The organism is Stenotrophomonas sp. KH_036_B, from assembly GCF_057839485.1.
Map to the genome: position 1 here is coordinate 342,265 of NZ_CM174491.1, position 55,399 is coordinate 397,663.

58 protein-coding genes and 1 tRNA gene (1 of these 59 cut by a window edge) are annotated in these 55,399 nt (G+C 66.0%); 37 read left to right on the plus strand and 22 right to left on the minus strand.

The window, feature by feature from the left end:
• Window positions 1-96 precede the first annotated feature (96 nt).
• From AC3ITN_RS01415 to AC3ITN_RS01425, 3 genes are all read left to right on the plus strand, one after another.
• Entirely contained in the window at window positions 97-468 is a 372-nt protein-coding gene (locus tag AC3ITN_RS01415; RefSeq protein ID WP_489391820.1) for a hypothetical protein, read from the plus strand.
• Window positions 469-540: 72 nt separating this feature from the next.
• On the plus strand, window positions 541-1,224 hold the full coding sequence (locus AC3ITN_RS01420) for a response regulator transcription factor (protein ID WP_313347281.1): 684 nt from the start codon (window positions 541-543) through the stop codon (window positions 1,222-1,224).
• Between the two features lie 22 nt (window positions 1,225-1,246).
• Complete coding sequence (locus tag AC3ITN_RS01425) at window positions 1,247-2,671, plus strand: ATP-binding protein (RefSeq protein WP_313347282.1); 1,425 nt, start codon at window positions 1,247-1,249, stop codon at window positions 2,669-2,671.
• 29 nt (window positions 2,672-2,700) lie between these two features.
• Here AC3ITN_RS01425 and AC3ITN_RS01430 read toward each other — a convergent pair whose 3' ends face one another.
• Together AC3ITN_RS01430 and AC3ITN_RS01435 are read right to left on the minus strand one after the other, a co-directional pair.
• Window positions 2,701-3,483, minus strand: a complete 783-nt coding sequence (locus AC3ITN_RS01430; RefSeq protein ID WP_489391821.1) for a M90 family metallopeptidase — start codon at window positions 3,481-3,483, stop codon at window positions 2,701-2,703.
• Entirely contained in the window at window positions 3,450-3,725 is a 276-nt protein-coding gene (locus AC3ITN_RS01435) for a hypothetical protein (protein WP_489391822.1), read from the minus strand. The genes AC3ITN_RS01430 and AC3ITN_RS01435 overlap by 34 nt, the downstream gene beginning before the upstream one ends.
• A 132-nt stretch (window positions 3,726-3,857) precedes the next feature.
• On the opposite strand from AC3ITN_RS01435, the gene birA reads away from it, so the two are divergent.
• From birA to AC3ITN_RS01455, 4 genes are all read left to right on the plus strand, one after another.
• Complete coding sequence (birA, locus tag AC3ITN_RS01440) at window positions 3,858-4,823, plus strand: bifunctional biotin--[acetyl-CoA-carboxylase] ligase/biotin operon repressor BirA (RefSeq protein ID WP_489391823.1); 966 nt, start codon at window positions 3,858-3,860, stop codon at window positions 4,821-4,823.
• A complete protein-coding gene (locus AC3ITN_RS01445; protein ID WP_489391824.1) occupies window positions 4,820-5,557 on the plus strand; it encodes a type III pantothenate kinase in 738 nt (245 codons plus the stop codon). Before birA ends, AC3ITN_RS01445 begins: the two co-directional genes overlap by 4 nt.
• A 9-nt stretch (window positions 5,558-5,566) precedes the next feature.
• On the plus strand, window positions 5,567-6,376 hold the full coding sequence (locus tag AC3ITN_RS01450) for an SPOR domain-containing protein (RefSeq protein ID WP_489391825.1): 810 nt from the start codon (window positions 5,567-5,569) through the stop codon (window positions 6,374-6,376).
• Window positions 6,377-6,415: 39 nt separating this feature from the next.
• A tRNA-Thr gene (locus AC3ITN_RS01455) sits at window positions 6,416-6,491 on the plus strand.
• Window positions 6,492-6,666: 175 nt separating this feature from the next.
• Here AC3ITN_RS01455 and AC3ITN_RS01460 read toward each other — a convergent pair.
• The 4 genes from AC3ITN_RS01460 to AC3ITN_RS01475 all read right to left on the minus strand — a co-directional run bounded on the left by AC3ITN_RS01460 (window position 6,667) and on the right by AC3ITN_RS01475 (window position 9,128).
• Complete coding sequence (locus AC3ITN_RS01460) at window positions 6,667-7,206, minus strand: GTP-binding protein (RefSeq protein WP_313347291.1); 540 nt, start codon at window positions 7,204-7,206, stop codon at window positions 6,667-6,669.
• Window positions 7,203-8,159: a hypothetical protein gene (locus tag AC3ITN_RS01465; RefSeq protein ID WP_489391826.1), complete on the minus strand. Its 957-nt coding sequence runs from the start codon at window positions 8,157-8,159 to the stop codon at window positions 7,203-7,205. Before AC3ITN_RS01465 ends, AC3ITN_RS01460 begins: the two co-directional genes overlap by 4 nt.
• Before the next feature lie 77 nt (window positions 8,160-8,236).
• Window positions 8,237-8,596: a hypothetical protein gene (locus AC3ITN_RS01470; protein WP_068848577.1), complete on the minus strand. Its 360-nt coding sequence runs from the start codon at window positions 8,594-8,596 to the stop codon at window positions 8,237-8,239.
• Window positions 8,597-8,675: 79 nt separating this feature from the next.
• Window positions 8,676-9,128, minus strand: a complete 453-nt coding sequence (locus tag AC3ITN_RS01475) for a roadblock/LC7 domain-containing protein (protein WP_489391827.1) — start codon at window positions 9,126-9,128, stop codon at window positions 8,676-8,678.
• Between the two features lie 309 nt (window positions 9,129-9,437).
• On the opposite strand from AC3ITN_RS01475, the gene rocF reads away from it, so the two are divergent.
• The 3 genes from rocF to AC3ITN_RS01490 all read left to right on the plus strand — a co-directional run bounded on the left by rocF (window position 9,438) and on the right by AC3ITN_RS01490 (window position 11,202).
• A complete protein-coding gene (gene rocF, locus AC3ITN_RS01480) occupies window positions 9,438-10,361 on the plus strand; it encodes an arginase (protein ID WP_313347297.1) in 924 nt (307 codons plus the stop codon).
• 234 nt (window positions 10,362-10,595) lie between these two features.
• Entirely contained in the window at window positions 10,596-10,733 is a 138-nt protein-coding gene (locus AC3ITN_RS01485) for an entericidin A/B family lipoprotein (protein ID WP_313347299.1), read from the plus strand.
• A 247-nt stretch (window positions 10,734-10,980) separates the two neighbouring features.
• Window positions 10,981-11,202, plus strand: coding sequence for a CsbD family protein (locus tag AC3ITN_RS01490; RefSeq protein WP_095362579.1), 222 nt, complete (start codon window positions 10,981-10,983; stop codon window positions 11,200-11,202).
• Between the two features lie 93 nt (window positions 11,203-11,295).
• Here the strand turns inward: AC3ITN_RS01490 and AC3ITN_RS01495 are convergent, their stop codons facing one another.
• The gene (locus tag AC3ITN_RS01495) at window positions 11,296-12,120 is read right to left on the minus strand and encodes a hypothetical protein (protein WP_489391828.1); all 825 of its coding nucleotides are present in this window, start codon (window positions 12,118-12,120) and stop codon (window positions 11,296-11,298) included.
• Window positions 12,121-12,228: 108 nt separating this feature from the next.
• On the opposite strand from AC3ITN_RS01495, the gene AC3ITN_RS01500 reads away from it, so the two are divergent.
• The 4 genes from AC3ITN_RS01500 (at window position 12,229) to AC3ITN_RS01515 (ending at window position 16,715) form a co-directional block, all read left to right on the plus strand.
• Entirely contained in the window at window positions 12,229-13,524 is a 1,296-nt protein-coding gene (locus AC3ITN_RS01500; RefSeq protein ID WP_489391829.1) for a tryptophan--tRNA ligase, read from the plus strand.
• Window positions 13,525-13,650: 126 nt separating this feature from the next.
• Window positions 13,651-13,989: a hypothetical protein gene (locus AC3ITN_RS01505; RefSeq protein ID WP_489392858.1), complete on the plus strand. Its 339-nt coding sequence runs from the start codon at window positions 13,651-13,653 to the stop codon at window positions 13,987-13,989.
• Window positions 13,990-14,046: 57 nt separating this feature from the next.
• Window positions 14,047-14,979, plus strand: a complete 933-nt coding sequence (locus tag AC3ITN_RS01510; RefSeq protein WP_489391830.1) for an MBL fold metallo-hydrolase — start codon at window positions 14,047-14,049, stop codon at window positions 14,977-14,979.
• Window positions 14,980-15,062: 83 nt separating this feature from the next.
• Complete coding sequence (locus AC3ITN_RS01515) at window positions 15,063-16,715, plus strand: M28 family metallopeptidase (RefSeq protein ID WP_489392859.1); 1,653 nt, start codon at window positions 15,063-15,065, stop codon at window positions 16,713-16,715.
• A 140-nt stretch (window positions 16,716-16,855) separates the two neighbouring features.
• On the opposite strand, the gene AC3ITN_RS01520 is transcribed toward AC3ITN_RS01515, so the two are convergent.
• Complete coding sequence (locus tag AC3ITN_RS01520; protein ID WP_489391831.1) at window positions 16,856-18,190, minus strand: MFS transporter; 1,335 nt, start codon at window positions 18,188-18,190, stop codon at window positions 16,856-16,858.
• A gap of 214 nt (window positions 18,191-18,404) precedes the next feature.
• Between AC3ITN_RS01520 and yedA the strand changes: the two genes are divergently transcribed.
• From yedA to AC3ITN_RS01535, 3 genes are all read left to right on the plus strand, one after another.
• On the plus strand, window positions 18,405-19,307 hold the full coding sequence (gene yedA / locus AC3ITN_RS01525; protein ID WP_313347307.1) for a drug/metabolite exporter YedA: 903 nt from the start codon (window positions 18,405-18,407) through the stop codon (window positions 19,305-19,307).
• The gene (rarD, locus tag AC3ITN_RS01530; RefSeq protein WP_489391832.1) at window positions 19,304-20,218 is read left to right on the plus strand and encodes an EamA family transporter RarD; all 915 of its coding nucleotides are present in this window, start codon (window positions 19,304-19,306) and stop codon (window positions 20,216-20,218) included. The genes yedA and rarD overlap by 4 nt, the downstream gene beginning before the upstream one ends.
• 160 nt (window positions 20,219-20,378) lie before the next feature.
• The gene (locus AC3ITN_RS01535; protein ID WP_489391833.1) at window positions 20,379-21,236 is read left to right on the plus strand and encodes a hypothetical protein; all 858 of its coding nucleotides are present in this window, start codon (window positions 20,379-20,381) and stop codon (window positions 21,234-21,236) included.
• A gap of 67 nt (window positions 21,237-21,303) precedes the next feature.
• Here the strand turns inward: AC3ITN_RS01535 and AC3ITN_RS01540 are convergent, their stop codons facing one another.
• From AC3ITN_RS01540 to AC3ITN_RS01555, 4 genes are all read right to left on the minus strand, one after another.
• Entirely contained in the window at window positions 21,304-22,614 is a 1,311-nt protein-coding gene (locus AC3ITN_RS01540; protein WP_489391834.1) for an ABC transporter permease, read from the minus strand.
• Window positions 22,615-22,629: 15 nt separating this feature from the next.
• Entirely contained in the window at window positions 22,630-23,787 is a 1,158-nt protein-coding gene (locus AC3ITN_RS01545; RefSeq protein WP_489391835.1) for an ABC transporter permease, read from the minus strand.
• A gap of 13 nt (window positions 23,788-23,800) precedes the next feature.
• Window positions 23,801-24,490 (minus strand): ABC transporter ATP-binding protein, encoded by a 690-nt coding sequence (locus AC3ITN_RS01550; protein WP_313347315.1) that lies wholly within the window; start codon window positions 24,488-24,490, stop codon window positions 23,801-23,803.
• Window positions 24,491-24,600: 110 nt separating this feature from the next.
• Window positions 24,601-25,845, minus strand: a complete 1,245-nt coding sequence (locus AC3ITN_RS01555; protein WP_489391836.1) for an efflux RND transporter periplasmic adaptor subunit — start codon at window positions 25,843-25,845, stop codon at window positions 24,601-24,603.
• A gap of 303 nt (window positions 25,846-26,148) precedes the next feature.
• Between AC3ITN_RS01555 and AC3ITN_RS01560 the strand changes: the two genes are divergently transcribed.
• The gene (locus tag AC3ITN_RS01560; protein ID WP_489391837.1) at window positions 26,149-27,381 is read left to right on the plus strand and encodes a sensor histidine kinase; all 1,233 of its coding nucleotides are present in this window, start codon (window positions 26,149-26,151) and stop codon (window positions 27,379-27,381) included.
• Window positions 27,378-27,980, plus strand: a complete 603-nt coding sequence (locus tag AC3ITN_RS01565) for a response regulator (RefSeq protein ID WP_313347321.1) — start codon at window positions 27,378-27,380, stop codon at window positions 27,978-27,980. The genes AC3ITN_RS01560 and AC3ITN_RS01565 overlap by 4 nt, the downstream gene beginning before the upstream one ends.
• Window positions 27,981-28,048: 68 nt before the next feature.
• Here the strand turns inward: AC3ITN_RS01565 and AC3ITN_RS01570 are convergent, their stop codons facing one another.
• From AC3ITN_RS01570 to AC3ITN_RS01610, 9 genes are all read right to left on the minus strand, one after another.
• Entirely contained in the window at window positions 28,049-28,597 is a 549-nt protein-coding gene (locus tag AC3ITN_RS01570; protein WP_489391838.1) for a cytochrome b, read from the minus strand.
• The gene (locus tag AC3ITN_RS01575; RefSeq protein ID WP_313347323.1) at window positions 28,594-29,706 is read right to left on the minus strand and encodes a catalase family peroxidase; all 1,113 of its coding nucleotides are present in this window, start codon (window positions 29,704-29,706) and stop codon (window positions 28,594-28,596) included. Before AC3ITN_RS01575 ends, AC3ITN_RS01570 begins: the two co-directional genes overlap by 4 nt.
• A gap of 140 nt (window positions 29,707-29,846) precedes the next feature.
• Window positions 29,847-31,214, minus strand: coding sequence for a leucyl aminopeptidase family protein (locus tag AC3ITN_RS01580; protein WP_489391839.1), 1,368 nt, complete (start codon window positions 31,212-31,214; stop codon window positions 29,847-29,849).
• Between the two features lie 23 nt (window positions 31,215-31,237).
• Complete coding sequence (locus AC3ITN_RS01585) at window positions 31,238-31,948, minus strand: HAD family hydrolase (protein ID WP_489391840.1); 711 nt, start codon at window positions 31,946-31,948, stop codon at window positions 31,238-31,240.
• A gap of 44 nt (window positions 31,949-31,992) precedes the next feature.
• Window positions 31,993-33,102, minus strand: coding sequence for an AI-2E family transporter (locus tag AC3ITN_RS01590; RefSeq protein WP_489391841.1), 1,110 nt, complete (start codon window positions 33,100-33,102; stop codon window positions 31,993-31,995).
• A 138-nt stretch (window positions 33,103-33,240) separates the two neighbouring features.
• A complete protein-coding gene (locus AC3ITN_RS01595) occupies window positions 33,241-33,711 on the minus strand; it encodes a protein sip-5 (RefSeq protein ID WP_489391842.1) in 471 nt (156 codons plus the stop codon).
• Entirely contained in the window at window positions 33,708-34,214 is a 507-nt protein-coding gene (locus AC3ITN_RS01600) for a phage holin family protein (protein ID WP_313347328.1), read from the minus strand. The genes AC3ITN_RS01595 and AC3ITN_RS01600 overlap by 4 nt, the downstream gene beginning before the upstream one ends.
• A gap of 6 nt (window positions 34,215-34,220) precedes the next feature.
• The gene (locus AC3ITN_RS01605) at window positions 34,221-34,583 is read right to left on the minus strand and encodes a hypothetical protein (RefSeq protein WP_313347329.1); all 363 of its coding nucleotides are present in this window, start codon (window positions 34,581-34,583) and stop codon (window positions 34,221-34,223) included.
• 134 nt (window positions 34,584-34,717) lie between these two features.
• Window positions 34,718-36,145, minus strand: a complete 1,428-nt coding sequence (locus tag AC3ITN_RS01610) for a Do family serine endopeptidase (RefSeq protein WP_489391843.1) — start codon at window positions 36,143-36,145, stop codon at window positions 34,718-34,720.
• A 259-nt stretch (window positions 36,146-36,404) separates the two neighbouring features.
• Between AC3ITN_RS01610 and AC3ITN_RS01615 the strand changes: the two genes are divergently transcribed.
• From AC3ITN_RS01615 to AC3ITN_RS01630, 4 genes are all read left to right on the plus strand, one after another.
• The gene (locus tag AC3ITN_RS01615) at window positions 36,405-39,686 is read left to right on the plus strand and encodes an LAGLIDADG family homing endonuclease (RefSeq protein WP_489391844.1); all 3,282 of its coding nucleotides are present in this window, start codon (window positions 36,405-36,407) and stop codon (window positions 39,684-39,686) included.
• Between the two features lie 181 nt (window positions 39,687-39,867).
• On the plus strand, window positions 39,868-40,836 hold the full coding sequence (locus AC3ITN_RS01620) for a histone (protein ID WP_489391845.1): 969 nt from the start codon (window positions 39,868-39,870) through the stop codon (window positions 40,834-40,836).
• Between the two features lie 90 nt (window positions 40,837-40,926).
• Entirely contained in the window at window positions 40,927-41,700 is a 774-nt protein-coding gene (locus AC3ITN_RS01625) for a TSCPD domain-containing protein (protein ID WP_489391846.1), read from the plus strand.
• 15 nt (window positions 41,701-41,715) lie between these two features.
• On the plus strand, window positions 41,716-42,393 hold the full coding sequence (locus AC3ITN_RS01630; RefSeq protein WP_489391847.1) for a hypothetical protein: 678 nt from the start codon (window positions 41,716-41,718) through the stop codon (window positions 42,391-42,393).
• A gap of 45 nt (window positions 42,394-42,438) precedes the next feature.
• Here AC3ITN_RS01630 and AC3ITN_RS01635 read toward each other — a convergent pair whose 3' ends face one another.
• Window positions 42,439-42,801, minus strand: coding sequence for a DUF1428 domain-containing protein (locus AC3ITN_RS01635; RefSeq protein WP_313347338.1), 363 nt, complete (start codon window positions 42,799-42,801; stop codon window positions 42,439-42,441).
• A 699-nt stretch (window positions 42,802-43,500) separates the two neighbouring features.
• Here AC3ITN_RS01635 and AC3ITN_RS01640 point away from each other — a divergent pair.
• From AC3ITN_RS01640 to AC3ITN_RS01705, 14 genes are all read left to right on the plus strand, one after another.
• A complete protein-coding gene (locus AC3ITN_RS01640) occupies window positions 43,501-44,073 on the plus strand; it encodes an OmpO family porin (protein ID WP_313347340.1) in 573 nt (190 codons plus the stop codon).
• Between the two features lie 91 nt (window positions 44,074-44,164).
• A complete protein-coding gene (locus tag AC3ITN_RS01645; protein ID WP_313347342.1) occupies window positions 44,165-44,458 on the plus strand; it encodes a hypothetical protein in 294 nt (97 codons plus the stop codon).
• Between the two features lie 225 nt (window positions 44,459-44,683).
• Window positions 44,684-45,184, plus strand: coding sequence for an Imm26 family immunity protein (locus AC3ITN_RS01650; protein ID WP_313347344.1), 501 nt, complete (start codon window positions 44,684-44,686; stop codon window positions 45,182-45,184).
• A gap of 331 nt (window positions 45,185-45,515) precedes the next feature.
• Window positions 45,516-45,995 (plus strand): hypothetical protein, encoded by a 480-nt coding sequence (locus AC3ITN_RS01655; RefSeq protein WP_489391848.1) that lies wholly within the window; start codon window positions 45,516-45,518, stop codon window positions 45,993-45,995.
• 180 nt (window positions 45,996-46,175) lie between these two features.
• Window positions 46,176-47,678 (plus strand): RHS repeat-associated core domain-containing protein, encoded by a 1,503-nt coding sequence (locus AC3ITN_RS01660; RefSeq protein ID WP_489391849.1) that lies wholly within the window; start codon window positions 46,176-46,178, stop codon window positions 47,676-47,678.
• 5 nt (window positions 47,679-47,683) lie between these two features.
• Window positions 47,684-48,007 carry a hypothetical protein gene (locus AC3ITN_RS01665; protein WP_489391850.1) on the plus strand — a complete coding sequence of 108 codons (324 nt, stop codon included), beginning with the start codon at window positions 47,684-47,686 and terminating at the stop codon, window positions 48,005-48,007.
• 214 nt (window positions 48,008-48,221) lie between these two features.
• Complete coding sequence (locus AC3ITN_RS01670) at window positions 48,222-49,778, plus strand: RHS repeat-associated core domain-containing protein (protein WP_489391851.1); 1,557 nt, start codon at window positions 48,222-48,224, stop codon at window positions 49,776-49,778.
• The gene (locus tag AC3ITN_RS01675) at window positions 49,775-50,077 is read left to right on the plus strand and encodes a hypothetical protein (protein WP_313347350.1); all 303 of its coding nucleotides are present in this window, start codon (window positions 49,775-49,777) and stop codon (window positions 50,075-50,077) included. Before AC3ITN_RS01670 ends, AC3ITN_RS01675 begins: the two co-directional genes overlap by 4 nt.
• Window positions 50,078-50,415: 338 nt before the next feature.
• Window positions 50,416-52,110, plus strand: a complete 1,695-nt coding sequence (locus AC3ITN_RS01680) for an RHS repeat-associated core domain-containing protein (RefSeq protein WP_489391852.1) — start codon at window positions 50,416-50,418, stop codon at window positions 52,108-52,110.
• A 4-nt stretch (window positions 52,111-52,114) separates the two neighbouring features.
• Window positions 52,115-52,540, plus strand: coding sequence for a DUF4279 domain-containing protein (locus AC3ITN_RS01685; RefSeq protein ID WP_489391853.1), 426 nt, complete (start codon window positions 52,115-52,117; stop codon window positions 52,538-52,540).
• 54 nt (window positions 52,541-52,594) lie between these two features.
• On the plus strand, window positions 52,595-53,248 hold the full coding sequence (locus AC3ITN_RS01690; RefSeq protein WP_489391854.1) for an RHS repeat domain-containing protein: 654 nt from the start codon (window positions 52,595-52,597) through the stop codon (window positions 53,246-53,248).
• Window positions 53,249-53,253: 5 nt separating this feature from the next.
• A complete protein-coding gene (locus AC3ITN_RS01695; protein ID WP_489391855.1) occupies window positions 53,254-53,865 on the plus strand; it encodes an RHS repeat-associated core domain-containing protein in 612 nt (203 codons plus the stop codon).
• Window positions 53,862-54,434 (plus strand): tetratricopeptide repeat protein, encoded by a 573-nt coding sequence (locus AC3ITN_RS01700; protein WP_489391856.1) that lies wholly within the window; start codon window positions 53,862-53,864, stop codon window positions 54,432-54,434. The genes AC3ITN_RS01695 and AC3ITN_RS01700 overlap by 4 nt, the downstream gene beginning before the upstream one ends.
• Before the next feature lie 57 nt (window positions 54,435-54,491).
• Window positions 54,492-55,399 carry the 5' end (the start) of an RHS repeat domain-containing protein gene (locus AC3ITN_RS01705; RefSeq protein WP_489391857.1) on the plus strand. Its footprint extends 928 nt past the window's final position, so only the first 908 of its 1,836 coding nucleotides appear in the window; the start codon lies at window positions 54,492-54,494; its stop codon lies beyond the right edge, outside the window.

The following is a 55,399-nucleotide window of genomic DNA, read 5'->3' on the forward strand; positions in this document are numbered from 1 at the left end:
AGAATTTGCAAAAGATTCGTAAAGCGCCGGCCCAGGCTGGCGGTTGCCGATTCACAACTTTTGAACGTTTTGACGCGCTCCGCTAGGATCAGACCGATGTTCTCCGTGACCCGCCACCGCCGTCTTGCCTTTGCCGCCCTGCTGGCGACAGGCGCTGTTGCTGCCGCAGGCAGTGCCAGCGCACAGGCGCCCCAGCCGGATCCGGCCCGGGCCGAAAGCATGGCGCGCAACGTCAGGGGTGCCCCCCAGGAGCGCTCGCTGTCCGACGCCGTGCGCCGGGTCCAGCGGACCACCGGTGGACACATCCTCGGCGCCGAGCGGGTCCCGTTCGACGGGCGGGACATCAACCGGGTGAAGTACATGGATGACCGGGGTCGCGTCCGCTACATGGACGACCCGGCCCCGCCGCGTTCACAGCCCCGCCCGCCGCGTTCGGATATGTCATCACTACGCGGCGATAACCCCTGAACGGGGATAGTTGTCCGCAGTCATCTGTTAGCCACTGGCCCACGGCCACACCCAGGACACTAGGGAGAGTTCATGCGTATCCTTCTGGTCGAAGACGAAGCCCCGCTGCGGGAAACCCTTGCAGCCCGGCTCAAGCGCGAAGGCTTTGCCGTCGATGCCGCACAGGACGGTGAGGAAGGTCTGTACATGGGCCGCGAAGTGCCGTTCGACGTAGGCATCATCGATCTGGGCCTGCCCAAGATGTCGGGCATGGAACTGATCAAGGCCCTGCGCGACGAGGGCAAGAAATTCCCCGTGCTCATCCTCACCGCCCGCTCGAGCTGGCAGGACAAGGTCGAAGGGCTCAAGCAGGGCGCCGACGATTACCTGGTCAAGCCGTTCCATGTCGAAGAGCTGCTGGCACGCGTCAATGCGCTGCTGCGCCGCGCGGCGGGCTGGAGCAAGCCGACGCTCGAATGCGGTCCGGTCGCGTTGGACCTTGCCGCACAGACGGTCAGCGTCAGCGGCAGCAACGTGGACCTCACCAGCTACGAGTACAAGGTGCTCGAATACCTGATGATGCATGCCGGTGAACTGGTCTCCAAGGCCGATCTCACCGAGCACATCTATCAGCAGGATTTCGACCGCGACTCGAACGTGCTGGAAGTGTTCATCGGCCGCCTGCGCAAGAAGCTGGACGCGGACGGCGACCTCAAGCCGATCGAAACGGTGCGCGGACGCGGTTATCGTTTCGCGATTCCGCGCAACGAGGGCTGAGCCGTAATCCGGCGATTGGATGATGTCAGGCCGTCTGTGGTTCTTTAGACGCTGGCGGCCGCGCTCCCTGCAGGCGCGCCAGCTGCTGGCCGCCAGTGTGAGTCTGGTCGCCTTCCTGGCGATTGCAGGCTACGCACTGGATGCCGCGTTCGCCGATACGGCGCGCGCCAACCTGCGTGAGCGCCTGAAGAACTACGCCACCGCGTACGCGGCCGGCATCGACTTCACCCGCGACCGCTCGCTGTATATCCGCGAGCAGCCGCCGGATCCGCGCTTCGACGTTCCCGGCAGCGGCCTGTACCTGCAGGTGGTGATGCCGGACGGCAAGGGCAATTCCATGTCGGCCGAAGGCCCGATGCTGCCCACCGTGGGCGGTGGACTGCTGGCACCGCGCCAGGAAGTGTTCGAAGGCCCGCTGCCGATGATCCAGATCGACGGCAGCCAGGGCTCGGTGTACCGCTACGGCCTTGGCCTGGTGTGGGACGCCGATGCGGACCCCGCCACCGAATTCCCGTACACCATCTACGTGATGGAAGACTCGCGTGCACTCGGTGCACAGCTGCGTGTGTTCCGTGGCCGGGTGTGGTTCTGGATGGGCGGTGCCGGCCTGATCCTGCTGCTGCTGCAGACCGTCATCCTGCAGTGGAGCCTGCGCCCCATGCGGCGCGTGATCACTGAACTGACCAAGGTGCAGCGCGGCGAGACCGAGCGCATGAGCGAGCGCCACCCGCGCGAACTCGAACCGCTTACCGACAGCATCAACGCCTTCATCGAAAGCGAGCGCGAGAACCTCGAGCGCCAGCGCAACACCCTGGCCGATCTCGCGCACAGCCTGAAAACACCGCTCGCGGTGCTGCGCACCCAGCTCGACAGCGGTGCGCAGGACCAGGACCTGCGCGAGGAATTCGACGTGCAGCTGCGGCGCATGAACAACCTGGTGTCCTACCAGCTGGCGCGTGCGGCATCGTCGGGGCACAAGCTGTTCTCCGCGCCGCTGCCGATCGAGTCCAACGCCGAGGAGATCGTGCGCGGGCTGGAGAAGGTGTACGCCGGCAAGGGCGTGCTGTGCGAATTCGACATCGACGAGGCGGCGCGCTTCCATGGCGAACCGGGTGACCTGCAGGAACTGCTGGGCAACCTGCTGGAGAACGCCTTCAAGTGGGCCAACCGCCGCGTGCTGCTGACCGCCAAGCCTTTCAGCGCGCCCGGCATGCGTCGCGCCGGACTGGTGTTGTCGGTGGATGACGACGGCCCGGGCATCGCGCCCGACGACATCGCCAAGGTGCTGCAGCGTGGCGTGCGCGGCGATGAGCGTGTGCAGGGCCATGGCATCGGCCTGTCGATCGTGCAGGACCTGATCAAGGATTACCGTGGCGAACTGCAGGTCAAGCGGTCCGCCGAACTGGGTGGCGCACGGTTTGAAGTGACGTTGCCGCCCGGACCGTGATTGGGTCGGTTGCCGACCAACAGTCGGCACTACAGCGCCGGCGGCGCCCCATAAAACCGTCGTAGATGCGCGGCCACCACCGGCATTTCCTGCTCCAGCAGGTCCGGCGCGGAGAAATGGTATTCGGTGGCCACCGCGAAGAACTCGTCCGGCGCCTCGGCCGCATACGGGTCGATCACCGTCTCGTGCCCGGCATCCACCTGCGCGCAGAGCGCGTCGAAGGCCTGCTGGAAATCGGCGGCCCATTGCTGCTGCCACGCGCGCGGCAACGGCGGCGTGCCATCGAGCACACCATCAAGCACGTCGATCCGGTGCGCCATCTCGTGCACGACCACGCAGGCCCCTTCGTGCGGGTGCTTCAACTCCGCCTGCACGTCATGCCAGGACAGCAGCAACGGCCCGTTGTGCGAGACCTGGCCGATCGCCTCTTCCTCCCACTCGTGCAGCACCCCGTCTTCATCCATCTCGCTCTGCGGCACGATGAAGCCCTCGGGGTACACCAGCACCTGCGACCAGCCGCGCAGCCCGGGCTCGCCCAGTTCCAGCAGCGGCAGGCAACACAGCGCGGCGATCAGTACCGCATCGTCATCGCCTAGCTGCAGCCCACCGATGGGCGTAATGGTCTTGTCGTGCAGGAAGGCGGCCGCCAATCCGCGCAGGCGCTGCACGCGCTCGGGCGGCAGCCCGCGCAACCAGGCGACGCGTTGGCAGGTGTGCTGCCAGGCGATATCGGGAATCGGGCGCGGTGACGGCCGCAGCCAGCGCAACAACGACTGGATCAGCGGAACATGCCCGGCAGGAAGCTGTGCCATTTCGGCGCGCGCAGGCGCGGCAGCACGTCATCGTCGCCACCGCCGCCGGTACTGCCGGGCGCGCTCGCGCTGGGCTTCACGGCGGACGGGGCCGTGGCGGCCGGCGTTGCCGGCTGGCTCGTGCGCTCACCTTCGGCGGGCGAGTACACACAGCCACCCCTGGCCGATCCGGTCACCGCATCGGAAGCATGCGCGGCCAGCGGGGCCATCAGCAGGAGCAGGCAATGGGCGAACGGGCGCATCGTCAACATCCGGAGGGGCAAAGGGGTCAATCTTCGATTCTAGCCCGATTCAGCGCCTCAATTGGAAGCCCGCGGCGGGCGCGGGCGGTCGCTTTCCCGCATAATTTTCCCCATCAACCGATGGAAGCTGCCGTGGACGACCGCCAACTGCTGGCCAAACTGGGCGCCGGGCGACTGTCCGGCGACGCGCTGGCCCGCGAGCTGGGCCAGACCCGTGCGGCAATCTGGAAGCGAATTCAAGGACTTAGGGCAGCCGGCATCCAGATCGATGGGCGCGCGGGCGATGGCTACCAGCTGCAACAGCGGCTGGAGCTGCTCGACGCCCAGCGCATCCAGGCGCAGCTGCCGCCGGGGCTGGCACCGCTGCTGGACGCCCTGGAGGTCGGCTGGAGCGTGGGTTCCACCAACAGCGAATTGCTGCAGTGCAGCGCGCCGTCGCGCGGCTCACGGGTCCTGCTGGCCGAGCGCCAGACCGGCGGCCGCGGTCGCCGGGGCCGGAGCTGGGCCTCGCCGCTGGCCGCGCATGTGTACCTGTCGGTGCTGCGCGGATTCGCCGGCGGTCTGTCGAAGCTGGGCGGCTTGAGCCTGGTGGCGGGCGTGGCGGTGGCCGAGGCGCTGCGCGACCACGGGGTCGGCCAGGTGGCACTGAAGTGGCCCAACGACATCGCGGTGGACGGGCACAAGCTGGGCGGCCTGCTGGTGGAAGGCGGCGGCGAGTTCGCCGGCCCGGCGCGCGCGGTCATCGGGCTGGGCATCAACGTGCACATGCCGCCGGCCTTCGCCGCGGAGATCACCCAGCCGTGGACCGACCTGGCCACGCTGCTGGGCGACGACATCAGCCGCAATGACGTGGTGGCCTGGCTGCTGGCGGCGCTGCTGCCTGCGCTGGAGACCTTCGAGGCCGACGGGCTGGCGCCGTTCCTGCCGCGCTATGCCGCGCTGGACTGCCTGGCGGGCCGCAGCGTACGGGTCGAAGATGGCGGCACGCTTTACGAAGGGGAGGCGCTGGGCCTGGCCGACGATGGCGCACTGCGCGTGCGCATCGACGGCAGCGAACGGGTCTTCCATGCCGGCGAAGTCAGCGTGAGGGCGCAATGAGCGACTGGTTGTTCGATCTCGGAAATTCGCGCTTCAAGTTCGCGCCGCTGCAGGGCGTCCGTGCCGGCGATGTGCAGGCCTGGCCGCACGGCGCCGAAGCCATGCCGGCCGATGCGCTCGCGCAGCTGCCCAGCGGTGGCACCGCGTATGTGGCCAGCGTGGCGGCGGCCGCGCTTACCGCCAGCATGCTCGAGGTGCTGCGCGCGCGCTTTGATCAGGTGCGGGTCGTGCGTACCGAAGCCAGCTGCGCGGGCGTGCGCATCGCCTATGCGGATCCGGCGAAGTTCGGCGTTGATCGCTTCCTGGCACTGCTCGCCGCCGCCGAACGCGGCGAGCCGGTGCTGGTGGCAGGCGTCGGCACCGCGCTGACCATCGACCTGCTCGACGCCGGCGGCCAGCACCATGGCGGGCGCATCGCGGCCTCGCCCACCACCATGCGTGAAGCACTGCACGCGCGCGCGGTGCAGTTGCCGGCGCAGGGCGGTGACTACAGCGAATTCGCCAACGACACTGCCGACGCGCTCGCTTCGGGGTGCGATGGCGCCGCCGTGGCATTGATCGAACGCAGCCGGGTGCATGCGGCCGAGGTGCTGGGCACGCTGCCGGCGCTGCTCGTGCATGGCGGCGGCGCACCGGCGTTGATGCCGTTGCTGGGCGATGCGCGATTCCAGCCGGCGCTGGTGCTCGATGGACTGGCACGCTGGGCGGTGCACCAGCCACCGGCGGCGCGGTAGGATCGCCGCATGCTTACCCGTGCCCTGATCGTCGTGCTGGCCATCCTCAACGTAGGTGTTGCGCTGTGGTGGATGCTGCGCGGCGAGCCCGCGCCCGTACCGCCCGCCGTGCCGTCCGGCGTGGCCAGGCTGCAGCTGCTCGATACACCGCCCGCGGCGGCCCCCGCCGCAGCGCCTGCCGCCCAGAGCGCAGCGTTGGACGACGTTACGCCACCACCGCCAACATCCGCTTCCCCAGCGACCGCTGAGGTAGCGCCGGGCGCTGCCCGGCCGCCTGCAGCGACCGCAGCGGCCGCAGCGCCAGCCTCGATCCCGGCGCCAACACCGCCAGCCGCCCCTGCGACGCCGGTCGCCCTGCGCTGCATCAGCCTGGGCCCGTTTGCTGATCGCGACACTGCGATGGCTGCCCAAGGCAAGGCCGGGGCACTGGTCCAGCGCTCGCGCCTGCGTGAAGTCCCCAAGCCGGGCGCCAGCAGCACCTACCGGGTGATGATGCCGGCCGCGGCCAGCCGCGACGAAGCGCAGGCGATGGTCAAGCGCATCGCCGCCGCAGGCATCAGCGATTACTACATCATGGGCCAGGGCGATGACGCCAACGCCATCGCGCTGGGCCAGTACCGCAACCGCGAGGGCGCCGAGCGCCGCCTGGCCGCGCTCAGCGCGGCCGGTTTCACCGCCCGGCTGGTCGCCAGCGGCGGTGCCGAGGGGGCGCAGTGGTGGATCGATGCGGCTCTTGCCGACACCGCCAGCGCCAGCACGACCCGCCAGCGCAGTGGCGCGGCCCAGCAGCGCTCGCTGGAATGCGCAGGCTTGCGCTAGAATCGCCGTCCGCGTCGGCCATGCCGTCGCCGTGCCTTTGCCGGCATAGCTCAGTTGGTAGAGCAACCGCCTTGTAAGCGGTAGGTCCCCAGTTCGAATCCGGGTGTCGGCACCAATCGCTCAACCGTAGTGCCGGCCGCTGGCCGGCTCTTCGGCGGTGCCAGGCAACATGCAGAGCCGGCCAGCGGCCGGCACTACCCAGGTTGTCAGGCAACATGCAGAGCCGGCCAGCGGCCGGCACTACCCCGGTTGTCAGGCGGCATGCAGAGCCGGCCAGCGGCCGGCACTACCTAGTTGGTTTCCGCGTAGCGGTACGACAACAGCGACTTCACCAGGAACGTCACCTGCGTGGCCGAACGCGCATCCACGCGCATGACCGGCAGGCGGTGGCCGGCGTCGAACAGCGCGTTGCGGAAGTCTGGAATCATCAGCGCCGGATACTCGTCGGCACGGGTCACGCCGACCGCAAGGCTGGCCTGCGGGGCGATCTTCGAGAACTCCTGCAGCAGTTCCACCGTGGAGGCCACCGGGTCCGGGTGGCCGGCGCTGACCAGCACGATCACGCCGAGCGCGCCTTCGCAGACCATCGGCCACATGAAGTCCAGGTAGCGCTGGCCCGGCACGCCGTAGACGTGCAGCAGCTCGCCGTCGTCCAGCTCGATCGAGCTGTAGTCGAGCGCCACCGTGGTTTCGACCTTCTCGCCCATCGCGTCGCCGCTCATCGGCATTTCAGTGCTGACCGGCTCCACGTCGGAGATCGCGCGGACGGCGGTGGTCTTGCCGGCACCCATGCTGCCGACGAAGACCAGCTTGTTGGCGGGCATGCTCATGACGCGGCTCCCTGGAACAGATTCAGGCCGAAGCGGCGGGCCACCCACGAGAAGAAACGTGAGTCGCTGGCGTCTTTGCGGCGTTGCGTACTGGGCACGGCGGCGTCCTGGTTCAATGCGAGGCCACTGGCAACAGCAGCGCAGAAGAGCGATTGCACCGTGTGGCGCGGCATATGGCAAGCCGTAGCGAGCGCAGCGGCCTGCCAGGGCCGCGCGTGCAGGCAGGCAATGGCCAGCAGCCAGGTGCCCGGCACGTCGTCGGCGTTGAGGTCCGGCCAGTGCCGCAGCTTCAGCGGCGCCTGTTCGGCGGGCATCGGCAGCAACTCGGGGCGGTAGCGCGCGATGCAGAAGTACAGGGCTTCGAACGAATGCCGTTGCGGCAGCCGGTAGGCGTACTGGTGCTGGAAGGTCGGCGCATCGATGGCACTGGCCGACCACGCCACGTCGTCCAGCTGCGCCACCACTTCGGCCAGCGTGGTCGACGGCGGCAGCGCGATGCTGCGGGTCGCCGTGTCCACCAGCAGGGTGATCGCGCCGCGCTGGAGCAGATGCAGTGCCGGGGCACCGCCGGTGGCGGCCGCCAGCTGCAGCAGCAGCGGCGTGCCCACTGCTGCGCGCTCCACGGTGGGCGCGGCCAGCAGCAGGCTGGACAGCTGTTCGTTGATGTCGCGCACGGTGGCACCGTGCGGCAGGCGTCCCGGTGCGGGCTCGGCGTAGCGGCGCGCGATCAACAGCATCGGCACGTTGACCGCATTGGCCTCACTGAGCGCGCGGGCCGCATCGGGATGGTCCAGGCCGATCACCAGCAGGTCGCAGCCATCGCTGTTCCAGGGCTGCAGCACCACGTCCATGCGCTCGGCGAGCAGCATCGAACAGGCCAGCTTCAGGCGGGTCTGGTGCAGCACGTCCAGCCCGATGGCGGAAATGCGGAAAGAACGTGTGGGGGTATTCATGGCGGGTGTCACGCGAAACGCCGACGCGGGCCGCAACGCGCCCGGTCAGGGGCGCGGCGCGGCCGGGTCGCGTGCGATCAGCTGAAGTCCAGGGTCTTTTCGAAGGCCTTCAGTTCGTGGCGCGACATGGCCAGGTTGGCCTTGCTGCGGTCCATCACCACGTACAGGAACAGCAACGGGTTGCTTTCCAGCGGGCGGATCAGATGGTACTGGGTGGTCAGCGTGATCAGCAGGTCTTCCAGCGTGTCCGACAGGCCCAGCTGCTCGGCCACGCGACGCTTGGCGCGCACCACTTCGGTGTTGCCGGCCGCCGCCAGTTCCAGGTTGATGTTGCCGCCGCCGACCATGGCCAAGGCCATGCCGCTGTCACCGTCGACCAGGGCCGCACCGACGAAACCAGCCAGCGAGTTGAGCTTTTCCAGATTGAGATTGGGCACGTAAATCCTTTTTGCTTCAGGCAGTGGGAGGGCAGGCCAGGGGCCTGCCGGAAGGGCACAACGAAAGGGGCGAAGCGGCTCAGCTGGCGCGCGGGCGCAGCACGGCGTCGAGGCGGGTGGCGCATTCGCGCGCATGGAACAGCAGCACGGCCATGTTGACCTCGTGACTGGCCACGGCGGTCAGGGTCAGCGGCTTGTCGGCGTGGATGCGGATCAGCACCACATTGCCCAGTTTGGTGCAGATGGTGGCGTAGTCGGCCTCGCTCAGCGCCAGCTCGCGGGAAACGGTCTCGCCCAGGGTCAGGAACGAATTGGCCATGGCCGCCAGGCGGCGACCGTCCACGCCCAGCGTGGAATCCTCGGCAACGGCGCGGCCGTCGGCGGTGGACAGCATCAGCAGGCTGAGGCCGCTCTCGCGCTCACGCGCGTGCTTGAAGGCGTGTTCGATAGCGGAAACGTCGTACATCTGGCGGGCCGGCTGGCTCTCGCCACTGGCATTCCGGACGATCTGGTGGATGCTGCTGCGCTGCACGTACTGCCCCCTGGAACACGACAAAAACGGACCAACCCCGATGGGGTTAGTCAATCAGTACTGCGAAGAAGTGTGAAATGTAGCACGTAAAATTTGCCAATATTGCCAACGTAAGATAAACCGAGGCCCCCTTTCGTCTGTGTCAAATCATTGACGCGCAAGGCTTTCCTGGCCTCCGTCGAGATGCGACGCAGTGGGGCAGGGAGCGTCGCTGCCGGTCACGGGGGACGGCCCACTGCTGCGTCGCCGCGAGTGTGCGGGGCGCGGGATGACTAGACTGGTCGGATTTTCCGTGTGTGTGGAGTCAGCATGAGCAAGCGTCAACCTGCGGTGTCCCTGATTGGCGTGCCGACCGATATCGGCGCCGGTCACCGGGGTGCCGGCCTGGGCCCGGAAGCCCTGCGTATCGCCGGGCTGGCCGAAGCGCTGGGTGCGCGCGGCGTGGATGTACGCGACTGCGGCAACCTGGATGGCCCGCGCAACCCGTGGACCCCGCCCGAGCAGGGCTACCGGCACCTGGACGAAGTAGTGGCCTGGAACCGCGCCCTGATGGACGCCACCTACGCCGAGCTGCAGGACGGGCGGATGCCGATCATGCTGGGCGGCGACCACTGCCTGGGCATCGGCTCGATCACCGCCGTGGCACGCTGGTGCCGCGAACAGGGCCGCACCCTGCGCGTGCTGTGGCTGGACGCGCATTCGGACTTCAACACCAGTGAGGTGACCCCCTCCGGCAACGTGCACGGCATGCCGGTGGCCTGCCTGTGCGGCCTGGGCCCGGACGCGTTGACCCGGCTGGGCGGCGACGCCCCGGCGATCTGCCCGCAGCAGGTGCGCCAGATCGGCATCCGCTCGGTGGACCAGGAAGAAAAGCGCCTCATCAAGCAGCACAAGGTGGATGTCTACGACATGCGCTACATCGACGAGGCCGGTATGAAGCGCACGGTGGAGGCGGCGCTGGAAGGCATCGACGAGAACACCCATCTGCACGTCAGTTTCGACGTGGATTTCCTCGACCCCAGCATCGCCCCGGGCGTCGGCACCACCGTGCCGGGTGGGGTGAACTACCGCGAAGCGCAGCTGGTGATGGAGATGATTGCCGACACCGGCCGGATGGGCTCGCTGGACATCGTGGAGCTGAACCCGCTGATCGACACCCGCAACGCGACTGCCGAGCTGGCGGTGGATCTGGTGGAAAGCCTGTTCGGCAAGTCCACCCTGATGCGCGATTGACCAGGCCGGAGGGCGATTCCTGCGCGTGGCTGAACAGCCGCGCGCTGCGTTCACATCGATTGCACGCCGTAGCCGCCAGATTGCAACTCACGCGGCGGCAATGCCAGTAACGGCGGCGACGTCACCGCGATCAGGAAGAGGAGCACACGACGAAGCGGGTCACGCGCAACGTCATGCTCATCTGACAGGTGGGACCGGATTTCGGTAACGATTTGAATCACACAGGAGAACCCCATGAAGCGTGTTATTGCACTGATGCTGTTGTCGATGTTCTCGCTGGCCGTGCTGTCCGGCTGCAACACCGTTGCCGGTGCCGGCAAGGACGTGCAGAAGGCAGGCGAGTCGGTGGAAGACGCTGCCAAGGGCAACTGATCCACACCCTGCGTGACGGCCGATGGCCGACACGCGCTGGGCAACTGCTGAACGCTGTTCGGCAGGCACTTCAAGAAACGGCCGGGATGCTTCCCGGCCGTTTCTTTTTGCGTTGATGGTGTCCGCGCGATCTGAGCCGTTCAATGAAGTGAGCATGCGCTTCATCCATGCTTGACCGCCGCCGAACACCCGCTGCTGCACTCTGCATGTGCGGCGAAGGTGCCGTTGCAATCAAGGACGCGAACCCATGAACAAAGACATCATTTCCGGCAAGTGGACGCAGCTCAAGGGCAAGGCGCAGGCAAAGTGGGGCGACCTGACCGACGACGATTTCAAGGTGGCCGAAGGCAATGCCGAATACCTGGCGGGCCGCCTGCAGGAACGCTATGGCTGGGCGCGTGATCGCGCTGAAACCGAGGTCAAGGACTTCGAAGCGGCCATGCGCAAGGACTATCCGGACTTTCACTGACACCCATACGGGTGGCAGCGCGGCTTAGGGCCGCAGGGGTATGAAACCAGACGGGCCGCATTGCGGCCCGTCTGTTTTTGCGCCGATCAGGATTCAGCGCCAGCCGTAACCCGGCGGGTCCGGCACGAACGACTCCGGAAATGCCTGCGGGCCGGCATCACGGTGCGGCAGGCGCGCCGGCAGGATGCCGCGCGCGATCAGGTTGCGCTCGCTGTCATAGCGCACGTCCAGGCGCTGCGCAGGGGCGGTGCTGGCGCGCTCGAACCCGGTGCTGCCCGAATACGACTGCTCGCGCCGGCCGTGGCCCGTGCCCAGCGCCGGGGCGGGAGCGGCGGCCACCGAGCCGGTGGTCTTCGCCGAGGACATCGCGGCGTCGGCGGTCTCGCTCGCCTGCGGCTGCGGCTGCACGCGGCTGCCGGAACGCGCGACCGGCGGCGCGGGCCGCGCCAGCGCCACGTACCGCCGGGCCTCGTTGAAGACCGCAATGCCCACCACACCGATGTTGTCCGGCCGGTCGGTCCGGCCGGCATAGCTGCGGCCCGGGTCGGTGAAGACGAACTGCGCCACTTCCTGGGACGATTTGCGCCAGCCGGTGATGTCCGCGCTCTGCCAGGGGTCGAGCACGTAGCCGGTCTGGTTGGGGGCGGCCACATCGCCGGTGATCACGTTCAGCCCGTCCACCGACAGCACCACCAGCACGCGCGCGTCGCTGTTGTTGCGCAGGCGCACTGCATAGGGATGGCCTTGGCGGCCGGCCACCCAGCGCTGGCCACGGTGTGGGTAGGTGGGCAGTTCGAGGTCCTGGTCGCGGTCGACGATGCTCAGCGACACCGGTCCGGGATCAGCGCGAGGGGGCGCAAAAGGCTTGAAACCGCACAGGGCCAGCACGGCAAGCAGGGGCAGGGTCAGGTGCTTCATGGTGGGGCATCCGGGGTTGGGTACGGTGTTGAACGCACCGGGCCGGCCAACGGGGTTGCGCGGGGACAGGTAAACTGGGGGCGTTCAACTGTCCGTAATGATTCCCACATGACCACCCGCGTTCTTACCGGCATCACCCCCTCCGGCACGCCCCACCTGGGCAACTACGTGGGCGCCATCCGTCCGGCCATCGCGGCCAGCCAGGCGTCCGACATCGAGAGCTTCTTCTTCCTGGCCGACCTGCACAGCCTGATCAAGGCGCAGGAGCCTGAGCGGACCCAGCGTTCGACCCTGGAGATCGCGGCAAGCTGGCTGGCGTGTGGCTTGGACCCGGACAAGGTCTGGTTCTACCGCCAGAGCGACATTCCCGAAACCACCGAGCTGATGTGGTTCCTCACCGCCATTGCCAGCAAGGGCATCCTCAACCGTGCCCATGCCTACAAGGCGGCGGTGGACAAGAACCGCGAGGAACAGCTGGACGAAGACGCCGGCATCAGCGCGGGGCTGTTCATGTACCCGGTGCTGATGGCCGCCGACATCCTCATCTTCAAGGCCAACCATGTGCCGGTGGGCCGCGACCAGATCCAGCACATCGAAATGGCGCGCGACTTCGCGCAGCGCTTCAACCATGTGTACGGCAAGGAGTACTTCCCGCTGCCGGAGGTGGTGATCGACGAGCAGGTGGCGACGCTGGCCGGCCTGGATGGCCGCAAGATGAGCAAGAGTTACCACAACACCATTCCGCTGTTCGCGCCGCGCGCGGAGCTGAAGAAACTGGTGTTCTCGATCCTCACCGACTCGCGCGCGCCCGGCGAGCCCAAGAGCACCGACGGCTCGGCGCTGTTCCAGATGTACCAGGCGTTCGCCACGGCGGAACAGACGGCGGCCTTCGCCCAGGCGTTTGCCGACGGCATCGGCTGGGGCGATGCCAAGCAGCAGCTGTTCGAGCGCATCGACGCCGAGCTGACCCCCCTGCGCGAGCGCTACGACGCGCTGATGGCCGAGCCGGAGAAGATCGAGGCGGTGTTGCGCCGCCGCGGCCAGCAGCTGCGCGAGCAGTACGCCGTGCCCCTGCTGAAGGAGCTGCGCCATGCGGTGGGCCTGCGTGATCTTTCCAGCGCAGGCGACATCGCGGCCGAAGAGGGCGGCGTGGCGCGCGCGGCACCGCCGCTGTTCAAGCAGTACCGTGACAAGGACGGCCGCTTCTACTTCAAGCTGCTGGCCGGCGACGGCACGCTGCTGATCCAGAGCGAAGGTTTCGATTCGCCGCGGGATTCGGGCCAGCTGATCGGCGTGCTCAAGCAGACCGAGCACGGTGATGGATTGCAGAGCGAACTGTTCAAGCTGGACGCCGAGGTGGATACGGTGTTGGCGGCATTGCAGGCACTGCGCGAGCAGGCCTGACACAACGGCGTACCGACCCACGGTCGGTACCTGCCGGAAACGCGGCAACCGCCGGCGAACGCCCGGTGGAACGAAACGGCGGTAGCCATCGACCGTGGGTCGATGGACACGTCAACGGAGGACACGATGGCCTGGTTGTCGTTGTTGTTGTTCCTGCCCTGGTTTCTGCTGCTGGGCACCCTGTACTGGCTGTTTCCGCGCCAACCGCGTGATGCCGCGCGGCGCCTGTTCGACGGCGCTGCGCTGCTGCTCGCCTTCGTCCTGAGCATCCTCGCCATGCTGTGGGGCCACCATATCGGCGTGGTGCAGAGCGATGCCGGACCGATCTGGCGCCAGGTGCTGGCCGTGCTGTACGCCTACGGTGCGTTCCTCGCGGTGATGACCGTCGCCATCCTGTTGCGTGCCTCCTGGCTGGCGCAGCGTGCGACCAAAGCCGCATCGAAGTCGCCGGGCCAGCGGGCCTAGAATTGGCGTGTATCGACCCACGGTCGCTACCTGCCCAACGCCGCCAGGGATGAGCCGATGTCCTCCGACCCCAGCATCTTCACCATCGATACCGCGTTCCAGCGCAGCGATTTCGATGCCGCTTACCTGATCGTCGAAAACGGCCGCGCCGCCTTCATCGACTGCGGCACCGGCCTGGCCGTGCCGGCGATGCTGGCCGCGCTGGACCGCGCCGGCTGCACGCCTGACCACGTCGATTGGCTGATCCTGACCCATGTGCACCTGGACCATGCCGGCGGTGCGGGCCTGCTGATGCAGCAGCTGCCCACCGCGCAGCTGCTGGTGCACCCGCGCGGCGCGCCGCACATGATCGACCCCACCCGGCTGATTGCCGGGGCCACCGAGGTCTATGGCGAGGCCGAGATCGCGCGCAGCTACGGACCGGTCCTGCCGGTGCCGGCCGCGCGCGTGGTGATCGCCGAGGACGGCCACAGCGTCGACCTGGCCGGGCGCGCGCTGCTGTGCCTGGACACCCCGGGACACGCCCGCCACCATCTGTGCATATGGGACGCGCGCAGCCGCAGCGTGTTCACCGGCGATACCTTCGGCCTGTCCTACCGCGAGCTGGACAGTGACCGCGGCGCCTTCATCATTCCCACCTCGTCACCCGTGCAGTTCGATCCCGAACCTCTGAAGCACTCCATCGCGCGCCTGCTCGCGCTGCAGCCACAGGCCGCCTACCTCACCCATTACGGACGCGTGGAAGACGTCGCCACGCTGGGCGCCGACCTGGTCGAGCAGATCGATGCGATGGTGGACATCGGCCGCCAATGCGATGGTCGCCCCGATCGCCATCGCTGCCTGGTGGCCGCGCTCACCGCGCTGTATCTCGAACGCGCGCAGGCGCATGGCTGCCGGCTCGATGATGCAGCGGTGGTGCAGGTGCTGGCGATGGACATCGAGCTCAACGCGCAGGGCCTGGCCTGCTGGCTGGACCGCAACCGCCGCTGAGCCACGGCCTGCGTGCACGGTAACCGGAGTGTCACGTTACACTCTGGCATTCCGTTTTCCGCCTGGTGTCTGCCGTGAATCCGATGCGCATGCTGCTGTTGTCGTCCTGTCTGTTCGTGGGCGGCCTGGCCCACGCCGCCAATGACCTGCCCGGCGGTGGCATCGACCCGCAGGCACTGTCGCGGCACGTACGCATCCTCGCCTCGGACGAATTCGAGGGGCGCGCCCCGGCCTCGGCCGGCGAAGAGCGCACCGTGCAGTACCTCATCGAAGAGTTCGGCAAGTACGGTCTGCAGCCGGGCGGCACCGATGGCGGCTGGGTGCAGCCGGTGCCGATGGTGCGCGCGCAGGTGGACGGCAAGGCCCGCGTGCAGCTGCGCCAGAAGGGCGCGTCGCGCGACCTCAGCGTGGGTGAGGACGTTACCGTGCAGAGCCTGCGCCCGCAGGACGCGGTGGACATCCGCAACGCGCCGCTGGTGTTCGTCGGCTACGGCATCGATGCCCCCGAGCGCCAGTGGAACGACTACAAGGACCTGGACCTGCACGGCAAGATCGCCGTGGTGCTGATCAACGACGCGGATTTCGAGGCCGACCAGCCGGGTGCGTTCGATGGCAAGGCGGTGACCTATTACGGCCGCTGGACCTACAAGTTCGAGGAAGCCGCGCGGCGCGGTGCGCAGGGCGTGCTGATCGTGCACGAGACCGCGCCGGCCGCCTACGGCTGGGCCACCGTGCGTGCATCGGGCACCTCGCCGCTGTTTGATATCGAGCGCCCGCGCGACCAGGCCCTGGCCCAGCACGTACCGCTTCGGGGCTGGCTGGCACGCAGCCAGGCCGAGCAGCTGTTCCGCGATGCGGGCCTGGATTTCGACGCGGAGAAGCGCAAGGCGATGAGCCCGGCGTTCAAGCCGGTCGCCCTGGGCGATGCCACCTTGTCGGCACAGTTCAAGCTCAAGCGCGAGCAGGTGATCAGCCGCAACGTGGTGGCCAAGCTGCCCGGTGGCGCGCATGCCGACGAGGCGGTGATCTTCTCCGCCCATTGGGACGCCTTCGGCATCGGCCAGCCCGATGCCAAGGGCGACCGCATCCGTCGCGGCGCGATCGACAACGCCACCGGCGTGGCCACGGTGCTGGAACTGGGCCGGGTATTCGCCGCCGGCCCGCAGCCGCAACGCACGCTGTACTTCGTGGCGCTCACCGCCGAGGAGAAGGGCCTGCTCGGTGCCAGCTACTACGCCGCGCACCCGCTGGTACCGCTGGAGAAGACCGCGGCGGTGATCAACATCGAGATGTTCAGTCCGGACGGTGCCACCCGTGACATCGCGTCCTGGGGCAAGGGCCGGGTTTCGCTGGAAGGCGACCTGGAGCGCGTGGCCAAGGCGCGCGGGCGCAGCTACACGCCGGACCCGAACCTTGAAGCGGGCTTCTTCTACCGCGCCGACCACTTCGCCTTCGCCCGCCTGGGCGTGCCGGCGATCACCATCGGGCCGGGGCTGGACACGCTGGACGGTGGCGTGGAGGCCGGCAAGGCGCTGCGCGAGAAGTACTTCGCCGACTGCTACCACCAGGCCTGCGACGCCTGGACCCCGACCTGGGACCCGGCCGGGCACGCCGCCGACACCCTGCTGGTCTACGACCTGGGCGTGGAACTGGCCAACACCCGCCGCTGGCCGCAGTGGGAAGACGGCTCGGAGTTCCGCAAGGCGCGTGAACAAAGCGACGCAGCGCGGCGTTGATCGCGGGGGGGGCACGACCAACGGTCGTGACCTGCCGCCCGTTGTTCGTGACGCGTGCACCGTGACCCCACAAAAAACGCCGGGCAATGCCCGGCGTCATGGTGTGCGGCGGTTGCCGGCCAGCGGCCGGCACTACGCGATCATTTCAGCGTGCCATCCAGATAGTTCGCGCCCTTGTTCTTCAGGAAGAACACGTACACGAACAGCGACACCGCGATGATCGCCGTGACATAGATGGCGAAGTCGCCCACGCGGCCGGTCTTCAGCGCACCCTGGTACAGCAACGGTGCGGTGCCGCCGAACAGCGAGTTGGCCATTGCGTAGCCAAAGCCCACGCCCAGCGCACGCACGTGGGTGGGGAACAGCTCGGCCTTCACCACGGCGTTGATCGAGGTGTAGCCGGTGAGGATCACAAAGCCCAGCGCCAGGGTCAGGAACGCGATCAGCGGGTCATGCTGGTTCGGCAGCTCGGTGATCAGGTACCAGCTGTACAGCACGCCGCCCACGCCGAAGAACACCAGCAGGCTCTTGCGGCCCACGATGTCCGACAACCAGCCGCCAATGGGCTGCAGCAGCATCAGGAAGGTGAGCACGCCCAGGTTGATCAACGTACCGGTCATCACGTCGGTACCGGCGAACGCGCTCTGGATCATCTTCGGCCCGTTGACCGAATAGGTGTAGAAGGCCACGGTGCCGCCGGCGGTGATCAGGAAGCACAGCAGCAGCGGACGCCACTGGTGCACGAACAGCTCGTACATCGAGCCGGAGGCCTTGGCGCGGCCTTCGCGTGCGGCTTCGATGGACTCCTGGCCGAGCGATTCGTCCATGGAACGACGCAGCCAGAACACCACGATCGCGGCCAGGCCGCCGATACCGAAGGCGATGCGCCAGCCCCAGGCCGAGATTTCCGGCTTTTCCCAGAACAGCAGCATGGTGAACAGCGTCAGCTGCGCCAGCACGTGGCCACCCACCAGGGTGACGTAATGGAACGAGGACAGGAAGCCGCGACGGCCGGGCAGCGCCGCTTCGGACATGTACGTGGCGCTGGTGCCGTACTCCCCGCCCGTGGCGAAGCCCTGCAGCAGGCGGGCGAACAGCAGGATCAGCGCGGCCCAGCCACCGATGGACGCGGCGGTGGGCGTCAGCGCGATCATGAACGAGCAGGCCGCCATCATCGTCACCGACACGGTCAGCGCCAGGCGGCGGCCATAACGGTCGGCGAAGCGACCGAAGTACCACGCGCCGATCGGGCGCATCAGGAAGGTGGCCGCGAAGATGGCCCATACGTACATGGTGGAGTTCTTGTCGGCGGCCGAGAAGAACTGCGACTCGAAATAGACCGCGAACACCGAGTAGACGTAGACGTCGTACCACTCGACAAGGTTGCCCGCCGACCCCTTCAGGGTGTTGGAGATCGAGCGTTTGAGCGCGGCCTTGTCGGTGGCTGGCGCGGAAAGGGAGGGGGAAATGCTCATGCTGGAAAACGGTCCTCGCGGTGGAGCGGTGATTCTGGACAGCGCCTGCCCGGTTCAGGATCCCGGGGCACCTGCTTTTTACCTTACCTCACGTGCATGACGGGTGGGCATTGCACCTTATGACTAGCCCCCTGCACGACAGCGTGCCAACGCGGTGCATGCTGGCCCGGTGGCAAACGCCTAGAATCGCCTCTCCCCCGCCTGCTGGTCGTGTATGGCCGTCTCCCCTGCAACCCCGCCGGCCGCTCCCCGCAGCGGCCTGGTCGTCCTGGCCCTGCTGCTGGTCTACGTCGTGTGGGGGTCCACCTATCTGGGCATCCGGCTGGCGCTGGAGGGCGGTGCACTGCCATTGACGACAGTCTCCGGGGCGCGCTTCATCATCGCCGGCACGCTGATGTACGCGGTGCTGCGCTGGCGTGGCATGCCGGCGCCGACACGTCGCCAATGGCGCAATCTGGGCATCATGGGCCTCACCATGCTGGTGCTGGGCAACGGCATGGTGGTACTGGCCGAACGCACGGTGTCCTCGGGCCTGGCCGCCACCGCCGTGGCCTCGGTGCCGCTGTGGATGGCGCTGTTCGGCGCCCTGCGCGGCCAGCACGCCAGCCGGGGCGAATGGCTGGGCATCGCCATCGGCTTCCTCGGGGTGGTCTGGCTCAATGCCGGCAGCAGCCTCACCGCCTCGCCGCAGGGCCTGATCCTGCTGCTGATCGCGCCGGTGGGCTGGGCCCTCGGCTCGGTCTGGGCGCGCAGCCTGGACCTGCCCAGCCCGTTCATGACCGCCGCCGGGCAGATGCTGTGCGGCGGGGTGATGCTGGTCGCGCTCGGCCTGGCCACCGGTGAGCGCCCCACTACCTGGCCCAGCATGGACGGCCTGCTGGCCGTGGCCTACCTGTGCATGTTCGGCTCCATCGTCGCGTTCACCGCCTACGTGTGGCTGCTGCAGAACGTGCGGCCGGCGCTGGCGGCCAGCTATGCCTACGTCAACCCGGTGATCGCGGTGATCCTGGGGGCGCTGATCGGCCATGAGCAGTTCGGCGCGCATGACCTGCTGGCCATGGGCGTGATCCTGGCCGGTGTGCTGGTGCTGACCCTGGCACGGACGCGCGGCCGATGAGCGCCGTGGACAGCACGACCCTGCAGGAGCAACGCCGGGGTCTGGCCATCACCGCATTCACCTTCACCCTGTGGGGGCTGGTGCCGGTCTACTGGCATCTGCTGAAAGCGGTGCCGTCGCAGCAGATCATTGCCCACCGCATCATCTGGAGCACCGTGCTGGTGGTGGCCTGGCTGCTGCTCAGCAGCGGCACCGGCTGGTGGAGGCAGATCGCCGCGCAGCCGCGCGCGCTGCCCACGCTGGCGCTGAGCAGCCTGGCCATCGCGTTCAACTGGGGCCTGTACATCTGGGCGATCAATGCCGGCCACGTGATCGAAACCAGCCTGGGCTACTTCATCAACCCGCTGGTGAGCGTGGTGCTGGGCGTGGTGGTGCTCAAGGAGCGCCTGCGCGGCCTGCAGTGGCTCGCCGTGGCCTGCGCCGCGGCCGGTGTGGCGTGGCTGACCATCGACGCCGGTACGCCCCCGTGGATCGCGCTGGGGCTGGCCTGTTCGTTCGGCCTGTACGGCCTGCTGCGCAAGCTGATCTCGGTCGACCCGGTGGCCGGGCTGGGCATCGAAAGCCTGTACCTGTTCCTGCCGGCGATGGGCTTCGCGCTGTGGAGCGAGACCGGCCATGGCGGTGGCTTCTTCGGTGGTTGGGGCTGGCGCAACGACCTGCTGCTGATCGTCGGGGGCGTGGTCACGGCCCTGCCGCTGATTGGCTTCGCCTATGGGGTCAAACGCATCCCGCTGTCGCTGGTGGGCATCCTGCAGTACATCGCCCCCAGCCTGGGCCTGCTGCTGGGCGTGTTCTTCTTCCGCGAACCCTTCGATACCGCCAAGGCCGTGGGCTTCGCCGCGATCTGGACCGGGCTGCTGCTGTTCATTGGCGACAGCCTGTGGCGTTCGCGGCAACCCATCGGGCGCTGACGCATTGCGCAGCCACGCAGGGCGTGGCTCTACCGAATGCATGATTGCGGTGGGTGTATCTGAAGATCCCCATTTCGCCGGATTCCGATAGGCGCATGCCCCGCCCCCTGCTGAACTGCCGGTGCCCGCGCGTGCGGGTTATCAGGAGGAGATGCAGATCATGAAACAGCTAGGCTGGTTGCTGCTGGCCGCGTTGCCGTTCCAGGGCATGGCCGAGTCGAGAATGGAAGATCCCGTTGCCATGGTGTGCTACTTCTGCACGCCTGATGAGATGTACGCGCGTGCACGATCGCTCGGGGTGGGGGAGCACTTCATCTACGACGGCGAAAGCCAGACCAACATCCAGGGCTTCCGGGTCACCAGCGAGGGCGGGCAGCTCGTTGCCACGCATTTCGTGCCGCCGGCCTGGTTGAGGACGCAGTACACCGCGATGATGAGAATCTATTACAAGAGCCGAGGCGAGTTTGTCGACCAATGGGGCTCGGTATCGCTGCAGGCGCCCGGCTCGCCGCACGTGCTCAACGAGCAGGTGCAGAGCAACACGGTGCTCTGGGGTCACCATCTCACCGACCTGAATCCCCGGCACCTCGAAGCCAGGGAAATCGTGCGGCGCTTCGTGACGCCGGCGCGGCGCTTCGAATTTCTAAGCGCAGATACCGAGCACGGCCGGATCCTGCGCTTTGAATCGCAGCAGCTTGGCCAGGCGCCCTTGATATCGCGGCTCAACACCGACAGCTCGCTGGGTTACATGGAGTCGTTCTTCGACTATGAAACCCGTCGATGGGAGTACCTGCGCTCCGCGGATTACTTCACCACGATCCAGGAGAAGGCCGAAGACTTCCTGTACCCCGATGGCGGCCCGCGCGTGGTGCGCTATCCACGCTCGCTGGTACCGTTCTTCAAGCAGCGCGCCGACTGGGCCGGGGTGGAGGTCATCGGGATGCCGGTGCCCGACGGCGGCGACGTGCAGTATTACTGCGGCCGTGCCGCGGAAAAGATCCAGTGCCGCCTCCTCTGAAGTCCCTGGCCGCACCCTTCGTGTAATACCCCACCGTGTCCCTCCCGGGGCACGGTGGGTGTCCGCATCAGGTCTCACGCAGCGCCGTGGTGATCGGCAACCGCGCCGCGCGCAGCGCCGGGAAGAGCCCGCCGACCAGGCCGATGCCCAACGCCCACTTCAAGCCGCTCCACAGCAGGTCCGGCGAGACCTTGAACTGGAAGACCACCTGGCTGAAGTTGCTGCCGATGGTGGACACGCTGTAGCCGTTGAAGATGGCCCACGCCACCAGGCCGCCCAACACCCCGCCGATCAAGGCCAGCAGCATGGTTTCCAGCATGATCGCGGTGACCACCGGCACGCCACGGAAACCGATCGCGCGCATGGTGGCAATCTCGCGCGCACGCGTGGCCACGGCGGCGTACATGGTGTTGAGCGCGCCGAACACCGCGCCGATGGCCATGATCGCGCCGATCACCGTCCCCAGCACACTGATCAGTTTGTTCAGGCCGCCGCCCTGCTTGGCGTAGTAGGCCCGGGTGGTTTCCACGTCCAGCTTCAGGCGCGGGTCGGCCGCCACGGCCGTCTTGAACTGCTCGAACCCGGGCGTTCCTTCGGTACGCACGCTGATCGACTGCCAAGCGCTGCGCTGGTAGGTCGTGGCCAGGGTCTGCGCGTCGGTCCACAGCTCCGAATCATGCGCATCGCCCGAATTGAACACGCCTACCACCGTCCAGTCCTGGTTGCCGAGCACCAGTGTGTGGCCCACCTCCAACCCGCGGAACTGACCCTGCGCGCCCTTGCCGACCACGATCTCGCGCAGGCCGGCGTTGAAGCGGCGGCCCTGGGTGATCTTGACCTTGTCATGCACCGCCCACGCCATTTCACCCACGCCGCGGAACTGCGCGTTGACGTCGGTGCCGTCGCCCTTGGAAACCAGGTTGACCACCTGTGACAGCTCCGGCGAAATCAGCGCACGGCCGCGCTCGTCCTTGGCCACGCCGGGCAGGGTGGACAGCAGCGGCACCTGGTCGCGCATGATCACCGAGTTGGTTTCCGCCTGCGAGCCGCCGCGCAGCACGATCGCCGTGGTGTCATCGCCGGTGCTGTTGAGCGTGGCCTGGAAGCCCTCGCCCATCGCCAGCATGGCGACCAGTACGCCGACCACGCCGGCAATGCCCACCACCACCACCGACGAGGCGCCCCAGCGCTGCGGCAGGCTGGCGATACCGATCCGCGTGGCCGCCAGCGCCAGCCGCCCACTGCGGGTGAGCAGCAGCCACAGCACCAGCAGCACCGCCAGCACCAGCACGCCGATCCACGGCAGTGCAATCCAGATCCCCAAGCCAATCGCCAGCAGCAGGATCGACAGCGCATTTCCCAGCCATTGCTTCTTCATGTCGTTCTCCCGGGCTCAGCGGCCGGCCAATGCATCGACGATCTTCAGCCGCTTGGCGCGCAGCGCCGGCAGCAGGCCCACCACGATGCCGATCACCACGATCAGCCCGATCCCCATCATCCAGGTCTGCACCGGCACCTGCGGCGGCAGCAGCCCCATGGTCTTGGGCGCCAGCACCGGCAGGATCACCGCGGCCAGGCCCATCCCGATCGCACCGCCCAGGCCGATCAGCAGCACCGCTTCGATCATCACCAGCACCAGCACCGTGCGGTCGTGGAAGCCCAGCGTCTTCAGCGTGGCCAGTTCCGGCACGCGCTCGCGCACCGCCTGGGCCATGGTGTTGCCGGTCAACAGCAGCAGGGTGAAGAACACCGCGCCCATGATCGAGGTGACGATCAGGCCGATATCGGCGAACTGCTTGACGAACGCCTGCTGGAACGCCGATTCAGTCTGGGTCTTGGTTTCATGGTCCGAATTGGCCGAGATCGCATCGATGGCCTGGGCCACGCGCGAGGCATGGTCGGGGTTGTCGAGCGTCACCGTGTACCAGCTCACCTGGTTCTTGATGTAGTCGTTGGACTCATCGAAGTATTTCCAGTTCATCATCAGCTGGCGCTCTTCGTTGGCCGCCAGCGTGCGGTCCTTGGAGCGGTAGATGCCCACCAGCTGCAGCGGCCAGTCGTTGCTGCCGCCCCGCGGGAAGATGGTGGCCTGCAGCGGAATGGTGTCGCCGATCTTCCAGCCGAACTCCTTGGCCAGTGTTTCGCCGACCACCGCACCCGTGCGCGTGTCCTGGAAGGCCTTGGCCTGGTCTGGCGGCAACTGCAGCTCGCGGTACACGTCGAAGTAGTTCGGCGCCACCGAGAAGTTGGCGAAGAAGTTCTTCGGGTCGCGGTAGATGCCGCCGAACCACATGCCGTAGGTGACGTCCTTGACCCCGGCCACCTGCCGTACCTGCGGTTCCAGTCGGATGGGCAGGGACTGGGTGATGGACAGGCGCGAGGCGACGATCAGGCGGTTCGCCCCTTCCACGCTTCCGCCCGAGCTGAAGGCCACGCGTACCGAATCGAGCATGCCAAACAGCAGGAAGGCAGCCACCACCGAGAGCAGGGTCAACAGGGTCCGCGTCTTGCTGCGGAACAGCTGTGCCCAGATCAGCGAGAAATACTTCATCGCGGCATCTCCTTCAGTGGGCAGCGGGTGTTTCGGCCAGCTCACCCTTGTCCAGGTGCACCGTATGGGTGGCGTACTCGGCGGCCTTGGGGTCGTGGGTGACCATGATGATGGTCTTGCCGTGTTCGCGGTTGAGTTGCTGCAGCAGCCCCAGGATCTCTTCGGCGGACTGGCGGTCCAGGTCGCCGGTCGGCTCGTCGCAGATCAGGAAGGTCGGGTCGGAGACGATCGCGCGGGCAATCGCCACGCGCTGCTGCTGGCCGCCGGACAGCTCATTGGGGCGGTGGCTGCGGCGGTCGGCCAGGCCCACCAGGGTCAGCGCGATCTCGGCATTGCGCTTGCGCTGCGCCGCACCCAGGTGGGTGAGCAGCAGCGGCAGTTCAACGTTCTTCTGCGCGGTCAGCATCGGCATCAGGTTGTAGAACTGGAACACGAAGCCGACGTGGTGGCTGCGCCAGGTGGAGAGCTGGCCACCGGACATGCGGTCGATGCGCTCACCTTCGATCTCGATCTCGCCGCCGGTGGGCGTGTCCAGCCCGCCGATCAGGTTGAGCAGGGTGGTCTTGCCCGAGCCGGACGGGCCCATCAGCGCGACGAAATCGCCGCGCTCGATGTCCAGGTCGATGCCGTGCAGCACCTGCACCTTCTCGGGGCCGCGCTGGTAGGTCTTGGTGATGTTGCGGAGCGAAACCAGGGTGGACATGGGTGGTTCTCCGTAGGCGGAAAGGCACGCACGACCAACGGTCGTGCGCTACCGGTGGAACGAATCAGTGGAACCCCCCGGCAGGACACGACCGTTGGTCGTGTCGCCGGTTACGGTGCTTGTTTCTCCACCACCGCGCTGCCATCGCGCAGCTCCAGCGGCGGGTTGGTCACCACCTGTTGCCCGGCGGTGAGGCCGGCGGTGACCTGGCGGTCGTTGTTCAATGCCACGCCCACGGTGACCGGTACCTGCTGCACGCGCCGGTCGTCGGCCACCACGAAGGCCACCGTCTTCTGGTCACGTTCCACCAGCGCCGAGGCCGGTGCACGCACGCCCTTGGGCGCCGCCGCCTGGGCCGGCGTGGCCGACTCCAGGAAGCTCACCCGCACGCCCATCTCCGGCACGATGCGCGGGTCCTTGGTCTTCAGTGCCACGCGCACCTTGACCGTGGCCTTGCCGCGGTCGGCGGTGGGGATGATGGCGATCACCTCGGCCGGAATCTTCCAGTCCGGGTAGGCATTGAGCGTGGCCTCGACCGGCATCTTCGGCTGCACGCGGCCAATGAAGGCCTCGCCCACCTCGACTTCGATCTCCAGCGAATCCATGTCCACGATGGTGCCGATGCCGGTGCGGGTGAACCCGCCGCCGGCCGACAGCGGCGACACGATCTCGCCCGGCTGCGCGGCCTTGGCGGTGACCACGCCGGAGAACGGCGCGCGCACCACGTTGTTGTCCACGCCCAGGTCGGCGATGGCCAGCGCGTCGCCAGCCACGCGGGTATTGCGCTGCGCGGTGCGCAGCTGCGCGCGCAGGCTGTCGCGCTGGGCCATGGCCAGGTCGTACTGCGAGCGCGAGACCAGCTGCTGGCCGACCAGGGTCTGCAGTCGCCCGGCTTCGGCGTCGGCCTGTGACACCTGCGCCTGCAACCCGGCGAGCTGGCTGCGGGCGGCTTCCAGCTGCGAGGCCGAGAGGCTGCGCTGTGCGTTGGCATCGATGGGGTCCAGGGTGGCCATGACCTGGCCTTCCTCCACCCGCATGCCTTCCTCGATCATCACTTCGCGCACCTTGCCGGTGATCTTGGCCGACACGGTGGCCATGCGCCGGGCCACCACGTAGCCGCTGGCGTCGAGCACCGAGCTGCTGGACGTGCCCTGCTGGATGGCCACCACCGGCGCGGTGGTCACTTCGATGGGGCGTTGGCGACCGAACACGAACCAGGCAATGCCGCCCAGCACCAGCAGGACGATCACCGCCATCACGATCCACAGGCCGCGGCGTGGCGAGGACGGCGGCGGGGCCGACGCCTTCTTGCGGTCGATGCGGAGTTCCTTCAGAAGTTCAGCGGATGCGTTCATCATGACTCTGGGACGTGGAATCGGGCCGAGTGTGACCGCAACCCGGGTCGCGGGCAAACCGGCTGGGGAGTGGCTGGGGCACAGCATGCCCGTAGACCGGGCCTTCCGGGCAGTGACAGCTGTCACCTGCTTGAGGTGAGGCGCGACACTGGATGTGCCAATGCCGACCCGGGATCGTAGGGACACGCCGCGCGTGTCTGCCCTTCGCGTCGGGCCATGTGCACCCCGGGCACCGCGCAGCCACGCAGGGCGTGGCTCTACCTGAGAAACAACGCTGCATCCATTCCTGCTGAGGAAGCTGCCATGATCGCGCCTGATTACCCGCCACCGGAACCGACCGTGCTGCCCCACTGGCTTGCTGCATTGCTGCGCCCCGCCCCGGATTCGGCCGTGGCCGACAACCTGCGGCGCGGCAAGCCGGCCTGGTCCGACGCCGTGCACCTGCTGTGGACCGGCTGGGTGTTCTTCACGCCCATCTTCGGCAGTGGCTACAGCCTCACCTGGCTGTGGCTGACCGTGCTGACCTACCCGGTGTTCGTAGCGCTGTTTGCCCGCCAGCTGCTGGCACCGCGCCGGCACGCACCGCGCTATGCACTGGCCATGGTGGTCATGGGGTTGGCGCTGCTGCCGTGGTACCCGTCGGGCATCAGCTATTTCATCTTCGGCTGCGTCACGCTGCGGGTGTGCCGCACCGGCAGCGTCCGGCGTTACCTGGCGCAGCTGCTGGTGCTCAATGCCCTGTTCGTCGGCATCGCGTTGTCGCTTGGCTACCACTGGCAACTGATGGTGTGGATTCCCTCGATGACCTTCATCATCGGCGTCATCATCACCGTGGAAAGCATCAACAAGGATCGCGATGCGGCGTTGAAGCTGTCCCAGGACGAGGTGCGCCGGCTGGCCGCCACCGCCGAACGCGAACGCATCGGGCGCGACCTGCACGACCTGCTGGGCCACACGCTGTCGCTGATCACCTTGAAACTGGAGCTGTCGCGCAAGCTGTTCGACCGCGACCCGGACCGCGCGCGGTTGGAGGTCACCGAAGCGGAGGGCATCGCCCGCCAGGCGCTGGCGGAAGTGCGCAGTGCGGTCACCGGCATCCGCGCCAGCGACCTGACGGCCGAACTGGCGGCCGCGCGGCTGCTGCTGGAATGCCAGCACGTGCACCTGGACTACGCCCCGCCACCGCCGATGCCGGTGGAGGTCGAACGCGCGCTGGCGCTGGTGCTGCGTGAGGCGGCCACCAACATCGTGCGGCATGCGCAGGCCAACCAGGCCTGGGTGCAGTTCGAGCAGGACACGCGCACGCTCAGCATGCAGATCCGCGATGACGGCCGTGGCGATGTGCAGTCCGACGGCAACGGGCTGACCGGCATGCGCGAACGCGTGGCCGCATTGCGCGGTACGTTGCAGGTGCGGTCGGCGCGCGGGCAGGGCACCACCGTGACCGTGCAGGTACCGCTGCCGGCGCCCACCACGGTGGTACCGGCGCCGCTCCACGAACGCGTCGCGGCGCTGCCAGGCGGGGTGCTGCCATGATCCGCATCGTGCTGGCCGAAGACCAGGCGATGGTGCGCGGTGCGCTGTCGGCGCTGCTCGGGCTGGAGCCGGACATCGAGGTGCTGGGTGCGGCGGCCGATGGCGAAGCCGCGTGGCGGATGCTGCAGCAGCTGCAGCCGGACATCCTGGTCACCGACATCGAGATGCCGGGACTTTCCGGTCTGGAACTGGCCCAGCGCATCACCCGCCAGGGCCTGCCGATCAAGGTGGTGATCGTGACCACCTTCGCGCGCTCGGGATTTCTGCGCCGCGCGCTGGAGGCTGGCGTATGCGGCTACCTGCTCAAGGATGCGCCCGCCGAGAAGCTGGCCGATGCATTGCGCCAGGTACAGCACGGCGGTCGCGCCATCGACCCGCAGCTGGCACTGGATGCGTGGTCGCAGGCCGACCCGCTCAATGATCGCGAGCGCCAGGTGCTGCGGCTGTCCGGCGACGGCCGTTCGGCCGGTGAGATCGCCGCCCAGCTGGGGCTGTCGCACGGCACCGTGCGCAACTATCTATCTGAATGCATCGGCAAACTGGGCGTGGCCAACCGCATCGAGGCCTACCGCCTGGCCCGGCAGAAAGGGTGGTTGTAGAGCCACGCCCTGCGTGGCTGCGCGATGTCAGGCAACCCAAAAGCAGCCACGCAGGGCGTGGCTCTACGTTACTTGCCGCTGCTGTTGGGGCCCTTCGCCATGGCCTGGAACACCCCATCGCGCCGCACCCACAGATGGAACAGCGCCGCACTCAGGTGCGCCACCACCGTGGCAAACAGCACATACGCCAGCAGGCTGTGCGCGCTGCGCAGTGCCGCATACAACGACGGGTCATGCGGCACGATGGCCGGCAGGTGCACGCCGCTCCACATCTGGATGGGGTAGCCGCCGGCGGACAGCATCGCCCAGCCCACCAGCGGCATGGCCAGCATCAATCCATACAGCACCCAGTGCGAGGCATGCGCGGCAGCGGCCTGCCAGGCCGGCAGGTCGGCCGGCAACGGCGGCGGACGGTGGCGAAGGCGGTTGACCAGGCGCAGCAGCGCCAGCAGCAGGATCGCGATGCCCAGCGGCCGGTGCAGGTCCACCAGCATCGGCCGCCACTGCAGCGACGCCACCATGGTCACGCCCACGAACAACATGGTCAGGATCAGCGCGGCCATCAGCCAGTGCAGCACGCGCGCGGTGAGGTTGAAATGGCCCGTATCGCGGTTCATCGCGCCTGCTCCTTGCCGGTGGCCTGCTCGGCGGTGCCGCTGGCCACTTCGCGCTCGCGGCGGTTGAAGGAGACCGAATACACCGCCGACCGCGCGGCCAGGATGGGATCGTCGGTGCCGGCGATACCGCTGGGCAGGATCAGCGGATCGAAGTTGACGTTGTTGCACGCACCGCCGGCCTGCGGCTGCATCGCGGCCAGGCTCAGCGTGCCCACCTTCACCTGCCGGCGCGCGTCCGGCCAGGGAATGGACGGGTCGTTGATGGCATCGCCGTCGTCGGCAATGGTTACCCACATGTCCCAGCGCACCGGGCCCTGGGCCAGCCGCTGGCCGAATTCGTCGGCCAGGTAATCCAGGCTGGCCTGCGCGCGCTGCTCGGCGCTCATCGCTTCAAACGGCGCCTGCGGACGCATGCTCCAGCGCACCACCTGGGTCTTTCCGTCTGCCGCGGTGAAGCGGAAGCTGTTCACGCCGTTGTAGTCCGTGTTGGCCCAGCTGGTGGACCACGGCGCGGTCTTGGCCCACGCCCCGAACGCGCGCGCGGAGGGGTACTTGGCCGCGATGGCCGCCATCTTCGCCGGGTCCGGCTTGCCGGTGGCCGGGTCGGGAATGCCGGCGCGGGTCTGCTCGAGGAAGGCCTCGGTCGTGGGCACGGCAAAGAACGGGAAGCTGTTCATCGCCGTGCGCCATTCCTGCCCGTCATCGGTGACCAGCTGCAGGGCCATGCTGCGCACCCGTGCATTGGCATCGGGCCCGTGCGGATCGGCGCCGCCGATCGAGAGCCGGCCCAGTACCGGCACCTGCTGCTGGCGGAAGACCCGCGCCGAGCTCAGTGCCGCGCCTGCCGGCGTACCGGCGAACGTGCCGCTCACGCACACGCCCTTGCTGTGCGCACGGCGGAAGCCGGGGTGGTTGGCGCCGGTGGCTTCGATGGTGTCGGTGAAGGTCTGCGCGGTGGCGCGGTCGCGGCCGATCCAGCCGGCCAGCCAGGCGAAGGCCAGCACCAGCAGGCCGGCAATCAGCGCGATCACCGCCAGCCAGAACAGCGGCGAATGCGGGCGCGGGGCGTCCGGCTCACGGCCGGCACGGGTGTAGCGGAAGAGCGACATGGGCCGTTACCTGCCTTCTCGAACGTGAGGGGTGGGTGCGGCCCATGGTGTCAGAACCCCGATCGCCCGGATATTCACATTTTCGACAAGATTCGAACCGACTCAGCACGTCGTAGGTCCGGCCGCCGGCCGGACACCCATTACGCGTAGCGACCCTTCAACATCGCCCACGCCGACCGCAACGCCAACGCCTCACCGCCGGCAGGACGCCCCGGGCGCTCGCCGTCATTCCAGGCGTACACGTCCAGATGCGCCCACACCTGGCCTTCGCCGATGAACCGCTCCAGGTACAGCGCAGCGGTGACCGAACCGGCCATGCGCGAACCGGCGTTGGCCAGGTCGGCAATGCCGCTGTGCAGGTAGCGCAGGTACGGCCGCCACAGCGGCATGCGCCAGACCGGGTCGCGGGTGCTTTCACCGGCCTGCAGCCACTGCTGGGCGAGCGTGTCGTTGTTGCTGAACAGCGCCGGCAGGTCCGGGCCCAGCGCGATGCGCGCCGCGCCGGTGAGCGTGGCGAAGTCCAGCACGATCTCCGGCTGCTGCTCGCTGGCATAGGTGAGCGCATCGCACAGCACCAGGCGGCCTTCGGCGTCGGTGTTGTCGATCTCGATGCTCAGGCCCTTGCGCGTGGCGATCACTTCGCCCGGGCGGAATGCATCCGGCCCGATCGCGTTTTCCACCGCCGCGATCAGCAGGGTCAGCTGCACCGGCAGCTGCTGGGCCATGACCAGCCCGGCCAGGGCCAGCGCATGCGCGGCACCGCCCATGTCCTTCTTCATGTTGCGCATGCCGTCGGCCGGCTTGATGTCCAGCCCGCCGGTGTCGAAGCACACGCCCTTGCCGACCAGTGCCACGTGCGGCTGACCCGCCTGGCCCCAGCGCAGCGCGATCAGGCGCGGCGCACGGTGCGAGGCGCGGCCCACGGCGTGGATCGCCGGGAAGTTCTGCTCCAGCAGCGCATCGCCGGTGATCACCTCGACCTGCGCGCCATGCGCGGCGGCCAGTTCGCGTGCGGCGTCTTCCAGCTGCTGCGGGCCCATGTCTTCGGTGGGTGTGTTGACCCAGTCGCGCACGCGCAGGCTGGCGGCGATCACATCACGCACTTCCGCGGACGGCGTGGCCAGCAGCTGGGCCGGCGCGCGGTTGGGTTTGCGGTAACGCGCGAAGCGGTAGCTGCCCAGGCCCCAGCCCAGGTGCAGCAGGGGTTCGATGTTGGCCGGCAGGGCGCCTTCCACCCGCCACACGGTGCCTTCCGGCAGGGCGAACGGCGCATGCGCGTAGGCGTAGGCATCGCCCGGGTCACCCACGCCGACGACTGCCCCGGCCAGGCCGTGTTCCCCGGGCAGCAGCACCACGCTGCCGCCGCTGCCGTTGAAGCGCTGCGCATCCAGCCAGGCCACCACGGCCGGCGACTGCTGCGTGCGCCATGCGGCGAACTGCTCGCGTTCCATCACATGCAGGGGCAGGGCCCTGCTGGCATCGGTGGTGAAACCATTGATCTGGGTCATGCGCAATGAGGCTCCGTGCGTGGTCAGGCGTGCTGGGCCGATGCGTTCGCATCCAGCCAGTCGGCCAATCCGGTCAGGGTGTCGAACTGCAGGTCGGGCTGCAGCGAAGGATGGGTCCAGGTGTGCTCGACGCGGTTGATCCAGCAGCCGCGCAGGCCGGCCTGCATGGCGCCCACCACGTCCATGTCGACGTGGTCGCCCACGTGCAGCACCTGCGCCGGCGGCACGCCGAGGCGTTCGCAGGCGGCGTGGAAGATGCTGGCGGCCGGCTTGGCCGCGCCGTGTTCGCGCGAGCCCAGCTGGAAGGCGAAGTGATGGGACAGCCCGATCCGCTGCAGGTCGGCGTTGCCGTTGCTGAGCGCGGCCACCGGCACCCGCGCGGCGATGCGCGCCAGCGCCTCCAGCGCGTCCGGGTAGCACTCCACCTGGTTGCGCGCGGCGTAGAACGCCTCGTATGCCGGTTCCAGCAGGGCGAGGTCGGCGCCGCTCTTCTCCAGCGCTTCGCTCAGCGTGAGCCGGCGCAGCGCGCCCAGGTCGTGGTGCAGCTGCGGGTTGTCATGGAAGGAGCGCTCGCGCAGTTCGCGCATCGCCGCCACCGGGTACATCGCGGCGGTGGCGGGGCTGTGCTGGAGCATCCACTCGTACAACACCTGGTCAATGCGGGCGCCGATGGGGGCGAACGGCCACAGGGTGTCGTCGAGGTCGAGGGTGATGGCTTGGACTGGGAAATTCACCCGGGCATTCTACGCCTGTGGGGTCAGCCACGCAGGGCGTGGCTCTACTCCAACAGCTTGGCCCAGCCCTGGGTACCGTCCAGCCGCGCCAGCACCAGCTTGATGCACACCAGCAGCGGCACCGACAGCAGCAGCCCGACCATGCCCCACAGCCAGCCGAACAGCATCAGCGCCAGGATCAGGATCAGCGGCGAAATCGCCATCTGCCGGCCCAGCACGATGGGGGTGACGATCTGCCCCTCGATGGTATGCAGGGCCAGGTAGCAGGCGGCGGGCAGCAGGGCCTTGAACGGGTCGCTGAACTCCACAAAGCCCATCAGCAGCATCAGCGTCACCCCGATCAGCGGGCCGACGTACGGCGCGAAGTTCAGCAGGGCGGCCACCGTGCCCCACAGCAATGCCTCCTGCAGGCTGATGCCCAACAGCAGCAGCACTCCTGAAAAAATCAGGCCTACCAGCGCGTTGATCACGGTGATGGTCAATACATAGCGCGAGACCTCGCGTTCGATCGACCGCAGGATGTCGGTGGTGAAGCGCTGCTGCTGGCGGCTGGGGAACAACGCGATGGCATGCTTCTGCAGGCTCTGCCCGTAGATCATGAAGAACAGGGTCAGCAGCACCACTGCCAGCACCGAGGCGGCCAGGCGTGGCGCGCGGGTGAGTACGCGGTAGGGGTCATCGAGCTGGGTACGCACCACCTGCACCTTGCGGCTGCTTTCACCGCCGGCCACCCGCGCGAAGTTCTCCGCGGCCAGGTTGGCCTGCTGCACCGGCTTGGTCAGGTTCTGCACCTGGCGGGCCACCTTGCGCAGCTGCTGCGGCGCTTCCTGCGCCCATTCCATGGCCGGGCCCACCAGCTGCACGCCCAGCGCGGCCGCACCACTCAGCCCGACCCCGATCACCAGCACGGCGGCCAGGAAACGCGGGACCCACAGGCGCCCGAGCAAGCGCAGGATCGGGTTGCCCACCAGCGCGAAGAACATCGCCAGCAGCACCGGCAGGATCACCTCCTGCGCGGCCCACAGCGTAAAGCCCACCGCCAGCGTGGCCAGCACCACCAGCGACATGGGCGCGCGTGGGCGCGGCGGAGACGGTGCCGCCACCGCAACGGCATCGGCATCGGCATCGACGGGGGAAGGCGCAGGGACGCTCATGCTGATCGCACGCTGGAGAGGAGACGCATTATTGGGTAACCCGGGTGCGTGCGGCGTGTTGAACCATCGGGAGCAGCGTTACCCGGTAAAGGGCGTCCAAATACATCGGTAGCGCCCTACCGTGGGTAGGGCGACCCCCTATCGCTCGGAAACATCCGTAGCCGCTTCCGCCGGTTGCGGCTGTGCCGCCTGCAGCGTGGCGGTCACGTTGGCACGCGGCGCGGCGGGCCGTGCAATGGGTGCCGCCGGCGCAGCCGACGCCTGCGTCACCGTCTCGCTGGCTTCGTCCACCTTGTCGGCGGCTTCTTCGGCGGTGTCCGCCGCCTCGCTGGCCTGCATCGAGGCGAACGCGGCCTGCGCGCTGGCCACCAGGTTGGAGGCCGAACCGATCATCTGCAGCCAGCGCGCACCGTGGAAGCGTGCGTTGCCGGGCTCCAGCTTGCCGGCCAGGAAGCCGCCGGCCATGCCGACGGTGATGATCCGCAGCGGGGTCCAGCCTTCGCGCCAGACCTGGCTCAGCGTGAACCAGTTGCACTGGGTCTCGTTGGCCCGGATCGAGACCACCTGTTCGGCGCGCTTCACGCGATGTCGCAGGGCTTCGAACTTCATGGCGTACGCTCCGTGGGCCCGACATGCGCATCGGGGTCCTCGTCGGTGGGCTCGTCAAACAACCCCAGCCGCGACAACTGGCGGCGGGTGGCGTGCATGCCGGTGTGGCGGAAGAAGAACGACACCCGCCAGATGGCGTAGCCGGTCATCGCCAGGCTCACCAGCGAGGTAATGAGCAGCGAATGGAACCACGACAGGCCCCAGCGCTGCATCAGCGCGATCAGCGTACCGGCCAGCAGCAGCCAGGCCGAGGCACCGAACACGATGGCCACGCCACTCCACGCCAGCGCCCGCCCGAACGCGCTGCGTGCCAGCGCGAACTCGAACGAGGCGAGGCGGCGCAGCGAGCGCAGCGTGTGCTTGGCCGAATCGACCGTGGCGCGGCCGGCCTGGCCGACCTCGCGAATGCTTTCATCAAGACGCGGTGCCTTGGGCGCCGCATCGCCCTCGGGTGGGGGCGTTGCCGCCCCACCGTCGGGCGTCGACTGTGCTTGATCGCTCACGCCGACTTACTTGTCGCTGCCGCGGGCCAGCTTGGCGATGATCCAGCCGGCCGCGAAGGCCACGCCGAACGAGGCCAGCGGGCGCTCACGGATCAGCTCGGCCGCACTGTCGACCAGGTCCTTGCCCTTGTCCATCAGCGCATCGACCTGTTCCTTGGCGGCGGCACCGCCGAACTCGGCAGCGGCCAGGCCGGACAGCGCGGTGTCGGACAGTTCGGCCTTGACGTTGGCCTTGCCGATGCGCAGCTCGTCGGTCGCGGCACCGGCCGCGCTCTTGATCGCGCCGCCAGCAGCGCTGGTGGCCGACTTCAGGTGCGAACCGGCTTCACCCAGGTGGTCCTTGAGGTTCTCGGTATTGGTGGGGCTCATCGTGTATCTCCTGTGTAAGCGATGGGGAAGGTGACCGCGGACGAACCCGTGGCAACGAACACAAGGTAATAGCATCGGCGGGGTGTAGAGGGTGTTAGCTGCCGTGAGCTGCGCGCGAAGGCCGGCTGAGCGGTTCAGCGCATGACCAGTTCGCCGCGCGCGTTGCCGCGCACGATGCGCAATACCAGCTGGGTGGGGCGTTGCTGGAAGTTGGCGCGCCAGCTGGCCAGGTCGGCGAATTCACCGGCGCTGGCGTCGGTGACCACGTCGCCGGCGGCCAATCCCGATGTCGCCGCGCGGCTGCCGCGCTTGACCTCGCTGACCTGCACGCCGCTGAAGCCCGCCTGGCGCATCGATTCGGGCAGGTCCACGAACGTGGCGCCGGTCAGGCGCGGGTCCAGCGATTCGCCGCTGACCGCACGCGCCTGCTCCTTCAGCGTGGCCTTGAGCTGCAGTGGCTTGCCATCGCGGCGCACCTCCAGGCTCAGCACGCTGCCCACCGGGGCCAGCCCTTCCACGTTGTGCAACGCCTGCGCGCTGTCCACCCGCTGGCCGTTGGCCGTGACCACCACGTCACCCGGCTTGAGTCCGGCGGCCGCCGCGCCCGACCCGGCCAGCACGCGCGTCACCAGCGCACCGCGGGTCTCGCTCAGCCCCAGGTTCTGCGCCAATGCGAGGGTCAGGTTCTGCGCCTCGATGCCCAGCGTGCCGCGCACCACCACGCCATGCTTGACCAGCTGGTCCACCACGTCGCGGGCCAGGTTGGACGGAATGGCCAGGCCCAGGCCGATGTTGCCGGCCATGCTGCCCTGCGGGTTGAAGCTGGCGGTGTTGATGCCCACCAGCTGGCCCTGCAGGTTGACCAGTGCACCGCCGGAATTACCCGGATTGATCGAGGCGTCAGTCTGGATGAAGTTCTGGTAGCCCAGCCCGCGGATGCCGCTGCGGCCCACCGCCGAGACGATGCCCGAGGTGACCGTCTGGCTGAAGCCGAACGGGTTGCCGATGGCGACCACGAAATCGCCCACGCGCAGCTGCGTGCTGTCGCCCAGCTTGATCTCGGTCAGGTTGCCGGTGGGGATGCGGATCAGCGCGATGTCGGTGTCGGCATCCGAGCCGAGGAACTCGGCTTTGACCGTGCGCCCGTCCGACAGCGTCACCTGCACATCGTCGGCGTTGTCGATGACGTGGTGGTTGGTCAGCACCAGGCCTTCAGCGGCGTCAATGATCACCCCCGAGCCCAGCGACTCGTTGATGCGCTCCTGCGGCACTTCCGGGAACAGGCGGCGGAAGAAGGGGTCGTTGAAGAACGGGTTGCGCACCCGCACCACCTGCTTGGTGTTGACGCTGACCACCGCCGGCATCACCCGCTCCAGCATCGGCGCCAGCGACGGCACCGGCTGCCCCGCCACGGAGGCCGGCAACGCGGCCGTGGCCGGAATGCCGATGGTGGCCGGCGCGGCTTCGGCGCGGTTGTCCAGGTGCGCGTTGATGGCGGAGGCGACGAAGCCACCGAAGGCGGCGGCAAGCGCAAGCGTGAGCAGGGTCGGGAGCGGTCGCATGGGGTTCGGCGGGTTCGGTGGAAACACGCATACGGTAAATCAAGCTGAATGAGTCTGTCCGTCCCGGCCGTGAACCGGCGGCCGGATCGTCCGCGGCGGACCCCGCCCCTGCGACCATCGGGACCGTTGACACGCCCCGGTGCCGGCGTAAGCTGCAACCGTGTCGTCCACTAGATGTAGCGGTGACGACCGGGAGTGCCCCAAGTTGTTGGGTCTGCTTGCGGCACACACACTGGCTACCCGATGGAGCCTGCCTGCCATGAGCACGCTGCGACTGGACGCGATCCGCACTGGCCTGCCGGACGGGCAGGTGCCGATGCAGCCGGCCTCCCAGGACATCTGGGACCGCAAATACCGGCTCAAGACCAAGCACGGTGAGCCGCTCGATGCGGATATCGACGCCACCTACCTGCGTGTGGCCAAGGCGCTGTCCGAGGCCGAGGTCACCGCCGAGCAACAGCAGTACTGGATGGAGCGCTTCACCTGGGCGCTGCGCCGCGGCGCCATCCCGGCCGGCCGCATCACGTCCAATGCCGGCGCGCAGGCGCACAAGCCGGCCACCAGCACCATCAACTGCACCGTCTCGGGCACCATCGAGGATTCGATGGACGACATCCTGCAGAAGGTCCACGAAGCCGGGCTGACCCTCAAGGCCGGCTGCGGCATCGGCTATGAATTCAGCACGCTGCGCCCGCGCGGTGCCTTCGTCGCCGGTGCCGGCGCGCACACCTCCGGCCCGATGTCCTTCATGGATATCTTCGACAAGATGTGTTTCACCGTGTCCTCGGCCGGCGGCCGACGCGGCGCGCAGATGGGCACGTTCGACGTCTCGCATCCGGACGTGCGCGAGTTCATCCGCGCCAAGCGCGAAGACGGCCGTCTGCGCCAGTTCAACCTCTCGCTGCTGATCACCGACGGCTTCATGCAGGCGGTGGATCAGGACGCCGAGTGGCCGCTGGTGTTCCCGCTCAGCCGCCAGGAGGCCAGTGAGTTCGACCTGGCCGATCCAGCCCGCGTGCAGTGGCGCGATTGGCCCACCCAGCGCAATTACATCGTCCGCGAGGACGGCCAGGTGGCGTGCCGCGTCTACGGCCAGGTCCGCGCCCGGCACCTGTGGGACATGATCATGGTGTCCACGTATGACTATGCCGAGCCCGGTTTCATCCTGATCGACCGGGTAAACGAAATGAACAACACCTGGTGGTGCGAGGACATCAGGGCGACCAATCCCTGCGTCACCGCCGATACCTGGGTGCACACCGCCGACGGTCCACGCCAGGTGGCCGAGCTGATCGGGCAGGGGTTCCACGTGCGCGTGGAGGGGCAGGACCATGCCACTACCGATGCGGGGTTCTTCCGCACGGCGCGCAAGCCAGTGCTGGCCCTGCAGACCCGCGAAGGCCATCGGCTGCGGCTGACTGCGGACCATCGGGTTCGCCGTGTCACCCGCCGCACCCGCTGGGAGGTGCAGAGCGAATGGTGCGAGGCTGGCCAGCTGCGCCCGGGGGATGAAGTGCTGCTGCAGGACCATCGTGCTGCGTCGCACTGGCCGGGTGCGCTGGCGCATGAGCAGGGCTATCTGCTGGGGTTGTTGGTGGGCGACGGCACGCTCAAAGCGGAGGCGGCCGTGCTCTCCGTGTGGAGCCAGGCGGCAGTGGCCAATGGTGAGCCGGCGACGCCTGCGCCCGGCGTTCGAGCGCTGATGGGCGAAGCACTCCGTTGCGCGAAGACCGTGTCGCATCGCGCGGACTTCAATGGCTGGTCCGAGGTTAGCGGTCGACGCGAATGGCGGTTGAAGTCAGCGGCCCTGCGCGACCTGGCCCAACAGCTGGGCATGTCCGCCGGCCAGAAATCCATCACCCCGGCACTGGAAAAACTCTCCAGCGATGCCTGCCGTGGCTTTCTGCGCGGCCTGTTCGACGCCGACGGCAGTGTGCAGGGAACCCAGGGCAAGGGCGTATCCATCCGGTTGGCGCAGTCTGATCGCTCGCGTCTGGAGGCCGTGCAGCGCATGCTGCTCCGGCAGGGCATCCCCAGCACGCTCTACGCTCGCCGCGAGGCCGGGCACGCGGTGCTGCCGGATGGCCGCGGCGGACAGCGTGCCTACCCCACCCTGGCCCAGTTCGATCTGGTGATCAGCGGCGAGGGCGTGGCCCGCTACGACACGCTGATTGGGTTTGCCGACACGGACAAGGCCGCGCGGCTGACCCGAACCCTGGCTGCCTACCGCCGCGCGATGAACCGCAGCCGCTTCTTCGCCACCGTCGAAAGCGTGGATCCCGACGGGGAGGAAGACGTCTATGACGTCCAGGTGCCTGGCCTCAACTGCTTCGACGCCAACGGCCTGCATGCCCACAACTGCGGCGAGCAGCCCCTGCCTCCCTACGGCGCCTGCCTGCTCGGCTCGGTCAACCTGACCCGCTTCGTGCGCGACCCGTTCACCGACCAGGCCCGCTTCGACTGGGACGAGTACAAAGAGGTGGTGCGGGTGTTCACCCGCATGCTCGATAACGTGGTGGAGGTCAACGGCCTGCCGCTGGAGCGCCAGCGCCAGGAGATCCTGCGCAAGCGCCGGCATGGCATGGGCTTCCTCGGGCTGGGTTCGTCCCTGGCCATGCTGCGCATGACCTACGGTGCGCCCGACGCGTGCGACTTCACCGAGGCCATCGCCCGCGAGATGGCGGTGGCCGGGTGGGAGACCGCCCTTGACCTGGCCCGTGAGAAGGGGCCCGCGCCGATCATGCAGGACACCTTCGAGGTCACCGCCGCCATGCTGCGGCAGCGCCCGGAGATGGCGCGCGACGGCTGGCATGCCGGCCAGCAGATCGAGGGCAAGGTGCTGCACGCGCGCTACAGCCGCTACATGCAGCGCATCGCCAGCGTGGTGCCGGAGCTGGTGGACGCGCTGGCCGAGGTCGGCGCGCGCTTCACCCACCACAGCTCCATCGCCCCCACCGGCACCATCAGCCTGTCGCTGGCCAACAACGCCTCCAACGGCATCGAACCGTCCTTCGCCCACCACTACAGCCGCAACGTGATCCGCGAGGGGCGCAAGACCAAGGAGAAGGTGGACGTGTTCTCCTTCGAGCTGCTGGCCTACCGCCACCTGGTCAACCCGCAGGCGATGCCGTTCGCCGAAGACCCGGCGGCCCGGCTGCCCGACTACTTCATTGCCGCCGACGACATCTCGCCCAAGGCACACGTGGACGTCCAGGCCGCCGCCCAGAAGTGGGTGGACAGCTCCATTTCCAAGACCGCCAACGTCCCCACCGACTACCCCTTCGATCAGTTCAAGGACATCTACCGCTACGCCCACGCGCAGGGGTTGAAGGGCTGCACCACGTTCCGTTTCAACCCCGCCGCGTTCCAGGGCGTGCTGGTCAAGGAGGTCGATCTGGAGAACACGACCTACCGCTTCGACCTCGAAGACGGCGCAGTTGTGGAGGTAAAGGGCAATGAGGAGATCGAGTACGACGGCGAATTGCACACGGCCGCCAACCTGTTCGACGCGCTCAAGGAGGGCTACTACGGCAAGTTCTGATGGTGCGTCCGAAGCTGTTTTCAAGTGCTTTTCCGCAGCATGTCGATCCGCGCCAGATCCTTGGCGGTGTCCTGACAAGCACACGCGCGGCTCACAGGCTGCGACAAGACCGTTCCACGAAAGACCGCGCCGGTATAGCATCGCCAGCGAAATCACTGACTGGCCCCTCAGGAGGCAAAACATGAGCAACGGAAATGGTGTGACCGCGACCCTGTCGCAGGGTGTGGAGAATGTGAAAGAAACCGCCGGCAACGTCGGCGAGTCCATCGCCCACACCGCTGAAGAAGTGGTGGCCTCGGTGAAGAAGACCGCCAAGCGCGCGCGCAAGGCAGCGACCACCCAGGTTGCCAAGGTCAAGAAGGCCGTCAAGAAGGCCGAGAAGACCGTCGCCAAGAAGGCTGACAAGGCCGCCAAGTCGGTTGGCAAGACCCTGGCCAGCGCCAAGAAGAAGCTGGAAGCGGCCAAGTCCAGCGCCAAGGCCGAGGCCGCCTCGCTGAAGAAGCAGGTCGCCAAGAAGAAGGTTGCCGCCGAGAAGGCCGTGACCAAGACCACCAAGGCTGCCGGCAAGAAGGCCGCCGCTGCCAAGAAGACCGTGACCAAGAAGGTCGCCACCGCCAAGAAGGCCGTGACCAAGAAGACCGCCGCTGCCAAGAAGGTTGTGGGCAAGAAGGTCGCCGTGGCCAAGAAGGCTGTGGCCAAGAAGTCGACCGCCGCCAAGAAGGTGGTCGGCAAGAAGGTTGCCGGCAAGAAGACCGTCGCCGCCAGGAAGACGGTCGGCAAGAAGGTCGCCGTGGCCAAGAAGGCTGTCGCCAAGAAGTCGGCCACCGCCCGCAAGGTCGCTGGCAAGAAGACCGTGGCCGCCAAGAAGGCCGTCGGCAAGAAGGTCGCCACTGCCAAGAAGGCCGTGACCCGCAAGACCGCAGCGGCCAAGAAGGTCGTCGGCAAGAAGACCGCCGTCGCCCGCAAGACCGTCGGCAAGAAGGTCGCCGTGGCCAAGAAGGCTGTCGCGAAGAAGTCGGCTGCCACCAAGAAGGCCGTCGGCAAGAAGACCGCCGTTGCCCGCAAGTCGGTCGCCCGCAAGGCCGCACCGGTGAAGCGCGCTGCCAAGACCGTGGCCCGCAAGGCCCCGGCCAAGCGCGCACGCAAGTAAGCAGGTAACGCACGGCGCCTGCCCCTGGGGCGGGCGCCGTGATGCGGTCGCAGACGGTTATCCCCTGCAAGCGCAACGAGGAACCGCACCATGGCTGTCAGGATCGATCAGAAGATCAAGGGCTACGCCGTCGTCACCCCCGAGGAGAAGACGCGCCAGGCCGCTGCCTCCGCAGCGCCCCTTCCCGACGCCCCCCAGGACGCCGCCAACGCCGACGACATCGTGCAGATGCACGAGCGCATCGAGCGCCCGGAGGTACTGGTCGGCAACACCTACAAGATCAAATCGCCGCTGGTGGAGCACGCCTTCTACGTGACCATCAACGACATCGTGCTCAACCCGGGCACCGAACACGAGCTGCGCCGCCCCTTCGAGGTCTTCATCAACTCCAAGTCGATGGAGCACTTCCAGTGGATCGTCGCGCTGACCCGCATCATGTCCGCCGTGTTCCGCAAGGGCGGCGACGTGACCTTCCTGGTCGAGGAAATGAAGGCGGTATTCGACCCGCGCGGCGGCTACTACAAGGCCGGCGGCGTCTACATGCCCTCGCTGGTGGCTGAACTGGGCAGCATCGTCGAGGAGCACCTGAAGTCGATCGGCCTGCTGCACGACCCGGAGCTGAGCCCCGAGCGGCGCGCGCTGATCGCAGAGAAGCGCCGGCAGTACGAAGACCGGACCGCGACGCCTGCGCCCGCCGTCATGGCCAACAGCACCGCCGACCACGAAGAAGACCTCGCCATCACCGGCGACGGCGCCAGCTTCCCGCCCAGCGCCAGCATGTGCCACAAATGCAATACAAAGGCCCTGGTGCTCATGGATGGCTGTGCGACGTGCTTGAACTGCGGGTATTCCAAGTGCGGGTGAGCGGCGGCAACGGGCATGCGTAACCTCGACTTCAGCTCTTGGCAGGCGATGCTCTCCACGCTCGTGGGGCTGGCGGTGATCACCCTGATCGGCGTGGGCATCCGCCTGCTGGTGATGCAGACCCTGCAGCAGCGGCGCGAGCGCGAGAACCGGCAGATCAACGAGCGGTTGCGCACGCTGATTGCCGCCTACAAGACCTTGGGCGGGTCATTCACCGGTGCGCTGCACGTCGACCCGCGCCACCTGCGCGACCTGCGCCAGACCGCCGGCGCGGCTGACGATGCCCTGGCCGTGCCGGCCGACACCGGCAGCGACCGCGCACGCCGGATCCGCGACGCGGTGGAGGCGGCGCTGTCGGACATCGTGCTGCTGGGCACCGACGCGCAGGTGCGGCTGGCCGCACATGCCGCCACCGAACTGGCCGAAGGCCGCGCCGTGCCGACTGCCGAACTGGTGGTGTCGCTGCGCGACTTCATCCGCGAGGCATTGGACCTGGACCCCATTCCCGCCAGCGTGGTCATCCCACGCCAGGGCCCCGCACGGCCCGCGCCCGGCGCCAAGGGCAAAGGTGCCGAGGCGGGAGACAAGGGCAAGGGGGGTGGTGGTGGCGGTGGAATGGGCGGTATGGGAGGCGGCGCCGGTGGCATGGGCGTCGGCCATGCGGGCGACGACGACAGCAGCCACGCGCGCTGAGCCACGCGGTGGCTGCCTGTGTCGCACGCCGCGTGCGGTAGCGCCTTACTTCCCGTGCAGTTCCACGATCGGCACGAAGCCGGCGTAGATCATGCGCTTGCCGTCGAACGGCATCGGGTTGTTGGCCGGATCCATGCGCGGGTCCTTCATCATCTTCTCCATGCCCGCATCGCGGGTGGCCTTGTCCGGCCATTCGATCCAGGAGAAGACGATGGTTTCATCGTCCTTGGCGTCGACTGCGCGGAAGAAGTCGGTCTGTTTGCCGTGGGTGACATCGTCGCCCCAGCATTCGACCACGCGCGTTGCCCCGAATTCGATGAAGACCGAATCGCCTTCGTTGGCGTGTTTGATGAATTTGTCTTTGTTGGCGGTGGGTACGGCCAATACGAAACCGTCGATATAGGACATCTGCTGCCTCCGGGAGCGGTGCGCCGCACTGGGCACCTTCACTGACTACGACGCGTGGGGGCGCGGGGAATCGACACTGCCGCCATGCCCCGTGCGGCCGCGTGATGAATCCGTTTTGGCACGATCCAAACAATATCAATCAATGGCTTGGCCGCTATCTGCGCCGCACTGCAGCGCGAGCAGGGTCAGAAAACCCTTAACGACAATGAGGGACATCCTGATAGCAGCGGACCCGGGTTACCCCCAACATCGACGGGCCGGGCAGGATGCCTCACGGAACCTGCGGTTCGACGCCTGAGCTGCGTCGGCCGGTGCATTACGGAGGATGGACGCGTTAGCCGACTACTCCCCAAGAGCGGCTTCCCCAGCGCGTGACGCCCCGCAAGGGTATCGTCGTGACCAGATTCCTTTCGTACTGTCGACCGCGAGATCGTCATGCGCGTACCGACCTCTCATCATCGCCATGCGCCCGCGTCGTAAACGCGCGGTTCATCGTGCGGCGCGAACACGCGCAAAACACCTGAAAAATGCAGCGCGCGCGTATATGCCACGGCGTGACTGAATGGTTGCCCAAAATTCACGGAGCTGAAAGCGGCTTACTTCAGGGCGCGTTGTGTCGAATAACGGAGAATTTACATTCCCGATGCAGAAGCCGCTTGTGCCACTGCACGACCGAAACAACAGAAAAGGTGTACCCCCATGAAGACGTCCCTGTTTGCCCTGGCGCTCGCCGCCGCCCTTCCGTTCGGCGCTTCGGCCGCTGAAGGCCTGTCCTACAACTACGCCGAAGGCGATTACGTCAAGACCGATGCCGATGGTGGCAAGGCCGATGGTTGGGGCGTCAAGGGCTCGTACGGCTTCCTGCCGAATTTCCACGCGTTTGGTGAGTACAACCAGCAGAAGACCGACATCGGCGACTTCAAGGTTGACCAGTGGCGCGTCGGCGTGGGCTACAACCACGAAATCGCCACCAGCACCGACTTCGTGGGCCGCGTTGCCTACAACAAGTTCGACCCGAAGGAAGGCCTGGACTTCAACGGCTACAGCGCGGAAGCCGGTATCCGTACCGCGTTCGGCCAGCACGCCGAAGTCTACGCAATGGCCGGCTACGAGGATTACAGCAAGAAGCACGGCATCAATCCGGACGGCGCGTTCTACGGCCGCCTGGGTGGCCAGGTGAAGTTGAACCAGAACTGGGGCATCAACGGCGACATCAAGATGGATCGCCACGGTGACAAGGAATGGTCGGTCGGCCCGCGCTTCAGCTGGTAAGCGGCATCTGATCGAATCGCTGCGCGCCTGATCGGCGCGGCGACAAAGGGCCCGGCAGTTTGCCGGGCCTTTTTTTTGCCCCGGGGTGGGTATGGCCGTACAGCGGCCCACCAGCGGCGGGCCGTATTCGTGGTTGACGGCAGACTTCACCTGGTTCTCCTGCACGCCATCGCGCCAGAACGCGGCCGGCGAGGGCTTCGTGGCCCACACGCCCGATGGCATGCGCTACACGTTCGACTGGGAGGCCGGCTTCTACGAGCCCCGTGTGGCCGCCGCCAACCTGATCAACCCGGCCAACGCCAGCCGCCTGCGCTCCGAGCTGTATGTCACGCGCGTGGAAGACCGCTTCGGCAACTGGGTGAGCTACCAGGCAGCTTTCTCATGACAGGTCTCTTGGGGTCCACCACATCTATGAGGTGATTGAGCGCGCTAATCCGGGAAAAGATCTGCAAGTCGCCGAAGAAACTCAAATTCGTGCTCATGGAGGACTTAGTAGGAATGGCGGAGGATTGGTGAATAAAAGGAACGATATGCGAGAAGAGAGGTATCGTGCAGGGGGAGGCAGTGCTCCGGCTCCGTTGGCATCGAAGATAAGAAGGTAGGTAGTGTGATGGCAAAGTTCAACGCAAAGTCGAAGTGGGAGATTGGCGATGTTTTTATCATTCCGCTCTTGGATGGCTCGGGCTGTATTGCTCAGGTCGTTGGGAGGGAACGTGAGATTCTTAACAGCGCAACGATCGCAATTTTCGATGTGAGACAGGAGTACTCGAGCGACAATCTCCCGGGCTTGACTAAAAACGACGTCTTCTCGTTGATCTTGGCAACGAAGGACCTGTTGGACTCTGGTCGGTGGCGAGTTCTATCTGATGGGAAAGGGCCGATCAAGGAGGTGAATCCTTACGAGCATCTCAGGTCGAACGGATTCATTGGCGCTAAAGTTCTCGGCTCGGGATTTATTGAAGATTTTATTAATGCATTTTATGGCTTGGAGGATTGGGATGATTGGTACTTGCCGAATTATCTTGATCAATTTTTAGTTTCGCTTGACAAGAAGCCTTTGGGACGCCTGAGGTTCTGCGGCCGACATGACGGTGCGGGCAGTGCAAGCTGAGAAATTCCCCGGCACCTCGGTGGACCCGGTGACGGCACACAGCCAGCCCGTGGGTAGCTTTCATCGTTGCCGATATGGGAGCGAGAATACTTACAAGTTTAATGATCCCGACGGGTGCCAAAGTGTGTCTGTCATCTACGCTGATTGCGCCGGGTTAGTGGGTGTTGCACTTGGAATTTGAGTCCAAGAGGTGCCTTTCAGCAGTTCACTCCAGACGGAAATGCTCCAGTACGAGGCGCTGAGGTGCGGAGTATATCGATTGATACAAAAACGCTTGATACAAAGCTAGAGCCAGATAGGCGGCTGGCGCCCACAGGATCTCACATAAAAAATGATCGCCGAAAAGGGGTTCGATATGCGTTTAAGAATCGTGCGTTTGATATTCGGAGTTGGGGTCGTTCTGGGTGTGGCGTCGTGCTCTGAGCAGGATGTCGAGGGCGCTACACCGGGTCAGCGCCACCGGCTGAATGAAGACCAGATCAAGCATGAGGAAACAAAGGCGAAGGCAGGCGACGCTGAGGCTGCCACTCGGCTGGCGAATCACTACCAGTGGGCCGTGGGTGATGGTGATAGCGCTGACCGATGGCTTGAGAAGGCTGTTGACCTTGGAGATCACTATGCGATGATCAATCTGTCATCGAAGCTATCCGCAAAGCAGAACGAACCCGATTGCAAGAGAGCAGAGAAGCTGCTTGTTCTTGTGCTTGAGACCAATCCGAATAGGAAGGCGGAACAAGATGCTCGCCGTGATCTTCGGACGCTTCATGATGGCGTGGGTGGGGAAGGGTTCTGTACTCAATGGCTTCATTGATTGAGGTTTATGAGGTGCGCCTCCCAAAACAAAATCCGGCGAGACTCTAAGCCAGCAGCGACTGATTAGTGGTACAAGAGCGGCCACCTGGCTGCGCAGACTTGGTCGCAGGGCCTGCAGGTCACCTACGCGCCCAACGCGCTGGGCCAGCCCACCCAGGCCGGCACCTTCGCCACGGGTGTGCAGTACTACCCCAACGGCGCGGTGCAGCAGTTCGTGTACGGCAACGGCATCGTCCACCAGATGCAGCAGAACGCCCGGCTGCTGCCGGCGCGCAGCACCGACACCGGCACGCTGGACCTGCTCACCAGCTTCGACGTCAACGGCAACGTCAGCGCCATCAACGACCTGGTGCAGGGCAGCGGCCATGACCGCCAGATGCAGTACGACGCGCTGGACCGGCTCACCGCCGCCTACTCACCGGCCTTCGGTGGCGATGGCTGGTACCGCTTCGGCTACGACGCCCTGGACAACCTGCGCACATGGACCCAGCCGGGCGAAGGCCAGCGCCGGTATGACTACGACAGCAGCAACCGCCTGACCCTGGTGCGCAATGCGGCCGGCGCGGGCATCATCGGCCTGGGCTACGACGTGCAGGGCAACCTGTCGATCAAGAATGGGCAGGCGTATGAGTTCGACCTCGGCAACCGGCTGCGCCAAGCCACCAACCTGGAGCGTTATCGCTACGACGGCCATGGCCGGCGCAGCTCGGTGATTGATGCGGGGAGTGGCAAGACCCGGCATTACCTGTACAGCCAGGGTGGGGCGCTGGCGTACCTGTGGGATCAGGGTACGGGTGAAACGACGCAGTACATCCAGCTGGCTGGAAGCCTGGTGGCAACCCGCAAGACAGCAGCAGGTGGCGCGGTGAGCGTGCGCTACCAGCACACTGATGCGCTGGGCAGCCCGGTGGCCGAGACCAATGAGCAGGCGGGGGTGGTGCAGCGGACGGCGTTCACGCCGTATGGCGCGAGCATCGGTGTGCAGAAGGATGGTGTGGGCTACACCGGACACGTGATGGATGGGAGTACCGGGCTGACGTACATGCAGCAGCGGTATATGGACCCGACGGTGGGGGTGTTCCTGTCTGTGGATCCGGTGACGGCATATGAGCAGCCCTTGCGGCAGTTCAATCGGTATCGATACGGAGACGGAAATCCATATAGATTCGCGGACCCAGACGGACGCCAGTCAACCACGCTTCCCCATACGATCTACCCGATGCCAGTGCCGCACTCCGGGGGGATTCAACGGAACGAAAGCTCCGAAGGTGACGCTCGTCCGGTTGCGGGCAATGGCGAGAGGCCGACAACGAGGCCAACGACGCGACCTACAGGTCGGGATACAGTACGCAGGGGGCGAGACGGTCAGCCAGTCTCGCCAGGCGATAGCTCGGGAAATCGGTTTCCCGACAGGCCCCTGCCCCAGAAACCCAGTGGAGAACCGGCACCCGATCCAGATGCAAATGGACCTCACACCCAACTCGGGCAGAAAGAGGGAAGAAACGGAAAGTACGACCAAGCAAGAGAATTTGATGGCGACGGAAAGCCCGTCAAGACGATCGATTTCACTGATCACGGACGTCCGAAGGACCACCCAAATCCACACGAGCATCCCTACAAGCCAAATCCTTCAGGTGGAACGCCCGCCCGAGGTGATGCAAAGCCGCTTAATGGAGGTTGACGACAATGACTGATATGGATTGGAGCTTCCCAATTCCTGGAAAACGGATTAGCGCAGTACTCGCAGCCCGCTTCAAGCCAAATGAAGAGTGGTGCCTAAGGTTCTTCGATGTTCCGTCCGGGGACCGACCAATGCCTGCATTGGATGCAATTCGCGCGAGTATGTCGGAAGCGCCGATGACTGTGACGACAGCGGCCCTTTGCGACGCTCTTCTGATGGCCCCGCAGGTCTGGCAGCTAGATATAAGGCTGATTTCTGATGCGTCTGTTCAGCTGTACATTGAGGACGGCAAGGTCTTTGAAATAGACCTGCCTGAAGCGAACCAGTAGGTACTCCGGGATTTCGTCTATGTAACTTGGCGCAGACCCTCCTCGACCAGTACGAGACCCCTGTGGTGGGGTAATGTCGGTGCAGCCACTGTAAGCATTGGCCGGTCAAGGTGGCACTGAAATCCATCAAGTGGACGAGTATGCAAAAGCTATCAGACATCTGAATCGCCCAACCTAAGGGGATGATGAAGAGCTAAGCACCGACGCTACCGGCGTGCACTACTACCCCAACGGCGCGGTGCAGCAGTTCGTGTCCGGCAACGGCATCGTCCACCAGATGCAGCAGAACGCCCGGCTGTTGCGGGCGCGCAGCACAGACACCGGTACGTTGGATCTGCTCACCAGCTTCGACGTCAACGGCAACGTCAGCGCCATCAACGACCTGGTGCAGGGCAGCGGCCATGACCGCCAGATGCAGTACGACGCGCTGGACCGGCTCACTGCCGCCTACTCACCGGCCTTCGGTGGCGATGGCTGGTACCGCTTCGGCTACGACGCGCTGGACAACCTGCGCACCTGGACCCAGCCGGGCGAAGGACAGCGCCGCTATGACTACGACAGCAGCAACCGCCTGACCCTGGTGCGCAACGCGGCCGGCGCCGGCATCATCGGCCTGGGTTATGACGTACAGGGCAACCTGTCGATCAAGAACGGACAGGCGTATCAGTTCGACTTCGGCAACCGGCTGCGCCAAGCCACCAACCTGGAGCGCTACCGCTACGACGGCCATGGCCGGCGCAGCTCGGTGATCGATGCGGGGAGTGGCAAGAACCGGCATTACCTGTACAGCCAGGGTGGGGCGCTGGCGTATCTGTGGGATCAGGGAACCGGTGAAACGACGCAGTACATCCAGTTGGCTGGAAGTCTTGTGGCGACGCGGAAGTTGGATGCGGGTGGTGCGGCAAGTGTTCGCTACCAGCACACCGATGCGCTCGGCAGCCCGGTGGCAGAGACCAATGAGCAGGCAGGGGTGGTGCAGCGGACGGCGTACACGCCCTATGGTGCGAGCATCGGGGCGCAGAAGGATGGTGTGGGGTATACCGGCCATGTGATGGATGGGAGTACCGGGCTGACGTATATGCAGCAGAGGTATATGGATCCCACGGTGGGTGGCTTCCTCAGCGTTGATCCAGTTACAGCTCACAGTAGCCCGGTCGGGGCATTCAATCGATACAGGTATGCCAACAACAGCCCATATCGGTTCTCGGATCCGGATGGACGTCAGGCAATCTCAATGCCAGCGCCTTACCTGTTTCCCGTGGTGGTAACCGGAGCTAGAGATAGTACTCAGAGAAGCGAAGCCTCGGATGGCGACAATCGAGGAAGCGGGCCAGACGGTGGACGACCTACGACTAGGCCCACTGGACGTCCGACAGGGCGAGATTCGGTCCGTAGAGGGCGAGATGGGGCTCCAATCGCTTCGTCGAACGGGAGGTCTGGGCCTGGTGATCTCCATGCTCCTGGTGATGTTCCTGACGGCACGGTAATCGTACGTGGAGGGCAAAGCGATATGCCCTCGCCCGGCACAACCTTTTCAGGATCGCAGGGAAACACTGTTAGTGAAGCGGGAGCTGCTGTTCCCCACGGCTCGATTCGTCCAACAACTGCTGGCAATATTCGGGCTGGCGGAGGCACAGTTGAGGTCTCGCCCGAAAAGACATCTGGCGGAAACGTCAATGGAAATCACGTGAACATAACAGAAGGAAAGAAGGGGAGCTCCTTCGGTCCAGTTCAACCAAATCCAGTTCCTAAGGCGGATAGAATCAAATGAAGATTCCGGTGAATCAGCTGCTAGAGATAGTTAAGTACAGGGATTTCTATGATATTCCACGGGTGATTCTGGCAAAAAGTGATGGGCCTATGTTCTGGATACTTGGAAGCGCGTTTGATGACGGTGCCGACGACTACAAGGATAGCTACTCGATATTTTTCGCAGGACAGAGTATCGAACACGCGGACGAAACTTTTCAGCGGCACTGCCAGGGCGTTGTGGGAGAGTCGATGGGAGAGCTGCCGGTCTCTCAGTTCGAATTCGATCGCACACGGCGTGCATCGTTCTTCATACGCTGAGTAACGCACCCATTCCCTTCATATTCGATAGAGCAGCCGTTGTGGCACTTTCATCACTTCTGGTCTCGCTTTCAGGATTCACGACGGTCACGTGATCAGCGTGGTTGCTGTCTATGGCGCGGTCAAGGAAGCCAAGCCTCCGTTCGGTCTGCGACCTGGTGCAGATGTCGTGGAAACAGTGAGTCGGACATTCCCGGTCGCAGGCGGCGAAGCTTTTGTGGTGCCAGATAGATCCGGTGCGGTCATTGTGAGAATTATCCGAGAGCCAGGGCTGGGTCTACCCGCCCGATGGCCTGCCGGCGCAGATCACCACCCAGAACGGCGACGGCACCCCGGCGGTGGTCAACACCTACGTCTACAACAAGCGCCGCCTGCTTACCGGCGAAACCCTCAGCCAGCAGGGCCTGCTGGATCTGAGCCTGGGTCAGGGCTACAGCAGCAACGGCCACCTGGCTGCCCAGACCTGGCCGCAGGGCTTGCAGGTCACCTACGCCCCGAATGCGCTGGGCCAGCCCACCCAGGCCGGCACCTTCGCCACGGGCGTGCAGTACTACCCCAACGGCGCGGTGCAGCAGTTCGTCTACGGCAACGGCATCGTCCACCAGATGCAGCAGAACGCCCGGCTGCTACCGGCGCGCAGCACCGACACCGGCACGTTGGACCTGCTCACCAGTTTCGATGTCAACGGCAACGTCAGTGCCATCAACGATCTGGTGCAGGGCAGCGACCATGACCGCCAGATGCAGTACGACGCGCTCGACCGGCTCACCGCCGCCTACTCACCGGCCTTCGGTGGGGACGGCTGGTATCGGTTCGGCTACGACGCCCTGGACAACCTGCGCACCTGGACCCAGCCGGGCGAAGGCCAGCGCCGGTATGACTACGACAGCAGCAACCGGCTGACCTTGGTGCGCAACGCAGCCGGTGCCGGCATCATCGGCCTGGGCTACGACGTGCAGGGCAACCTCTCGATCAAGAACGGGCAGGGGTATCAGTTCGACTTCGGCAACCGGCTGCGGCAAGCCACCAACCTGGAGCGCTATCGCTACGACGGCCATGGCCGCCGCAGCTCGGTGATCGATGCGGGGAGTGGCAAGAACCGGCATTACCTGTACAGCCAGGGCGGGGCGCTTGCGTACCTGTGGGATCAGGGTACCGGTGAAACGACCCACTACATCCAGTTGGCTGGGAGCCTGGTGGCAACCCGCAGGACAGCAGCAGGTGGTGGGGCAGTCAGCGTGCGCTACCAGCATACCGATGCGCTCGGCAGCCCGGTGGCGGAGACAAATGAGCAGGCTGGAGTGGTGCAGCGCACGGCGTATACGCCGTATGGCGCGAGCATTGGTGCACAGAAGGATGGTGTGGGCTACACCGGGCACGTGATGGATGGGAGTACAGGGCTGACGTACATGCAGCAGCGGTATATGGATCCTACGGTGGGGGTGTTCCTGTCGGTGGACCCCGTGGAGGCGTATAGCGGCCAAGCGGACCAATTTCATCGATATCGATATGCGAACAACAGTCCGTACAGATACGTGGACCCAAATGGTCGGGAGGCTGAAGATGACAATCTGAGCGATCAGAAGATCACCGAGATGAAGCCTGTTGAAGTGTCTGCTCGCAAGGAAGCACCTTCATCGCCTAATGGCCAAGCGTCCGTTGTTACGCTTGGTACAGTAGTTGTACGGGCTACCCCCGCAGTGATGACTGTCTCGAGCGGCGTTGCAGCGGTTGTTGCTGCTCCATTCCTTCTGTTCGCAGCTCCGCATCCCTGCGGCGGTCGGCGCTGCGGGGAGCTCACCGAGGAGTCGAGGCGCCATGCTCCAGGAATATGGCCCGGTGACACGGGGGCTGATGAATGGGGTAGGCGGAACGGAATTGGTGCCAACGAAGGACGACGGCGCTTTCATCGCATCAAGCAGGCGGACAAGGGGCAAGGCGGAGGAAAGGGAAAGGACAACTATGGAACGAACCCCAGCACCGGTGATGTAGTCAACCCTCAAGGTGAAACGGTAGGAAACTTAGGAGGATAGTGTCTTGAATCAAGAGCCCGAAACATGTGATCTGACGTTATTTATTAAGGGGGATGCACTTCAGCCAAATGTACTCACGGCGACCCTGGGCGTTTCGCCCACAAAGGCGCATCGCAAAGGGTACACGTGGACTACCTCTGGAGGGGCTCAAGTAGTTGAGAAGACCGGTCTCTGGATGCTCGCCTTGAGCGGCGCTGCATCAGACATATCATCAATGATCCTGCAGCTCAGTTCGATCATTGAAGTGGCCGGTCACGCAATTCTTAAGCTGCCTGGCGTAGAGGTAGCCTTTGTCGACTTCTTGATAATGGTGCCGGCACTCCCAGGCGGAGCGGCCGACTGTCATTTAGTTCTCAGTCTTCCTGCTGTGGCCGCGCTCGGAGAGTTGGGGCTCCCCGTTGAGCTCTCGTTCGCGGCGGTCGTTCCATAGACTTGGGCACGGCCAGCGATGGGTAGCCGGGAATGGCTGCGATCGCCAAGTGCAATGTTGGGCGTGCACCGGCTCACCGCCGCCTACTCACCGGCCCTCGGTGGAGATGGCTGGTACCGCTTCGGCTACGACGCCCTGGACAACCTGCGCACCTGGACCCAGCCGGGCGAAGGCCAGCGCCGGTATGACTACGACAGCAGCAACCGGCTGACCCTGGTGCGCAACGCAGCCGGCGCAGGCATCATCGGCCTGGGCTACGACGTGCAGGGCAACCTGTCGATCAAGAATGGGCAGGCGTATGAGTTCGACCTCGGCAACCGGCTACGCCAAGCCACCAACCTGGAGCGTTATCGCTACGACGGCCATGGCCGGCGCAGCTCGGTGATCGATGCGGGCAGTGGCAAGAACCGGCATTACCTGTACAGCCAGGGTGGGGCGCTGGCGTACCTGTGGGATCAGGGGACCGGTGAAACGCCGCAGTACATCCAGCTGGCTGGAAGCCTGGTGGCAACCCGCAAGACAGCAGCAGGTGGCGCGGTCAGCGTGCGCTACCAGCACACCGATGCACTGGGCAGCCCGGTGGCGGAGACCAATGAGCAGGCAGGGGTGGTGCAGCGGACGGCGTTCACGCCGTATGGCGCGAGCATCGGTGTGCAGAAGGATGGTGTGGGCTACACCGGCCATGTGATGGATGGAGTACCGGGCTGACGTATATGCAGCAGCGATACTACGATTCCTCTGTCGGACAGTTCCTATCCGTCGACCCCGTATCAGCGCTACAAAGTCCTATCGGTGCCTTCCATCGGTACTGGTATGCTGATCGTAATCCTGACGGATACGTAGATCCGGATGGCCGTGAACCAATAGATTCACGCATGCCTGAGCTGCAACCTGTCCCAAGAACGCTTGCGACGGTCACTGTGAGCGCCCCGAAAGCAGTGACTGGACCGCAGCCGAGCTTCTTCAGATTGACGACTGTGGCAGCTCTCCGTCGGGATACCTCCGCTGACCAGGCAGTGCGTGCTGGTGAATTGACCAGAACAGTCACTCTGCCTGCGGTCATGGTTACCGCAGCACCTTCAGCCGTGGCACTATCCGCCACGACTCTTCCAGTTGGCGGAGACGCAGCTCTTGTTGCAGGACCAGCCATCTTCAAGTCCAAGGTGGCAAGAGAGGCCTTGTACTACGCGTGTGTAGGTGTAGGCGTATGCAACGGGCAAAGGCCAAGCATGCAGCGCATTCAGCAACAAGAGAGGATTCAACAGGTAAAACATGGGGCGGAACGTGAAACACACGCTAAGACGCGGGAGATTCCGAATCCATGACAAATGTAAGTGACGAATTTCGATTTGCGGTTGCACTCCTGGAGCAGGGCCGAGCTACAGAAGCGTTGAGCTTGGCAGAGTCGCTGATTACATCAAAGGATGAAAGGTGTCAGTTGGACGGCTATATGTGCCGAGGAATGATATATGAGGATGGCGGAACTGATCTTTGCGTTGATCTCGACCGAGCTCTGGACGACTATAGGCGCGCCTCATTAATCGCGCCGAACTCAATGACCTTTATGAGTCTGGCACGAGTATCCCTAAAACGCAGGGATTTTGCAGAGACACTACGATTCCTTCAAATTTCCAAGGAGCATGAAATGACCCCGGAGGTTCTTTTGGGGTTTGCTCAATACTTTGAGGAGCTAGTTCCAATGGATGCTTCGGAGGCCAAGTCATATTTTCTTAGGGCTGCATTGAAAGGGCGCTTCGCGGGGTTCTTCGGCTACTCAAGGGTTTCGCGAAAAACAGGGCAGCCGGTTCGAGCGGGTGTTATGGATGCGCTGCGATTACTGGTCGGTCCCTTCATCGCACTGGCGATTGGCGCTCGAGCTCGCTATCAGTTCTAACTGGGCTGAGGCAGCGGTCACTGACATGCGCTTCGTTTATGAGGCTGAGTAGCTCACTTGAGCGCCCTCGTTCTTAGAGGGCCGCTAGTCAGCATAGTGGCGCGGGCCCTAGCGCTTGAAGCCCTCAGCCAGCAGGGCCTGCTGGATCTGAGCCTGGGCCAGGGCTACAGCAGCAACGGTCACCTGGCCGCGCAGACTTGGCCGCAGGGCCTGCAGGTCACCTACGCGCCCAACGCGCTGGGCCAGCCCACCCAGGCCGGCACCTTCGCCACGGGTGTGCAGTACTACCCCAACGGCGCGGTGCAGCAGTTCGTGTACGGCAACGGCATCGTCCACCAGATGCAGCAGAACGCCCGGCTGCTGCCGGCGCGCAGCACCGACACCGGCACGCTGGACCTGCTCACCAGCTTCGACGTCAACGGCAACGTCAGCGCCATCAACGACCTGGTGCAGGGCAGCGGCCATGACCGCCAGATGCAGTACGACGCGCTGGACCGGCTCACCGCCGCCTACTCACCGGCCTTCGGTGGCGATGGCTGGTACCGCTTCGGCTACGACGCGCTGGACAATCTGCGCACCTGGACCCAGCCGGGCGAAGGCCAGCGCCGCTATGACTACGACAGCAGCAACCGCCTGACCCTGGTGCGCAATGCGGCCGGCGCCGGCATCATCGGCCTGGGCTACGACGTGCAGGGCAACCTGTCGATCAAGAACGGGCAGGCGTATCAGTTCGACTTCGGCAACAGGCTGCGCCAAGCCACCAACCTGGAGCGTTATCGCTACGACGGCAATGGCCGGCGCAGCTCGGTGATCGATGCGGGCAGTGGCAAGAACCGGCATTACCTGTACAGCCAGGGTGGGGCGCTGGCGTACCTGTGGGATCAGGGTACGGGTGAAACGACGCAGTACATCCAGCTGGCTGGAAGCCTGGTGGCAACCCGCAAGACAGCAGTAGGTGGCGCGGT

Excerpts from the sequence above, each read along its gene's own strand:
- AC3ITN_RS01415 (WP_489391820.1), top strand. The coding sequence starts at position 97 with ATGTTCTCCGTGACCCGCCACCGCCGTCTTGCCTTTGCCGCCCTGCTG.
- AC3ITN_RS01420 (WP_313347281.1), top strand. The coding sequence starts at position 541 with ATGCGTATCCTTCTGGTCGAAGACGAAGCCCCGCTGCGGGAAACCCTT.
- AC3ITN_RS01425 (WP_313347282.1), top strand. The coding sequence starts at position 1,247 with ATGTCAGGCCGTCTGTGGTTCTTTAGACGCTGGCGGCCGCGCTCCCTG.
- AC3ITN_RS01430 (WP_489391821.1), bottom strand. The coding sequence starts at position 3,483 with ATGGCACAGCTTCCTGCCGGGCATGTTCCGCTGATCCAGTCGTTGTTG.
- AC3ITN_RS01435 (WP_489391822.1), bottom strand. The coding sequence starts at position 3,725 with ATGCGCCCGTTCGCCCATTGCCTGCTCCTGCTGATGGCCCCGCTGGCC.
- AC3ITN_RS01445 (WP_489391824.1), top strand. The coding sequence starts at position 4,820 with ATGAGCGACTGGTTGTTCGATCTCGGAAATTCGCGCTTCAAGTTCGCG.
- AC3ITN_RS01450 (WP_489391825.1), top strand. The coding sequence starts at position 5,567 with ATGCTTACCCGTGCCCTGATCGTCGTGCTGGCCATCCTCAACGTAGGT.
- AC3ITN_RS01460 (WP_313347291.1), bottom strand. The coding sequence starts at position 7,206 with ATGAGCATGCCCGCCAACAAGCTGGTCTTCGTCGGCAGCATGGGTGCC.
- AC3ITN_RS01465 (WP_489391826.1), bottom strand. The coding sequence starts at position 8,159 with ATGAATACCCCCACACGTTCTTTCCGCATTTCCGCCATCGGGCTGGAC.
- rocF (WP_313347297.1), top strand. The coding sequence starts at position 9,438 with ATGAGCAAGCGTCAACCTGCGGTGTCCCTGATTGGCGTGCCGACCGAT.
- AC3ITN_RS01485 (WP_313347299.1), top strand. The coding sequence starts at position 10,596 with ATGAAGCGTGTTATTGCACTGATGCTGTTGTCGATGTTCTCGCTGGCC.
- AC3ITN_RS01490 (WP_095362579.1), top strand. The coding sequence starts at position 10,981 with ATGAACAAAGACATCATTTCCGGCAAGTGGACGCAGCTCAAGGGCAAG.
- AC3ITN_RS01495 (WP_489391828.1), bottom strand. The coding sequence starts at position 12,120 with ATGAAGCACCTGACCCTGCCCCTGCTTGCCGTGCTGGCCCTGTGCGGT.
- AC3ITN_RS01500 (WP_489391829.1), top strand. The coding sequence starts at position 12,229 with ATGACCACCCGCGTTCTTACCGGCATCACCCCCTCCGGCACGCCCCAC.
- AC3ITN_RS01505 (WP_489392858.1), top strand. The coding sequence starts at position 13,651 with ATGGCCTGGTTGTCGTTGTTGTTGTTCCTGCCCTGGTTTCTGCTGCTG.
- AC3ITN_RS01510 (WP_489391830.1), top strand. The coding sequence starts at position 14,047 with ATGTCCTCCGACCCCAGCATCTTCACCATCGATACCGCGTTCCAGCGC.
- AC3ITN_RS01515 (WP_489392859.1), top strand. The coding sequence starts at position 15,063 with ATGCGCATGCTGCTGTTGTCGTCCTGTCTGTTCGTGGGCGGCCTGGCC.
- AC3ITN_RS01520 (WP_489391831.1), bottom strand. The coding sequence starts at position 18,190 with ATGAGCATTTCCCCCTCCCTTTCCGCGCCAGCCACCGACAAGGCCGCG.
- yedA (WP_313347307.1), top strand. The coding sequence starts at position 18,405 with ATGGCCGTCTCCCCTGCAACCCCGCCGGCCGCTCCCCGCAGCGGCCTG.
- rarD (WP_489391832.1), top strand. The coding sequence starts at position 19,304 with ATGAGCGCCGTGGACAGCACGACCCTGCAGGAGCAACGCCGGGGTCTG.
- AC3ITN_RS01535 (WP_489391833.1), top strand. The coding sequence starts at position 20,379 with ATGAAACAGCTAGGCTGGTTGCTGCTGGCCGCGTTGCCGTTCCAGGGC.
- AC3ITN_RS01540 (WP_489391834.1), bottom strand. The coding sequence starts at position 22,614 with ATGAAGAAGCAATGGCTGGGAAATGCGCTGTCGATCCTGCTGCTGGCG.
- AC3ITN_RS01545 (WP_489391835.1), bottom strand. The coding sequence starts at position 23,787 with ATGAAGTATTTCTCGCTGATCTGGGCACAGCTGTTCCGCAGCAAGACG.
- AC3ITN_RS01550 (WP_313347315.1), bottom strand. The coding sequence starts at position 24,490 with ATGTCCACCCTGGTTTCGCTCCGCAACATCACCAAGACCTACCAGCGC.
- AC3ITN_RS01555 (WP_489391836.1), bottom strand. The coding sequence starts at position 25,845 with ATGAACGCATCCGCTGAACTTCTGAAGGAACTCCGCATCGACCGCAAG.
- AC3ITN_RS01560 (WP_489391837.1), top strand. The coding sequence starts at position 26,149 with ATGATCGCGCCTGATTACCCGCCACCGGAACCGACCGTGCTGCCCCAC.
- AC3ITN_RS01565 (WP_313347321.1), top strand. The coding sequence starts at position 27,378 with ATGATCCGCATCGTGCTGGCCGAAGACCAGGCGATGGTGCGCGGTGCG.
- AC3ITN_RS01570 (WP_489391838.1), bottom strand. The coding sequence starts at position 28,597 with ATGAACCGCGATACGGGCCATTTCAACCTCACCGCGCGCGTGCTGCAC.
- AC3ITN_RS01575 (WP_313347323.1), bottom strand. The coding sequence starts at position 29,706 with ATGTCGCTCTTCCGCTACACCCGTGCCGGCCGTGAGCCGGACGCCCCG.
- AC3ITN_RS01580 (WP_489391839.1), bottom strand. The coding sequence starts at position 31,214 with ATGACCCAGATCAATGGTTTCACCACCGATGCCAGCAGGGCCCTGCCC.
- AC3ITN_RS01590 (WP_489391841.1), bottom strand. The coding sequence starts at position 33,102 with ATGAGCGTCCCTGCGCCTTCCCCCGTCGATGCCGATGCCGATGCCGTT.
- AC3ITN_RS01595 (WP_489391842.1), bottom strand. The coding sequence starts at position 33,711 with ATGAAGTTCGAAGCCCTGCGACATCGCGTGAAGCGCGCCGAACAGGTG.
- AC3ITN_RS01605 (WP_313347329.1), bottom strand. The coding sequence starts at position 34,583 with ATGAGCCCCACCAATACCGAGAACCTCAAGGACCACCTGGGTGAAGCC.
- AC3ITN_RS01610 (WP_489391843.1), bottom strand. The coding sequence starts at position 36,145 with ATGCGACCGCTCCCGACCCTGCTCACGCTTGCGCTTGCCGCCGCCTTC.
- AC3ITN_RS01615 (WP_489391844.1), top strand. The coding sequence starts at position 36,405 with ATGAGCACGCTGCGACTGGACGCGATCCGCACTGGCCTGCCGGACGGG.
- AC3ITN_RS01620 (WP_489391845.1), top strand. The coding sequence starts at position 39,868 with ATGAGCAACGGAAATGGTGTGACCGCGACCCTGTCGCAGGGTGTGGAG.
- AC3ITN_RS01625 (WP_489391846.1), top strand. The coding sequence starts at position 40,927 with ATGGCTGTCAGGATCGATCAGAAGATCAAGGGCTACGCCGTCGTCACC.
- AC3ITN_RS01630 (WP_489391847.1), top strand. The coding sequence starts at position 41,716 with ATGCGTAACCTCGACTTCAGCTCTTGGCAGGCGATGCTCTCCACGCTC.
- AC3ITN_RS01635 (WP_313347338.1), bottom strand. The coding sequence starts at position 42,801 with ATGTCCTATATCGACGGTTTCGTATTGGCCGTACCCACCGCCAACAAA.
- AC3ITN_RS01640 (WP_313347340.1), top strand. The coding sequence starts at position 43,501 with ATGAAGACGTCCCTGTTTGCCCTGGCGCTCGCCGCCGCCCTTCCGTTC.
- AC3ITN_RS01645 (WP_313347342.1), top strand. The coding sequence starts at position 44,165 with ATGGCCGTACAGCGGCCCACCAGCGGCGGGCCGTATTCGTGGTTGACG.
- AC3ITN_RS01650 (WP_313347344.1), top strand. The coding sequence starts at position 44,684 with ATGGCAAAGTTCAACGCAAAGTCGAAGTGGGAGATTGGCGATGTTTTT.
- AC3ITN_RS01655 (WP_489391848.1), top strand. The coding sequence starts at position 45,516 with ATGATCGCCGAAAAGGGGTTCGATATGCGTTTAAGAATCGTGCGTTTG.
- AC3ITN_RS01665 (WP_489391850.1), top strand. The coding sequence starts at position 47,684 with ATGACTGATATGGATTGGAGCTTCCCAATTCCTGGAAAACGGATTAGC.
- AC3ITN_RS01675 (WP_313347350.1), top strand. The coding sequence starts at position 49,775 with ATGAAGATTCCGGTGAATCAGCTGCTAGAGATAGTTAAGTACAGGGAT.
- AC3ITN_RS01690 (WP_489391854.1), top strand. The coding sequence starts at position 52,595 with ATGTTGGGCGTGCACCGGCTCACCGCCGCCTACTCACCGGCCCTCGGT.
- AC3ITN_RS01695 (WP_489391855.1), top strand. The coding sequence starts at position 53,254 with ATGCAGCAGCGATACTACGATTCCTCTGTCGGACAGTTCCTATCCGTC.
- AC3ITN_RS01700 (WP_489391856.1), top strand. The coding sequence starts at position 53,862 with ATGACAAATGTAAGTGACGAATTTCGATTTGCGGTTGCACTCCTGGAG.